Here is a 55182-nt window from a genome sequence, read left to right as displayed (position 1 = left end):
TCGCTGGTCATGCACGCTGCCGCTGCGCTCGGAGTGAAGCAATGCCTGTGGCCCGCGCCCTGCAAGGTCTACAAGCCGCGGCACGGGCATCTCAACAACGCGCGCATCGCCTTCGTCTGGCGGCCTTGGCAGCGCGGGCTGGAGGCGATCCTGGCGCGGCTCGGCGGCGCCGGCCTCGCCCATCGCGCGCGCATGGCCTTCGACTATCCCCGGCGCCGGGTCCACAACATCGACTCGGTTCTCGCCCCGTCGATCGAGCGGCAGTTCGTCCGGCCGGCCAGCCGCTGGGCGCACGGCGCACCCGTCGCCGCCACCCAGCCCGAGACCTGGGGCCTGGCCGACCAGGCGCTCGACACCCGCGCCCTCTGCCGCGCCGCCTGGGAATAGCCGTCACACGGTGAGAGTTGCGGTGGCGTGGAGCATCGCCTCGACGACGGCGTGGCTGAACAGCCAGGCCTCGGCGTGGATCGTGCCGCCGTCGCGGCAGATCACGCGCGACAGGGCGATGATGTCGCCGTCCTGCGGCGCGCGGATGCGTGTCACGTTGAGATGCGTGACCGCGGCCTCGACTCCTGCGGCTGCGCGCAGCGACGTCTCGGTCGCCGCCAGCAGCGCCGCGAAAGACCAGCCCTCGCCCTGCACCGGCGAGAAGCGCACACGGACGTCCTGGTCCCGCGCCTCCTCGACGAACAGGTCGTAGCGGTCGCGCGCAGGCGTGGTCCGCTCCAGCGCGGCCTGCAACTCTTCTTCGGTCATCGCAGGCAAAAGAACCACGACCAGGCCGCCGCCGCCAGCACGCTCGGCAGACCGAGCTTGTGGGCGGCGATCGCCAGCGCGCCGCCAAAGACCGACAGCAGCGCCAGCGGATCGATCAGCCCGCCGTTCTCATGCGCCTGCAGCAGCGTGCCGAGCGTCACCGTCAGGGCCGCCGCGCACAGCAGCGCGGCGGGGGCGAGGACGGCCAGCAGCGCCACCCGCGCCGCCGGTCGGACCCGTCCCGTCGCATGGAAGGCCAGCATGCCGGCCGCCAACGAGGCGACGGCGACGAAGACGTAGATGACCGCGTTGAGGTCGCTGAACACGTAGCGCCAGTAAGGGCGCCCGTCCTTATAGTCCCAGCGCGCGATCAGCCGCACGATCTCCCAGGCCGCGACCGCGGCCGCCGTCCAGACGGACAAGCCGGCAGCATACAGCAGTGTCCTGCGCCCCATTGCGGAAGCCCCCGCCGGCCGTGTAGCAGGAAAGCCGCACCATGTCCTTCCTCGACCGCATCGCCGCCTGCAACAACGCCGACCTCGGCCAGTTCGAGCCCTGGTATGTCGGCACGACGCGCGCAGGCTTCCTACACCGCGACTTCCTGCCGATGATCGCCGTGCGGCCCGACCTGTTCGGCCATCGCGACGGCGGCTGGTACCTCGAGCCTTCGCTCGACACGCCGGCCAAGCGCACGGCCGCGATGCGCGACTTCCTGCTCGAGCTCAGGGCGCGCGGCCTGTTCGGCAAGGCGTGGCGCGACGAGCCGTACAAGGTCGCGCCGCACTTCAACGATCCGACGCTGCTCGAGATGGAGCGCGCCGCGGTGCCGTGGTTCGGCGTGCGCGCCTACGGCCCGCACATGACGGGCTACGTGAGGAAGGACGACGGCCTGCATATCTGGGTGCCGCGCCGCTCCTATGACAAGCCGACCTTTCCCGGCGAGCTCGACAACACCGTAGCGGGCGGGCAGCCGGCCAACATCGGCATCTTGGAGAATCTGATCAAGGAATGCGCGGAGGAGGCGGCGATCCCGCGCAAGCTCGCCGAGCAGGCGCTGGCGGTCGGCTTCATCGCCTACTGGAATCAGTCGGGCCGCCAGCTCAAGCCCGACGTCATGACCTGCTTCGATCTCGAGCTGCCGCAGGACTTCGTGCCGCGGGCGCACGACGGCGAAGTGCATGCGTTCGAGTTGTGGCCGGTGCAGCGTGTGTACGAGACGGTACGCGACACTAAGCAGTTCAAATACAACTGCAATCTGGTGCTGATCGATTTCTTCGTGCGCCATGGAATGTTGCGCGCCGACGATCGCGACTTCTTCGCCATCGTCGAGGGATTGCACCGGACGCAACCGTCGGAGAGATGACACGTTGTGGCGTGTGAGGAGGTGTCCTCATGCGCGTCGTCTGCCTCTCGATCGCCGCCTCGCTTGCGATCGCACCTGTCGCCCCCGCGCTGGCTCAAGACGTTTCCAGTCATCGGCACGGCAACGGCGCCATCGACGGCACCCGCAATCTCGGGCACGCCGAGAACCACGACTGGTACAGGGACCTCAAGCAGCCCGGCACCGGTTACTCCTGCTGCAACGGCACCATGAACGGAGTCGAAGGCGACTGCCGGCCGACGCGCGCCTTCCTCACCGAGGACGGCACGTGGAAGGCGCTGGTCGACGGACGCTGGATGCCGGTGCCGCCGCGCGTCGTGCTGCAAAAGCTGGCGCCCGACGGCAATTCACACATCTGCGCCGGGAAGAGCGGCATGATCTACTGCTTCATCGGCGGCAGCCCGAAGAGTTGATCGCCTTCCACAACGACTCGTTGTAACATCGCGGCAACGGATTCAGTCGGGCGCAATGGCGCGTCGATCCGAATACGTGACCGACCCGACTGGCACGCGCGAAGGCAACCCCCATGTCCTTTCGCAGTCGGTCTGTTGTTTCGATCTTCGCAATCACTGCGATCGCCTGGCCGGTGATCGCCCAGCAGGGCAACCACGGCCAGGGCCATGCCGAGAACCATGACTGGTACCAGGAGCTGAAGCAGCCCGGCACCGGCTATTCGTGCTGCAACGGCACGGTCAACGGCATCGAAGGCGACTGCCGGCCGACCCGCGCCTATCTCACCGACGAAGGCGAGTGGCGCGCGCTGATCGACGGCAAGTGGGTGCTGGTGCCGCCGCGCGCCGTGCTGAAGCAGCTCGCGCCCGACGGTCGCAGCCACATCTGTGCCAGTCGCAGCGGCGTCATCTACTGCTTCCTCGGCGGCAGCCCGAAGAGTTAGGAGCGAACCGCAGGCTCGCTCCCAAGCGCTCCCCTAGGGGGAGCGCTTAAGGCGCCGGAATGTTGGAGTCCTTGATCACCTGTCGCCACTTGGCGATCTCGCGCGTCGTCACCTCGCGATAGGCTTCGGGCTTGCCGCCGACGGCGAGGAAGCCGAGCTCGGTGAGTTTCTGTTTGACCGCCGCATCGGCCAGCGCCTCGTTGAACGCTACGTTGAGTCGCGCGACGATCTCGGGCGGCGTGCCGGCGGCGACCGACACGCCGAACGGGATGGTGCATTCGGTGCCGGGCAGGCCCGCCTCGCCGACCGTGGGCACGTCGGGCAGCAGCGCCACGCGCGCCGTCGTCGCCACCGCGAGCCCGCGCACCCTGCCGGCGCGGATCGCCGTCGCGGTCGGCACCAGCACGTCGGAGAACAGCGGCACGTTGCCCGCCATCACGTCGCGCAGCGCCTCGGCGCTGCCCTTGTAGCCGACATGCTCGAGCGGCAGCTTCAGGCGCGCCTTGACGTACTCGCCCCACAGATGCGTCAGGCTGCCGACGCCGGCCGAGGCATAGGCAATGGTGCGGCCGGAATCGGCCTTGGCGTAGGCGAGCAGCTCGGCGACCGTCTTGAACGGCGCGTCGTTCGCCGCCGCCAGCAGCACCGCGAGATCGACGAAGCCGATCACCGGCACGAGGTCCTTGTCGATGTCGTACGGCACCTTCACGCCGAACGCGGCATTGGCGATCAGCGCCGCCGGCGACAGCAGCAGGGTGTAGCCGTCGGGCTTCGAGCGCGCGACGAACTCGGTGCCGATGATGGTGCCGCCGCCCGCCTTGTTCTCGACCACCACCGGCTGGCCGAGGATCGCCGCCAGCTTCTCGGCGACGATGCGCGAGGACGTGTCGGTCGAGCCGCCCGGCGCATAGGGCACCACGAAGCGGACCGGCCGGTCGGGAAAGGCCTGCGCGCGAACCAGGCCGGAGCCCGCGAAAAATCCTGCCGCCACGCCCATCCTGCGCAGCATCTGGCGCCGTTTCATGCCGTTCCTCCCGCTTTCTTTTTTCCTGGCGACAATATTGCCAACAAGATTGTTGACATCGAATTGCGGCTTGGCTGCAATGTGACCACAAGGGAAGGGAAATGTCAGGCCGGGTCGTCAGGCTGAAAACCAGGGCACGGATGCGCGCCCGCAAGCCGCCGAGCGGTGGCGGCGGCAGCACCAGCGCGCGCTCGATCGCCGACATCGTCCAGGTGCTGCGCGACCGCATCGGCCGCCAGGACATCGCGCCCGGCGCCAAGCTCGGCGAGCAGGAGCTGGCGGCCGAGTTCGGCGTGCCGCGCGCGCGCATCCGCGAGGTGTTCGGCGTGCTGGAGAGCCGCGGCCTGATCGAGCGCATCCCCAACCGCGGGGCCGTGGTGTCGCGGCTCGAGCTCGAGCATGTCTTCCAGCTCTACGAGGTGCGCTCGGTGCTCGAAGGCATGTGCGTGCGGCTGGCCACCCAGAACGCCCCGCCCGAGACCTGGGACGAGTTCATCCATCTGTTCGGCGAGCCGATGGACGCCTACGTGAAGGCCGGCGACTTCGATTCCTTCATCGTGGTCTACGAGCGCTTCCGCCACGCCATCATCGAATGGGCGCGCAATCCGGTCGCCGCGCGGATGCTCGACAGCATCTACGAGAAGACCAACGTGGTGATCCGGCGCATCGTCATCCTGCCCGGCCGCGCCCAGTCGGGCCTCGGCGAGCATCGCGCCGTCGTGGCGGCGATGCGCGCCGGCGACGCCGAGGGCGCCGAGCGGCTGAAGCGCATGAACCTGCAGAACGCACAGGCGACGCTGCGCCGCTTCCAGAAATACGTTCTTTAGGAGCCGGTTGGTGGAGCGACAGGGACCCTTGGCCGGCTATCGCGTGCTCGAGATCGGCTCGACCGTGGCCGGCCCGTTCTGCGGCCGCATGCTCGCGGACTTCGGCGCCGAGGTGATCAAGATCGAGCCGGCCGAAGGCGATCCCGTGCGCACCATGGGCAAGTCGGTCGACGGCCATTCGCTCTACGCCGCCTCGATCTTCCGCAACAAGCGGCTGGTCGCGATCGACCTGCGCCGTCCCGAAGGCCGCGCCCTGGTCAAGGCGCTGGCCGCCAAGGTCGACGTGCTGGTCGAGAACTTCAAGCCGGGCACGCTCGAGAAATGGGGCCTCGGCTGGGACGACCTGTCGAAGATCAACTCGCGCCTAGTGATGGTTCGCATCTCGGGCTTCGGCCAGGACGGCCCCTACTCCCAGCGGCCGGGCTACGGCGTGGTCTGCGAGGCGGTGAGCGGACTGCGTCATCTCACCGGCGATCCCGACCGCGCACCGAGCCGCGTCGGCGTGTCGATGACCGACTATATCGCCGGCCTGCACGGCGCCTACGGCGCGGTGATGGCGCTGATGGCGCGCGACAAGACCGGCCGCGGCCAGGTGATCGACGCGGCGCTCTACGAAAGCGCCTTCAACTTCATGGAAGTGTGGATCGGCGCCTACCAGAAGTTGGGCTTCGTGCCCAACCGCACCGGCTCGCGCCTGATCGGCAGCACGCCCAACAATCTCTATCCGACGGCCGACGGCAGCTACATCCACATCACCGCCATGGCCGACAGCCTGTTCCGCCGCCTCTGCGGCGCGATGGGCCAGCCCCAGCTCGCCGACGACGAGCGCTTCGCCCTCCACGCCGCGCGCAACGACAACCACGAGGCGCTCGACGCGATCATCTCGGCCTGGACGCAGCAGCACACGCTCGCCGACCTCGAGGCGAAGATGGACGCGGTGTCGGTGCCGGCCACGCGCATCTTCACCGTCGAGGACATCTTCAACGACCCGCACTACCGCGAGCGCGGCTCGATCATCGAGGCGCCCGACCAGCATCTCGGCTCGGTCGCCATGCCTGCCGTCGTGCCGCGCCTCTCCGACACGCCGGGCGGCGTGCGTCATGCCGGCCGCGACGTCGGCCAGGATTCGCGCGCCGTGCTGCGCGAGGTGCTGGGGCTGGAAGACACGCGCATCGATGCGCTCACCAAGGAAGGCATCGTCGCATGAGCACCAGCACCTACGACGCGCGCAAGGCCAAGGCGCTCGCCATGGGCGGGCCGGAGAAGCTCGCCCGCCGCAAGGCCCAAGGCGTGCTCAATGCCCGCGAGCGGGTCGAGACGCTGCTGGACGCCGGCAGCTTCATCGAATCGGGCCTGTTCGGCGCCTCGCCGGTCGATCCCGACAAGTCGGCGGCCGACGGCAAGATCGCGGGATTCGGCAAGATCGACGGCCGCGACTGCGCCGTGGTCGCCAACGACTTCACGGTGATGGGCGCCTCGTCCGCCGGCACCAACGGCCGCAAGATCAGCCATATGAAGCGGGTCGCCACCAGCCGCGGCCTGCCGATGGTCTTCCTCGGCGAAAGCTCTGGCGCGCGCATGCCCGACCACATGGGCGCGCGCGGCATGGCCACCCTGCTCGGCAACGACGGCACCCAGTACATCCGCCTGCGCGAGACGCCGTGGGCTTCGGCGACGCTCGGCCTCTCCTACGGCTCGTCGTCCTGGTACTCGGTGCTGTCGGACTTCAACGTCGTGCGCAAGGGCGCGGTGCTCGCCGTGTCGAGCGCCCAGCTCGCCTCGCTCGCCATCAAGGAGAAGGTCGATCCCGAGGAGATGGGCGGCTGGCAGGTCCATGCCGAGGTGACCGGCTTCGCCGATGCCGTCGCCGAGACCGACGAGGAGGCGCTGGCGCTGATCCGCACCTTCCTCTCCTACCTGCCCTCGCATCACAACGAGAGGCCGCCGGAAAGGCCGGTGCCGGCCGGATCGGGCGCTGGAATGGCGGACATCGCCAAGCTGCTGCCGGAGAAGCGCACGCAGGTCTACGACGTGCGCCGCATCGTGCGCGCGATAGTCGACGAGGGCAGCTTCTTCGAGGTCAAGGCGCGCTTCGGCAAGGTGCTGACGACCGGCCTCGCGCGATTGGGCGGCCGCACCGTCGGCATCCTCGCCAACAACCCGCTGTTCCGCGGCGGCGCGATGGACACCGACGCCTGCGAGAAGGGCGCCTCGTTCCTGGTGCTGTGCGACAGCTTCAACATCCCGGTCATCCTGCTGGTCGACACGCCAGGCTTCTCGATCGGCATCGAGGCGGAGCGCAAGCGCGCGCCGGGCAAGATCATGAATTTCATGCAGGCGCTGCAGCTCTGCACAGTCCCAAAGCTCTCGGTGATCCTGCGCAAGACCTACGGTCAGGCCTATCTCAACATGGGCGGCGGGCGGAACTCCGACGAGGTCGCCGCCTGGCCGTCCGCGGAGGTGAGCTTCATGGACCCGACCTTCGCGGTGAAGATCGTGCACGGGCTGGAGCCCGGACAGCCCGGCTTCGACGAGGCCTTTGCGGAAATGAGCCGCGACAGCGAACCGTGGGACGCTGCCGCGGTCTTCGCGGTGCAATCGATCATCCAGCCGCACGAGACGCGCGACTACCTGATCCGCATGCTCGACGTGCATCGCGCACGCCTCAGCGGCGGCATCGGGCAGCACCTGATGCGCGGCTGGCCCACCAGCTTCTAGGAGAACGGCAAATGGCAGCGATCCAGGTGAAGGCGGACGTCGCGGGCTCGGTCTGGCAGATCACGACCAAGGTCGGCCAGAAGATCGAAGCCGGCGAGACCATCATGATCATCGAATCGATGAAGATGGAGATCCCCGTCATCGCCGAGCAGGACGGCACGATCGACAAGTTCATGGTCGACGAGAAAACGGCGATCAGCGAGGGCCAGGTCCTGGCCGTGCTGACGCGATGAGCGACGACTGGAGCGCCGAGGTCGAAGAGCTGCGGCTGCGCCGCCGCGATGCGATGGCTCTGGGCGGCGCCGAGGCGGTGGCCAAGCATCACGAGCGCGGCCGGCTCACCATCCGCGAGCGCGTGACCAGGCTGGTCGACACGGACTCCTTCAAGGAGGTCGGCACCCTCACCGGCCAGGGCAGGTACGACGGTGCGACGCTGAAGGGCGTGACGCCGGCGCCCTACGTCATGGGCCTCGCCAGCATCGACGGCCGCCCGGTGGCAGTCGGCGGCGAGGACTTCACCATCCGCGGCGGCTCGAGCTGGTCGGGCGACCGCAAGAAAGGCGGCCAGGGCGGCTTCATCGAGGACCTCGCCGCAAGCTACCGCATCCCGCTGGTCAACCTGATCGACGGCTCGGGCGGCAGCGTCACCTCGATCAACAAGCGCGGCCATTCGATCTTCCCCGGCGTGCACGGCTTCGAGCGCTCGGTCGAGCTGCTCGGCAAGGTGCCGGTCGTCTCGGCGGTGCTCGGCACGGCGGCGGGCGGCCCGGCCGGCCGCGCCATCCTCTCGCACTGGTCGGTGATGGTCGACGGCACCAGCCACGTCTTCGCCGCTGGCCCGCCGGTGGTCGAGCGCTCGCTCGGCCAGAAGATCGGCAAGGAAGACCTCGGCGGCACGCAGATCGCGGTCGACCTTGCCGGCACGATCGACAACCGCGTCGACAGCGAGGAAGCGTGCTTCGCCGAGCTGCGGCGCTTCCTGTCCTACATGCCGTCCAACGTGTGGGAGGCGCCGCCCGAGGTCGCCTGCACCGATCCGGTCGATCGCTGCGACGAGGAGCTGTTGTCGACCGTACCGAAGGACCGGCGCAAGCCCTACAACATGCGCAAGCTGATCGGCCACATCGTCGACAACGGCTCGGTGTTCGAGATCCAGCCGACCTACGGCAAGGCGCTGATCACCTGCCTCGCCCGCATGAACGGCAAGGTCGTTGGGATCGTCGCCAACAACCCGATGGTCTATGGCGGCGCGATGGACGTGAAGGCGGCGCGCAAGCAGATCCACTTCGTCGAGATGTGCGACTGCTTCCACATTCCGCTGATCTTCCTGGTCGACGTGCCGGGCTTCATGGTCGGCCGCGACGCCGAGGCCGCGGCGACGCTGCGCGACGGCATGCGCGCGGTCTATGTGGGGCTACAGGCCACGGTCCCCACCTACACAGTCGTGATCCGCAAGTGCTACGGCATGGCCGGCATGGGCACGACCGAGAAGAACGGCCTGGAGTTCAAGATCGCCTGGCCGTCGGCCGAATGGGGCTCGCTGCCGATCGAAGGCGGCGTCGCCGCCGCGTTCCGCCGCGAGCTCGCCAATGCGCCCGACGCCAAGGCGCGCGAGCGCGAGATCGAGGCCGAGCTGCGCGCCATGGCCTCGCCCTTCCGCACCGCCGAGGCGTTCGGCGTCGAGGAGATCGTCGATCCGCGCGAGACGCGCCCCTACCTGTGCCGCTTCATCGATGCGGCGCAGGCACGCATCCGCACGAGCCTGGGGCCCAAAGCAAAATACGGCGTGCGTCCATGATGGGAGGAAACGAACAATGAAGGGTATTTCTCGGCGGGCCGCGCTGCTCGCTTCCGGCGGCCTGCTGCTGGCGGGCCCCGCCGCCGCGCAGGACAAGGTCAAGGTGAAGTTCGGCGTGCTGACGACGGCCTCGCAGGCCGCCTTCTATGTCGGCGCCAGGAAAGGCATCTTCGCCAAGTACGGCTTCGATGTGGAAGTGCTGCCGCTCGCCACCGGCGTGCAGGCCAACCAGGCGCTGGCCGCGGGCCAGGCCGACTGGTCGGGTGGCGGCGTCGAATCGACCGTCGTCGCCTGGGCGACTGGCCTGCCCTTCAAGGCCTATTCGATGTACGCCAAGGGCGGCGATTCCTACGGCATCCTGGTGCGCAAGGAATCCGGCATCGCCTCGCCGAAGGACCTCAAGGGCAAGAAGATCGCCGTGCCGCAGGGCACCGCGCCGGCGCAAGGCCTCAACCAGGTGCTGAAGGAAGCGGGCCTGCCGCGCGACTCCGTCCAGCGGGTCAATGCCAACTACGGCAACATGGGCCAGATGCTGGTCTCCGGCGCGGTCGATGCGATGGCCGGCCTCGAGCCGTTCCTGACGCTCACCGAGGAGAAGATGGAGGGCAAGGCCTCGATCCTGCTGCGTCTCGGCAAGCACGTGCAGGGCGGCGGGCTGTTCCTGATCTCCGACAAGTGGGCCGCCGCCAACCCGACGAAGGTCGCGGACGCCGTGGCCGCCCTTTGGGAATCGCAGCAATGGGTGCGCCAGAACCAGAAGGAGGCCGCCGCGCTCGAGGCCGAGTTCCTCAAGGTCGAGCCGCGCATCGTCGAGGTCTCGTTCAAGGTGCTGACCTACGATCCGGTGATCGACGACTTCACCGCCAAGTCGCTGCAGACCACGGCCGACTATCTCGCCGAGGAGAAGCTGATCCCGGCGCCGATCAAGCTCGAGCCGCATCTCGCCGCGCTGAACAAGGTGACGGCCGAGCTCAAGGCCAAGAAGCCCGAGCTGCTGAAGTGACCGACCTGCTGGTCGCGCGCAACGTGTCGAAGACCTACTTCGACACGGTTGCGAACGACAATGTCGTGGCGCTCGAGGACGTCTCGCTGGCGATCCGGCCGCACGAGTTCGTCTCGGTGATCGGCCCATCGGGCTGCGGCAAGTCGACCTTCCTGCGCATGGTCGCCGGCCTCGACAAGCCGACCGCCGGCGAGATCACCGTCTCGGGCCGGAAGATCACCGGCCCCGGCGCCGACCGCGGCATGGTGTTCCAGGAGTACGCGCTGCTGCCGTGGAAGACCACGGCCGCCAACATCGAGTTCGGGCCGCGGCTCAAGAAGCTGCCCAAGGCCGAGCGCGAGGCGATCACCCGCCGCTTCGTCGAGCTGGTCGGCCTCAAGGGCTTCGAGAACAAGTATCCGCACCAGCTCTCGGGCGGCATGCGCCAGCGCGCCGCCGTGGCCCGCGTGCTCGCCAACAACCCGACCGTGCTGCTGATGGACGAGCCGTTCGCCGCCGTCGACGCGATGACGCGCCAGCACCTGCAGGAGGAGTTGACCGCGATCACGGCGCGCGAGCGCACCACGGTGCTGTTCATCACCCATGCCATCGAGGAGGCGGTGTTCCTGTCCGACCGCGTGATCGCCCTGTCCGGCCGGCCGGGCCGCATCGTCGCCGACCTCGCGATCGAGCTGCCGCGGCCGCGCCGCTGGGACGCGCTGGTCAACGACGCCCGCTTCGCCGCCTATCGCGACGAGCTCACGCGCTGCATCCACGGCACCAAGGCATGAAGGCCGCGCGCACCCTCTTCGCGGAGCTGTTCCCGTTCGCCGTCGCGGTCGCGATCTGGCAGGCGCTGGCGATGGCGGGCATCTGGCCCAAGGTGCTGTTCCCCTCGCCGCTCGAGGTCGCGCAGACCTTCGCCGCCGACCTCGCTTCCGGCGTGCTGCTGGTCAACCTCGCGGTCAGCCTGAAGAGCCTGCTGCTCGGCTTCGTCGTCGGCTGCGCGATCGCCGTGCCGCTCGGCTACCTGATGGGGCTGAGCCGGGCGAGCCGCAACTTCTTCGATCCGCTGGTCAACCTCCTGCAGGCGATCCCCGGCCTCGCCTGGATCCCGTTCGCCATCCTGTGGTTCGGGCTCGGCCAGGGCGCGGTCACCTTCATCATCGTGATGTCGGTCTTCTTCCCGGTGCTGCACAACCTCTTGACCGGCATCCGCATGGTGCAGCCGGTGCTGATCGAGGCGGTGCGGACCCTGGGCGCCAACCGCGGCGACGTGATCCGCCATGTCATCTTCCCGGCGACCTTGCCCAACCTGATGACCGGCATCCGCCTCGGCATCGCCTTCGGCTTCCGTTCGCTGGTCGGCGGCGAGATGATCGCCAGCACCGACGGCCTGGGCTACGCCATCTTCAACGCCCAGCAGTACTTTCAGTCGGCCCGCATCGTCGTCGGCATGCTCGCGATCGGCATTGTCTGGCTGGCCATGGACCGGTTGATCCTGCGGCCGATCGAACAACGCACCACGATGCGGTGGGGCCTCGTCCGCGAGGGCTTGGAGCAGGCCTAGCGCCTGTGCGAAGCTTGGCCCTGAAATAAGCGGGGTCATGTTGAAGGACGGTCAAGGGCTGGACGTCGCCAACGCCGATGCAAAGGCCATCGAGGCGCTCGACTTCCTGCGCGAGGAATGGCTGGTCTTCGGCAAGCGCTTCGACGGGTTCATGGCGGCAGCGGACGCCGAAGAGACGTGCGCGCTGCTGCCGGTGCTGGCCGCCAACCTCGTCTTGTCCATGAACTCGGTCGACGGCCGCGCGCTCGGCGCCAAATACCTGGCGCGCGCCCGGATCCTGAGCAAGGGCATCGGCCCGCGCGAACGGGCCTGGCTCGACGCCACCCAGGCCTGGCTCGACGGCGACGCCGACAAGAGCCTCGCGATCCACGAGAAGATGGTCGCCGAATGGCCGCGCGACCTGCTGGCCGGCAAGCTCGGGCAACTGCACGCCTTCAACCTGGGCGACGCCGAGGCGCTGCTGCGGATCGGCGAGCATCTGATCGCCGCCAACAGGGACAACCACTTCGTCTGGGGCATGCATGCCTTCGGCCTCGAGGAGTGCAATCGCCTCGACGAGGCCGAGGCGCATGCCCGGCGCGCGATCGAGATGGGGCGCAACGACCCGTGGGCGCACCACGCGATGGCGCACTGCTTCGAGGCGCGCGGCCGGCTGACCGAGGGCGTGGCGTTCCTGGAGTCGGTCAGCGACTGCTGGGCCGACTGCAACTCCTTCATGTACACCCACAACTGGTGGCATCAGGCGCTGTTCCTGATCGATCTCGACCGCACGGACGAGGCGCTGGCGCTGTTCGACAGCCGCGTATGGGGCGTGTGGAAGGAGTTCTCCGAGGACCAGATCAACGCCATCTCGCTGCTGACGCGGCTCGAGCTGCGCGGCGTCGATGTCGGCGCGCGCTGGGCGGATGTGGCGTCCTATCTCGAAGGTCGGCTGCACGACCACTTCGTGCCGTTCCTCGACCTGCAGTACCTCTACGCGCTGGCCCGCGCCGGCAAGCCGAGCGTCACCGAGATGCTGGCGAGCCTCGAGGACCGCGGCGAGCAGGCCAAGCCGTTCGAGCGCGAGGCCTGGGCCGACTGCGCCGTGCCGGCGGCGCACGGCCTCGCCGCGCACGCCCGCGGCGACCACGCCGAGGCCGCGCGCCTGCTCGGACAGGCGATGCCGCACCTGCGGCCGATCGGCGGCAGCATCGCGCAGCGTGCCTTGTTCGGCGCGATCCATCTCGACGCCCTGATCAAGTCGGGCTGGAACGACGCCGCGCTCAAGATCCTGCAGGCCGACGAACGCGAGCGGCCGACGGTGCCGGCGACCAAGCGCGCGCTGGCCGATCTCTACCGCAAGCTCGGCCGCGCCGAGCAGGCGATGACCGCCGACTACCAGGCCGAGCGGTTGGCGCGGCAGTATGCCAACGCGTAGGGGCTCATGGCCGGGAGCGCGCCACTCCAGTGGCGCATCATGTCGGTACCGGCCACGCCGAGAAGAGCGCCACTGGAGTGGCGCGCTCCCAGCGAAGAGGGACTCGACATGAAGCACGATCTGACCCAGCTCACCGCCGCGCAGCTCGGCAAGCTCTACGCCAAGGGCAAGGCCTCGCCGGTCGAGACCATGAAGGCCGTGCTGGCGCGCGCCGACACGGTCAATCCGGTGCTCAACGCCTTGTGCATCGTCGATGCCGGGCCGGCGCTCGCCGCGGCGCGCGCCTCGGAGCGGCGCTGGAAGAAGGGCAAGCCTTTGTCGCCGATCGACGGCGTCCCCGTCTCGATCAAGGAACTGGTGCGGGTCAAGGGCTGGCCGGCCTCGATGGGCAGCAAGCTCACCGACAAGACGCCGGTCGATGCCGACGCGCCGGCGGTGGCGCGGCTGCGCGAGGCCGGCGCGATCGTGTTCGCGCAATCCACGAGCTCGGAGTTCGGCCACAAGGGCGTGACCGACACGCCGCTGCACGGCGTGACGCGCAATCCGTGGAACACCGACATGACTCCGGGCGGCTCGTCGGGCGGCGCGGGCGCCGCGGCTGCGGCCGGGCTCGGGCCGCTCGCCATCGGCACCGACGGCGGCGGCTCGGTGCGCATCCCGTCGAGCTTCAACGGCCTGGTCACCCTCAAGGCCACTTACGGCCGCGTGCCCAACTGGCCGCCGACCTTGAACGGCGACTTCTCCAACACCGGCCCGATGTGCCGCACGGCGCTCGATTGCGCGCTGATGCTGAACGCCATCACCCGGCCCGACCCGCGCGATCCGACGCAACTGCCGCCCGACGACGCCGACTACATCAAGGCGCTGAAGCACAGGCACAAGCACAAGCACAAAAGGAAGCCGAAGGTCGCCTTCCTGCTGCGCATGAGCGAGCACCCGCTCGATCTCGAGGTCGCGGCGATGGTCACCAAGGCCGCCAAGCGGGTCGAGAAGCTCGGCTGCGCGGTCGAGGAGATCGATGCGCCGCCGTTCCCGCATGCCGAGGCCGGCAGGAGCTTCGTCACGCAATGGCTGACCAACAGCCAGCGGCTGCTCGATATGTTTCCGGAGCAGCGCCATGGCGAATTCGATTCGGCGCTGCTGGCCGGCGCCAAGCTGGCGCGCGAGCGCTACACGTTGCAGGACGTGGTCAATGCGCACGCCATCCGCCGCGAGATGTCGGTGGCGTGGAACCTGTTCTTCGAGAAATACGACTTCCTGCTGACGCCGACCGTCGCGGTGCAGCCCTTCGCGGTGCTGAAGAACGCCCCGGACGGGCCCGACGGCAAGCCGAACATGATGTGGTCGCCCTACACCGCGACCTTCAACCTGACGCGCCAGCCCGCCGCCTCGGTGCCGTGCGGTCTCAGCAGCGCCGGCCTGCCGGTCGGGCTGCAGATCGTGGCCGGCCACTTCGAGGACGCCGCGGTGCTGGCGCTGGCCGGCGCCTATGCCGACGAACACCCGATCGAGTTCCCCGTGCTGCCGGAGACCAAGTAGATGACCGCCGATCTCGCGTTGATGCCGGCCTGGCAGCTGGCCAAGCTCTACAAGGCGCGCAAGGCCTCGCCGGTCGAGGCGGTGAAGGCGGCGATCGCCCGCATCGAGGCGTTCAATCCCAAGCTCAACGCCTTCCAGCATCTCGATCCCGATGGTGCGCTGCGGGCGGCGCGCGCCTCGGAGAAGCGCTGGAAGAAGGGCGGCAAGCGGCTCAGCGACATCGACGGCGTGCCGCTCACCATCAAGGACATGGTGCTGACCAAGGGCCTGCCGACCCGCATGGGCAGCCTCGCGACCGACGAGAACGGCCCGTGGACCGTCGAGGCGCCGGTGGCGCAGCGGCTGCGCGAGGCGGGCACGGTGCTGCTCGGCAAGACGACCTCGCCGGAATATGGCTGGAAGGGCGTGACGGACTCGCGGCTGTTCGGCGCGACCCACAATCCGTGGAAGATCGGCCACACACCGGGCGGCTCGTCGGGCGGCGGCGTCGCGGCCGAGGCGGTCGGCATGGGCAGCCTCGCGGTCGGCACCGACGGCGCGGGCTCGGTGCGCATCCCCTGCTCGTTCACCGGCCTGTTCGGTCTCAAGCCGACGCAGGCGCGCGTGCCGCTGTTCCCGCCTTCGGCGCAGGGCACGCTGTCGCATATCGGGCCGATGACGCGCACGGTGCGCGATGCGGCGATGATGATGAACGTGATGGCGCGGCCCGACAGCCGCGATCCCTACGGCCGGCCCGACGATGCCGAGGACTATCTCAAGGGCTTCGACAAGGGCGTGAAGGGCCTGCGCATCGCCTACTCGCCCAACCTGGGCTTCATCGAGCGCGAGAGGATCGACCGCGACGTCGCGGTCGCGGTCGAGGCCGCGACCAAGGTGTTCAAGACCCTGGGTGCCAAGGTGGTCGAGGACTCGCCCGACCTGCAGGGGCTCGATCCGCGCGCCATCCTGAACGCGCACTGGCAGTCGAACGTGGCGGTGCTGTTCAAGGGCTACGCGCCTGACAAGCAGGCGCTGATGGATCCGGGCCTGGTCAAGGCCGCCGAGGTCGGCGCCAATCTCGGCCAGGAGACGGTGGTGACCGCGATCCACCAGCGCCAGCAGCTCGGCGTGATCATGAATGCCTTCATGGCGAAGTACGACCTGCTGCTGACGCCGACCATGCCGATGACCGCGTTCGAGGTGAACCAGAACGCGGCGTGGGGCGGCGACGGCGTCGACATCGGCTGGACGCCGTTCACCCTGACCTTCAATTTGACGCGCCAGCCGGCAGCGACGATCCCCTGCGGGCTCGACCGCGACGGGCTGCCGATCGGGCTGCAGATCGTCGGCGGACATGCGCGGGATGCGCTCGTGCTGCGGGCGGCGGCGGCTTATGAGCGCGTGCGGCCGATCCATGCGCCTCCGATGGCGCATCAGATTTAGGCGGCGCCCCGGCGCACGTTCTTGAGCGCAAGTCCGTACGCAAGGCTTCTCACAGCGCGCGAGGTCTCGCGCGCCGGAGGCTTCGCATGAAGCATCTGCTGGTCATGTATGGCCTGGATCTCCTGATCGTTCTCCTGGCGATCGGCGCGGCGGTGACCGCCAATCCCGAGCGCCATCCCATCCCCTTCGCGCGGTGGCAGCTCCTGCTGCCCGGCGTGCTCGCCTTCGCCGGCACCGTGATCCTGCTGTCGTATCCGGAGATCCGCGACCTCGCCAATCCCGAGGTCTGGCTGGTCGCCGCCGCCGGCATCGTGGCGGGCGGTGCGCGCGGCTGGGCGCTGACGGTGGCCTCGGACCGCGCCCACGGGCTGGTGCGGGTGGTGCGCGGCAGCGACGCCGTCTGGGTCGGCTGGGCGATGGTGCTGTTCGCCGCGATCCAGGGCGCGATCGAGACCGGCCTGCGCGCCGAGAACCCCTACGAGTCGACGGCGGAGTTCTTCATGCTGCTGGCGAGCGGCTACCTGCTCGGCCGCTCGGCCGTCGCCTGGCTGCGCGCCCGCACGGCCGGGCACATCGACCTGCTCGACGCGTAAGAGAAGCATGGTCCCCGCTCGCCAGACCTGGACGGTGCGCGCCGACAGCGACCGGCGGATCGCCGTCGCAGGCTTCGGGCTGGCGGTCGCGGTCGGGCTGGTCTTCGCTTTCGTCGGCCTCGACACCCACAGCCTGTGGTTCGACGAGCTGTTCACCGCCAAGCTGCTCGAGCCGTGGCCGGGCACGACGCTGTTCGAGCGCATCGCCACCGACGTCCATCCGCCGCTCTACCTGCTGACGCTCGGCGCCTTCACGCAGGTCGCGGGCGCCAGCGACGCGATGCTGCGCCTGCCGAGCGCGCTCGCCGCCTCGGCCGCGATCGTCGTGTTCGTCGCCGGCATGCGCGCGGTCTTCAGCCTGCCGGCGCGGCTGTTCGGCGCGGCGCTCGCCACCGGCTCGCTGTTCTGGTTCAGCCAGGCGCAGAACGCGCGCTCCTACGCGCTCTGCCTGCTGATCGTGACCGGCATCCTGGCGCTGGCGCTGGCGCGGTTGCGAGGACAGCGCGGCTGGCGGACGCCCGCGCTGCTGGCGCTGATGCTGGCCGGCGCCTTCACGCACTTCTACGTGCTCCATGTCGGCCTGGCCGTGCTGATCCTGCTCGGCCTGCTCGAGCACCGCGACCGCTGGCGGCTTGCCGCCGCCGGGGCGGCGCTCGCCGTCGCGGCCGGGCTGTACGTCAAGCTGGTGATCGAGCCGCATACCCGGGTCTCGCTCGGCGACAACTGGTACCGCAACGACGTCGCCTGGTACGTCGCGGTGCTGAAGTCCTGCCTGGACTACACGCTGGGCACCCCGGGGCTGGTGGCGCTGCTGCTGTGCGCGGCCGCGATCCTGCACGGCCGGCGCGGATCGACGGGCCGCCTGCAGCCCAGCCGCACCCTGCTGTTCCTGGCCGGCGTGCCGGTCGTGGTGCTGCTCGGCGCGATCGCGAGCTCGACCCTGCTGGCGCCGAACTTCTGGGACCGCAACTTCATGGTCGTCTCGCCGTTCGTGTGGGCGCTGGCCGCGCTCGCCTACGACGCCGCGGTCGAGAAGGCCGCGCCGGCGCTCAGGCTGGCGCTCACCGTGACGCTCGCGGCGCTGGCGCTGAGCATGGCCGGGGTCGCGGTGGCGCGGCTGCCCGGCACCGGATCGCGGGTGGTGCACGAGCCGTTCCGTCAATCGGCCGCCTGGATCGGCGGCCAGCCGGCCTGCCGCGGCCAGGTCCTGCCGGTGATCACCACCGACAGCCCGGCCTGGTACAAGCCGGGCTATGCCGAGCTGATCTACGGCGGCGCCTACGGCCATTACCTGCAGGGCTTCGCGCCGACCGCGCTGGTGTTCAGCCGCGACCTCGCGCAGGGCGTGCTGCCGGCCGGCTTGAAGGCCGAGCTGCAGCGGCGGCTCGCCAGCGAGGGCTGCCCGGTCCTCGCCTGGATGGCGCACAACGTGACGCCCGAGGCGAGCGCCTGGGTCAGGGACAAGCTGCTCGCCATCGCCGGCAGCCCGGCCGGGGTCACGACCCACGTGTTCGAGGACGGCGGCCCGGGCTTCGTGCTCGCTGTAAAACGGTAGGCCCGATCGGGGTAGGATCGCCCCGATGCCGCAACCCTCCCACCATGACCTGATCGCTGCGCTGGCCCGCGAGCCGCTGCGCCACATCGTGCTGCTGAAGCAGCTGCTGGCCTGGCCCGAGCATGTCGCCGCCCATCGCGTGACCGGCGCCGAGGGCAGCGCCACGCTGGTCATGCTCGACGCCGCGGCCAGCCCGTGGGACCGGCAGACCTATCCGAAGGCCAGGATCGCGGCCTTCATCGCGAGCGACCATCCGGCGCTCACCGCCCGGCTGCTCGCGCATGTGCCGGCCAGCGCGCGCGTGGTCTTCAAGCTCGCGAGCGAGGCCGACCGCGCCGCAGTCGCCCGCCAGTTCGCGCTCGAGCGGCGCACCGCGTTCGTCTCGTTCACGGCGTCGGAGCGTGTCGAGCCGGACCTCATCGAGCCAGACCGCGGCGTCCACTTCACGCGCGCGCCGGGCGACCGGGCGTTCGCGCTGTTCGCGACGCAGGGCCACGACCGCGAATGGCTCGAGCCGATGCTGGGCGACGGCCGCGCCTTCGCCTGCGTGCTGGAGCACAACGACCGGCCGCTCGCGGTCTGCTTCGCCTTCGAGAATTACGGGCCGGTGTGGGAGGTGGGCGGCGTCGTCACCGATCCCGGGCACCTGCGGCAGGGCCTGGCGGCGCGCGTCGTGCGCACCGCGCTGGCCGAGCTCGGCGAACGCGGGCTGATGCCGCGCTACCAGGTCGAGGAGGACAACACCGCCTCGATCGCGCTGGCGCGCTCGGTCGGGCTCCGGCCGTTCGTCACCCTCACGCACTGGGCTCACGGCTGCTGATCCAGGCCGCACCGGGCGAACCGCCGTGGCGGCCGGCGACCGCCGGAGATACTCTGGCCGCATCGCCGGCGGATCGGCGACGGGCGGGGGCGACAATGGACGCGGACAGGAAAGAGCGGGCGCTCGGCTACATGTACGGCACGGCCTTCGTCCTCGGCGGCATCGTGCTGGCGCTGGTCGCCCATGTCTTCCACACCGAGCGCGGCAGCATCGCCCATGCCGTCGTGTTCCTGTCCGAGACCCTGGGCATCGCCTTCATCGCGCTCGGCATCATCAACGTGCTGATCGAGACCAAGGACTGGCGCAACTACTTCGAGCGCCGCCTGCAGGACATCGTGATCGAGCAGACGTTCCTCACCAACCTCGACAAGGAGCGGCTGAGCGCGCTGCAGGTCGGCGTGATGAAGGCCTTTTTCAAGGACCCCAACATCGACCGCGAGGGCTCGTTCCTCAACTACTTCCACGTCCACCTGCACAAGTTCATCGCCGAGCCGTTCCGCGAGGACGTGACCACCGAGGTCTTCCTCGAGGAAGGCGCCGGCGACCTCTGGAACGTCAATGTCAGGACCAGCTATCGCTGCCGCATCGCGGGCGATGCGATCCAGCCGCAGGTCCGCTGGTGGCTGGAGGAACGCGACGTCGAGGAGGTGATCTCGGTCAGCCTCTGCGTCAAGTATCCCGAGAACCATGCCAAGGCCTCGCAGGTCGTCGAGCTCGCCGACACGGCGAAGACGCCGGCCGACCGCGACGCCCTGAAGCAGGGCATCTCGCTCGAGGCCTACAAGGCGGTCGACGGGCTGATCGTGGCGCTCGACGCCCGCTACGCCATGAAGCGCGAGCGCCTGCAATACTGGACGATGGCGCATCCGACCAAGAACTTCGACATCACCGTCGCCTACCCCAAGGACTACGACCTGCAGCACAAGACGATGGTGGTCAACGACGAGCAGCTCCACCTCACGACCAGGCCCGGCTATCTCCGGGCGAAGTGCGAATCCTGGATGCTGCCCGGCGCCGGCGTGGCGTGGATCCTGCGCCGGCGCGCCGACGCCGCGCGAAGCTAGCGCGTCTTCGCCTTGTCCGACTCGGGCGCGGGCGTTTCCTTGGTCGGCGTGGCCGGCACGACCTCCCTCGGGATCCCGATGGGGGTCACGGACGGCGCCCCCGGGGACGGAGTCCCCGAGGCCGGAGGCGCCGCGCCCCCGCCCGACCCGATACCCTGAACTGGCGGCGGCGACATGGGGGGACTGCCGCTGATCTGTGCGCCGGCCTCGAAGGCCATCAGCGCGACGAGCACCGCCATCCCGCTCCGCCGCAGCAGCCTGTAGAACATGCCCACTCCTCCCGTGCGCCGGGCATCCTACAGGGGACCCGGCAGCGTCGGCAAACGACGGCCGTCCCTCGCCGCGCTGCCGCGCCGGTCGCATCCTCTCTGCATCGCGCGCGTGCGTAGAGCCCTCGCGGAGGCAAGCGGGCGGCGTAGCACGCGCAACACTGATTTCATGTCGGCGACACCGGCCGAGTGGTATGGGACGGACAGCGGATGCTTGATCGATGGGGGAATCGATGTACGGCTATTCCGAACTGGCAGTCACTGTCGGCACGCTGATGGCGATCGGATTGGCGATCGTCCTGCTGCTCATGGCCTTCACCGGGGTCACGTCCTGACCTCCCTGCCGCGACGGACGCTCCTTCGCGGAGATTTACCGGGCGGTCCCAACTAAAAATTCTCGCCCGGGCATTCCGGCCCGCGTCCGGCCCCGATCCGGCGGATTCCCGGACGCGTCCGATGCCCAATCCATAAGGCTTTTGGCCTCGAATCCGGGAATCCGGCCCCACCCCCCGGGCCGGACGCCGGCGGACGCGCCGGACGCGGCAGTGCAAATTGTCAACCTTGACGTATTCTATTGATTAACTATATTCCACATATGATGGACGACTGGGTTCGACTCACCGCGCCCGCGCTGCTGGCGGCCGAGCTGCCGGAGCGTGCGGCGATCCTCGATCCGATCCTCGCGACCAAGAGCATCGCCCTGCTCTACGGGCCGCGCGGCCTCGGCAAGACCTTCGTGGCGCTGGGCATCGCCCGCGCCGCGGCGGCGGGCGAGAGCTTCCTCGGCTGGACGAGCCCGCGGCCGCACCGCGTGCTCTATCTCGACGGCGAGATGGCGGCGGTCGACATCCGCGCCCGCCTCGCCGCGTTCGGCCCGCCGCCGCCGACGCTCGAGTTCATGCTGGCCGACCTCAACCGCGGGCCCTTGCTGGACCTCGCCGATCCGCGCAGCCAGGGCCGGCTGATGGAGGCGTGGGGCGATCCCGAGCTGGTGGTGCTCGACAATCTCGCCAGCCTCGCGGGCTTGAGGACCGGCGATCCGGACCGCTGGTCGGAGCTGCAGCGCTTCCTGATGGCGCTGCGGCGGGTCGGACTCGCCGTGCTGATGGTGCACCACGCCAACAAGAAGGGCCTGCAGCGCGGCAGCAGCCGGCGCGAGGACATGCTCGACCTGGTGATGGGAATGCGCCGGCCGCCGGGCTGGCGGCCCGCCGACGGCACACGCTTCCAGATCCATTTCGAGAAGGCACGCAGCCTGCACGGCGCGTCGATCGAGCCGATCGAGGCCCGGCTGCACGAGCGCGACGGCCTGATCCGCTGGCAGTGGGCGACGGCCGACGACGACCCGCGGCTCACGCGCGTCGTGGCGCTGCTCGATCGGGGCCTGAGCGTGCCGCGCATCGGCGAGGAGCTGGGCGTCTCGCGCACCGTCGCCTACGAGCTGCGCGACCGCGCGCGCCGGCTCGGCCGCCTCGACCCGCAACCGACGCCCTCTCACGAGACAAGGGGAGACTGAACGATGAGCGATCCCAAGGACACCCCCAAGGACACCGGCGCCGCGCCCCAAGAGACGGGGCGTGACACGGCGCCAATCGAAACCGTGCGCGTAAAACCGGCCGGCGAGCCGGTCGACGCGGCCGACATGGCCGAGATCGGCCGCGTGATGGTCGCCAAGGCGAAGAACGGCGACACGAGGGCGGCCGAGGTGGCGCGCAAGACGTGGCGCTGGCCGCAACAGGCGGTGCGGATCGACCTGCCGCCGGTTACCGGGGCGGCGAGCCTTGCCGAGGCGCATGCCGCGGTGATCGCGACGGCTGCCGCGGGCGAGATGACGACGCGCCAGGCGCTCGATTTCTCGACCATGCTGGAATACCGCCGGCGCGCGGTCGAGACGTTCGAGATCGAGCGGAAGGTCGAGGAGCTCTATGCGGAGAGGCGCAAGCCCGGCGGAGGCAAGCCATGAAAAGCGCGGCCTTGCGCATGCTGGAGGCGTTGAAGCAGGACGCGCGGCCGGAGCAGCCGCCGGAACCGGAGCCGGACTTCACCGGCTGGACCCACAAGGAGATCAACGACTGGAAGATCGAGCGCATGACGCGCATGACGCACGCGGAGCACGTCGCGGCGGTCCGCGCGGCCGCCCAGTCGCCGTCGTCGCCGAAGCCGCCGACGACGCGCGAGCAATTCGACGCGGAGGACGCCCGCGACGAAGCGATCCTGGCCGAACGCGCCGCCAAGGCGGCGGCCGAACGCGCCGCGCGCGATCCCGCCGACGCAGCGGCCCGGACGGCGGCGTTCGAGGCGCGCGAGGCGGCGGACAAGGCCGTGCGCGCCGCGGAGGACGCCGAGCGCCTCGCCGAGGAAGCGAAGCTGCGGCCCCCGCCGGTGGAGAATCCCGACGCGCCGGGATCGGGGGCTACGCCAGCGGATACCAAGGCCGCGCCGGAGCGCCAGCAAGAGCGTGCGCCGGAGCCGGAGCCCAAACCCGAGCCGAAGCCGAAGGAGTGGTGGGAGGAGCGGGCCCACTGGAGCAGGCGCTCGTCGTGGGACGACGCGGACGCACGCCGCGGCCGTCCGCTGTACGAGTGCATCCACGAGTACGATCCGCTAGAGGCTGAGGAGGACTATGACCCATTCGAGTAGAATAACGCCGCCTTCTCTTCAGGTGATTGCCTTGACGATCCTGTGATCGGCGGATGCTAGATCGAAGGCAGTTTGCAATTCATCCGGATTCTGGCGCACCTTGGCTCCGCTTCAGCGAGACTTTTATTGAAAGTTCCGCTCCTTCAGTTCTTCGCAAGCTCCGTCAAGGCCCGGAAAGAGCGACCCTGCCGTGATTCCCATAAAACGCAACTCCTCCATGACCTTGGCCCTATCGAGCATGGGCAGATCAATTGCTCTCAGGAACGTGCGCGTGACGGCCTCCTCATGCGTGCGTATATAGCTTTCGATGTCATCAACACTTGATATGAGAGCAACGGCCTGTTGAGGAATGAGACGTTCATTCTCGATCGCCAACACGTCCACGAGCGACACGTGCATGATTGGTGAGGCGACAGCGGCCACTTGCTGCACTAAGCGTCGCCACGAAGGCAGGTCGAACACGTGAATGCGAACTCGGCTCTCCTCGGTGGCTTTTTCTAAGTCCGACCGGCTTACGGTGCGATAGGCGAAGAAGGCCGCCACGTACGGTGACTTGGTCCAGTCCAAAAGGTTCGTGGGATAGCCATGGTGCTGCGCCAGACTGAGAAACGCTGCATTTTGGAGCGGGTCCGTAAGCTGGAAGTAGTGCTTCGTACGAGCGCTCAAATGCTGGTGCAACGCTGGGATATCGTGGCCAAGGAATTTAGCGAGGTTTGCCCTTCCTGTTCGATGGAATGCAGTCCGCAAACGCCACGCCTTGCTCTGGCCGCGCATGATGTATCCCTTGCGGCCGAATTCGATCGCCTGCGCTTTGAACTCTTCCCATGTCGGCTGGTCAGCTTGAAGGAAAGACACGTCCGACGCTTTCGAGCGGGGAAGGACGCAGCTACCGTCCGCTCCCACGTCGGATTTCCAGTTAAGGGTCAGCTCGTCTTTCGTGAAGGTGCCGTTGACATCGACGTATGTGGAGAAGGCAACATCGGCCGGAAATCGGTCCTTGATAGTCGCCCACGCGACCGGATTGCCATTGTCGGGATGCAGCGGCTGAAGCCATGTCGTTCTAAACGAGAACGGTGAATTCTTTCCCGCGGTCGTGAAGTGTGCCTCTGCGCGTGGAAACCTGCCGTTGTGAGGATGCAGGTACGCCATTCCTTCGAAGCACGTTGGTAGTTCGTCGACGTTGACGATCATTCGACCGTCGGCGCCGCCACGGTAGTCCCCTATCCACTGGCCCTTCATCCCGCCACCCCGTCAAGTGGTTGGTATGATACTCCGCCTTGGCTCTGGAGCGGCCTGCCAATTTACGCCTACATGGTTGAACATGTTCCGGGTTCACCCCCGGAGAACGTCGCCGAAAGGGATCGCGCGACAATTGCGCCGTGTCGGTCTACAGTTGGAGCAATACCCGAGGAACAACGGGATCCTGGGAGGCGGCAATGAGTTCAGGCCCCAAAGGTCGCGAACCGTGTCCGGCGCACGCCTGGTCGACGATCGGCCGGCGCGAGCTTCTCGCAGCAGGCGGCCTCGGCCTGATGACGGGCCTCACCCGGCCGGCAGCGGCCGCCTCTCCTCTCGACCAGTTGACGTGGGGCGTCCACGTCTCCCTCGCACCCGCCTGGTTCGATCCCGCGGAAGCGTCCGGCATCATCACCCCGTTCCTGGTGCTCTATGCGCTGCACGACGCGATGGTCAAGCCGATGCCCGGCACGGCGCTGGCGCCGAGCCTCGCCGAGTCGGTCACCGCCTCGGACGACGGACGGACCTATGACTTCGTGATTCGCGAAGGGGCGGCGTTCCATACCGGCGACCCCGTGACATCGGCCGACGTGAAGTTCTCGTTCGATCGCTACCGCGGCGTCGCGCACGATCTGCTGCAAGCCCGTGTCGCCGAGGTCGAGACGCCCGACGCCCGGCATGTCCGCTTCCGGTTGAAGAAGCCGTGGCCGGATTTCCTGACCTTCTATGCCACGGCGACCGGCGCGGGCTGGATCGTGCCGAAGCGATATGCCGAACAGGTCGGCCCGGACGGCTTCAAGAAGGCGCCGGTCGGCGCCGGCCCCTACAGGTTCGTCTCGTTCAAGCCCGGCGTGGAGCTCGTCCTCGAGGCGTCCGAGCGGTACTGGCGCAAGAAGCCGGCGGTCAAGCGCCTCGTCTTCAAGGTGATCCCCGACGAGACCACGCGGCTCGCCGCCCTGAAGGCCGGCGAGATCGACATCGCCTATTCGGTGCGCGGCGAACTGGCCGAGAAACTGCGGAGCACACCCGGTTTGGCGCTCAAGCCGGCCCTGGTGCAGGGGCCGTTCTGCCTCTACTTCCCCGAGCAGTGGGACGACCAGTCGCCGTGGCACGACGTGCGGGTGCGACGAGCCGCCAGCCTGGCGATCGACCGCAAGACCATCAACGAGGCGCTCACGCTCGGCTTCTCGGAAGTGACGGGAAACGCGATCGTCCCCAAAGGCTTCGATTTCTACTGGCAGCCGCCGGCACCGGAATTCGATCCCGACAAGGCGAAGCGGCTCCTGGCCGAGGCGGGGCTGCGCGGCGGCTTCGATGCCGGCAACTACAATTGCGACGCCTCGTATTCCAACATCGGCGAAGCCGTGGTCGACAACCTTCTCGCCGTCGGCATCCGGGCCAAGTTGCGGCCAATCGAGCGCGCCGCGTTCATCAAGGAATTCAGCGAGAAGAAATACAAGAACATCATCCAGGCCGGCCCGGGCGCCTTCGGAAATGCCGCGACGCGCATCGAGGCCCACCTCGTGAAGGGCGGCGTCTTCTCCTACGGCAGCTACCCGGATATCGACGAGCTCTACCAGCAACAGGCGGGCGAACTGGATCGCCCGCGGCGCGAGGCCATTCTCTTCAAGATCCAGCAGTTGATGGTCGAGCGGACGATCTACGCGCCGATCTGGCAGCTTGCCTTCATCAACGGCATCGGGCCGCGCGTCGGCGAGTCCGGCTTCGGCCGAATCCCGCTGTTCCCCTACACGGCGCCCTACGAGGACATCACGATCAAGGGCACGTAGCCGAGCCTATCGCCGAGGTTGTATCCGCAGCGGCTTTGAAGATCATGACCCGCTGTCCCTGACCGGGCTCTGCCCAGGCACCGACGCGACGGCCGATGACGACCGCTCGCCCGCGCCGGCGCGGCGCACGAAGTACTCGACCAGGATCGGGCCCAGCACCGACGTGACGATCACCAGGACGAGCACCGTGTTGAGCATCGCGTCGTCGACCAGCCGCTGGCCGGCGCCGTTGACCGCCTGGTAGCCGACCAGAGCCGATGCGAGGGTGGCCGCGACCTGCGGCAGGGTCAGGGAGCCCATCAGGCCGCGGTCGACGGCGGAGAAGCCCCAGGCGCGGCCGGCGATCTCGGCAGCGATCCACTTCGCCGCGATCAGGCCGAGCACGATCGCCAGCACGAGGGCGGTGTTGGACCACAGGGTGACGGCGAAGACGCGGAGGTCGACCAGGAAGCCGGTGACGATGAAGAAGGCCGGAATGAACACGGTGTTGCCGAGGAACTCGATCTTCTCCTTGGCCGCGGTACCGCGCACCGCTTCGTTGACCGCGAGGCCGGCGAGGAACGCGCCGAGGATGCCCTCGAGCTGCAGCGCCTCGGCAAACGTCGCGCCCGCCGCCACGATCGCCATCATCAGGGTGAAGGAGAGCTCGTCGCTCTTGCCGAGCCGTTCGAACAGCCAGCGACCGACCGGCCCGACGATGCCCACCATGACGGCGACGAACAGCGCGAGCTCGCCGATCTGGAGGGCCAGCGAGCGCGGGCTGAAGCCGCTCACATGGGTCGTCACGCACACCGCGAGCACCAGCAACGACAGGATGTCCGTCAGGATGGTCGCGCCGACCGTGATGGCGATCGCCGGGCGCCGGGCCAGGCCGGCGGCGATCACGATCGGATAGGCAATGAGGGTGTGCGAGGCGAGCAGCGATCCGACCAGGATGGCCGAGATCGGGCCGTAGCCGAAGCTGAGGCCGGCGGCGAGGCCGGCCGCGAACGGCAGGCCGAAGGTGGCCAGCCCGAAGATCAGGGACTTGCGCCGGTTCTCGCGGAACAGGCGCATGTCGACCTCCAGGCCGGCGAAGAACATCAGCAGGAGCTTGCCGAGCTCGGCGAAGAACTCCGCCGTCTGGGCATGCTTGGGCAACAGGCTGATGCCGTGCGGGCCGACCAGCACGCCGGCGAGGATGTAGCCGACGACCGAAGGAAGGCGCAGCCGCCGCGTGATGTAGGGGATGCAGAGGACGAGGAAGAGGACGACGGCGAACCGCGCCATCGGCGGAAGATCGATCGAGGCCACATCCGGTTCCATGCGGCGGATGGTGACCGAAATCCGCACGCCACGCAAAGCAACCGCAACCAGGCTTCGTATCCGCGTTTCACGAGAAGAAGGGCAGCCGCTCGGCCGCCCGTCCGATTCCCCCTCACCCAACCTCTCCCCCTGCGGGGGAGAGGAGGAAGAGCGTCAGGTCTTCTTCACCTGCAGCGCCGTGCGCACCGCGGCCTGCGTGATCGGCAGGCTCCGCACCCGCACGCCGCTCGTTGCGGGGCACCGACGAGGACGGCCCCATTCTCGATCATTTCGTGCAGGTGCTGCGTCGCCTCGATGCTGCGCGGCACGGCTTCGTCGCCGATGACCTCGCCGCCATGGAAGCGGCGTGGATCGGCAACGCCGGCGCGGGCTGGTCCGGCGGCTTCGTGGCCCGGCTGAGGGATGGACGACGCATCCATGTCGACGGCCGCGCCGGCGCCTCGCACTGGTCGGAAGACTGCGACATAGAGGCGAGCGTGCTCGACACCGGCCAAACCTTGCCCGAGCTCGCGGCCCGCCACGGCTGGCAAGGTCATGCCTGGGACGAGCACGCGGCGCGTGCCCTCGACGCGCTGCTCGCCCGGCTGGCCGCGGAGGCGTGAGCGGAACTTTTGAGGGCCGATATCGGCGCGTCATTTCTCGGGATGTCCAACGCAACGCTGGCGCGCGCGAAATAAATATACGTCGCCCGGCCCCTGATAACCGGCGGCCCCACCCACCATCTCATTGAATGCACCGCTCGGTGATCGGTCCGGCGCGTGCTCATCTATCCATTTCCGGCGGGGACTCACCAATAACCATAAATGAGGGGTTCCCATGACGGATCTGCCTTCGACGGCCATAACGGCCGCCGCCGCGACGAACCGGATCCAGGAAGCTCCCGCGGATCAGAAGCGCCTGCTGCTCGACGCCGCGCGGCGCGACGCCGCTTCAGTCGTCCAGGGCAGCCCTCTGTCTGTTTTTCCCCGCGCGCCCGCGACGCCGCTCCGCCGGGTTGCCCTCATCGGGAATTCACTGCCCCGCCGCTGCGGCATAGCAACCTTCACGACCGACCTGCACCGCGCGCTCTCGAAAGCAGCCCCCAACCTGCAGACCTCGGTCGTGGCGATGACCGACCGCGATCGGACCTATGAGTATCCGGCATCGGTCATTCGCGAGGTCAGGGACGATGACCCTCGGGAGTATGGGCGCGCCGCGGCTGCCTTGAACGCCGGTCGATTCGATGTCGTCTGCCTGCAGCACGAATTCGGGATCTTCGGCGGCGATGCCGGCGCCCACATCCTCGGATTGCTGACGCGGCTTGCCATGCCGGTCGTGACGACACTGCACACGGTGCTGGCAAACCCCAGCGCGGCCCAGCGCAAGGTGATGGAGCGAATCGTCGAAGCGTCGGCCAAGGTCGTTGTGATGGCCGACATGGCGCGCGAGCTGCTGAACAGCGTCTATCGGGTGCCGCACGAGAAGATCGAGGTCATCCCTCATGGCATCCCGGATTTTCCCTTTGTCGCCCCGGACACGGCAAAGGCTGTCTTGGGCTTCAGCGGCCGCTCCGTCATTCTGACATTCGGGCTGCTGTCGCCGAGCAAGGGCATCGAGGTCATGATCGACGCCATGCCCCGGATCCTGAAGCGGCGACCGGACGCGGTGTATGTCGTGCTCGGAGCGACGCATCCCAATCTGCTTCGCGATCAGGGCGAGGCCTATCGCGAGAGCCTGATGGCGCGCGTGCGCAAGCTCGGCATCGAAGATCACGTGGTATTCCTCGACCAGTTCGTCGACCAGGCCACGCTGCTCGAGTTCATCTCGATGAGCGACGTTTACGTCACGCCCTATCTCAACGAAGCGCAGATGACGTCGGGCACGCTGGCTTACAGCTTCGGCCTCGGCAAACCGGTCGTCTCGACGCCCTATTGGCATGCGCGCGAATTGCTGGCCGACGGGCGCGGCGTTCTCGTTCCCTTTGGCGATTCGGCGGGGATCGGCCACGAAATCGCGGAGTTGCTCACGGACACCCCGCGCCGGCAGGCGATGCGCGAGCGCGCCTATGCCGCCAGCCGGTCGATGACATGGGAGCGCACCGCCGAGCGCTACAGGACCGTGTTCGAGCATGCGACGCAGGGCCACCGGCCGAACCCGCTCGCGCGCGCCGCGCCCGACATGCGATTGGGGCATTTCCTGTCGATGTGCGACGATACCGGCCTGTTTCAGCACGCCGTGCATTCGGTGCCCAACCGCGCCCACGGCTACTGCGTGGACGACAATGCCCGCGCCTTGTTGCTGGCTTGCGCGCTCAATGAACCTGGCGAGCGGCCCATTTCGGAGGGGCTGACGGCGCGCTTCGCCGCTTTTGTGCAGCACGCGTGGAACCCCGATACTGGGAGATTTCGCAACTTCATGGGTTTTGACCGGTCCTGGCTCGAAGACAGCGGCTCCACGGACAGTCACGGCCGAACGTTATGGGCGCTCGGCGAGTGCACGCGGAACGACGCCAGCGCGGCGCGGCGTCGATGGGCGCGTGCGTTGTTCGCCCAGGCGCTGCCGGCCGCGGAACGCCTTGGTTCCCCCCGCGCATCGGCCTTCACGCTGCTGGGTCTCGACGCCTACTGCGCCGCGGTTCCCGATGATCGCCGCGCCGGGGACATCCGTATTGTCCTTGCAGAAGGGCTTCTGTCCGGCTTGGCGGCGGTCGAGACGCCGAACTGGCAGTGGTTCGAGGAAGGCCTCGCCTACGATAATGCGCGGTTGCCGCAGGCCTTGATCGTTACAGGCCTAGCGACGCATACACCGGCGTATGTCGATGCCGGGCTGAGATCGCTGCGCTGGCTGATGAGGCAACAAACGACATCGACCAGCGATTTCCGTCCCGTCGGCACGGCAAGTTTCGGCGAACTGCGGAAGCCTCCTCGCGCCTTCGATCAACAGCCTCTGGAAGCTGCCGCGACAATTTCGGCCTGTTTGGCCGCGTGGCGCGCCGACGGCGATGCCGAATGGAAAACGATCGCAACCAGGGTTTTCTCGTGGTTTCTCGGCAGCAACGACCTGTCGGTTGCGCTGGTCGATCCCGAGACCGGCAGTTGCCGCGATGGATTGCACCCCGATCGTGCTAATGAGAATTGCGGAGGCGAATCGGTGGTGTCGTATCTGCTGGCCCTGGCTGAGATCCGCCAGCTTGCGCGGATCAACGTCAATCCGGGAGATCCCGTGGCGCTTCGCGCCATCGGCGCCTGATCCGGCGTTCCGGGCGAACAGAGGACACTTCGTTGCAAGCGACTTTTCTCAATCGGCACGCTCTTTATCTGCGTCCGGACCCTGCCCGCGTGATCGTGCGCCCCTTCAAGCCGGCGACCGAGCCGCGCGATCTCAACCCGACCGACAAGACACGGGCCAATCATATCGTCGAGCGCGTTCTCGCGCTCGACGCGAAGGCGGCAGCCAGCCAGTTGGCGGACGTGTTGGAGAACTTCGAGGGCCGGCACCGCAACCTCCTGCGGACGTTCGAGCAACGCGCTGCGGATATGGAAGACGCGCTTGCGGCGCACTGCACCTTTTCCGAAGTCCAGTGCCAGCTCATCGGCGCCTATTTCCTGAATGAGTATTCGTTCGAGGCGTCGGCCCTGTTCAATCCCAGCATCGTGGCGCACCCCGACCAGTCGGGTACCAAGACCGGCAGCCTGCGATTCATCCTCAGCCTCCGTGCGGTCGGCGAAGGACATGTTTCGTCGCTGACGTTTCGCACCGGGACCATCGCGGCCGACGGAAGCATCGCCGTCGATCCGACAGCCCGGCTCGCTTCCAGTCCGCGGATCGGGCAGCGGGTGCCCGGACCGCTCGGTGACGAAGTCGAGGTCATCTTCGATCCGGCCCAGGACATCAGCGAACGCGTGATCTTTCCGGTCACGGAATCGCAGTCGAACGGCATCGAAGACGCCCGCTTCGTCGAATTCAGCGAGAGCGGGCGGACGACCTTTTACGCGACCTATACCGCCTACAAGGGCACCGCGATCCGGTCGGAATTGATCGAGACCAGCGACTTCCTCTCGTTTCGAATGTCGCCGCTGCACGGCGCCGCTGCCCGCAACAAGGGCATGGCGCTGTTCCCGCGCCGGATCGACGGCAAGTACGCCATGATCACGCGACAGGACAACGAGAACCTCTATCTCGCCTACTCGGACGATCTCTACAGATGGGAAGGCGGCCAGGCGATCCTCAAGCCGCAATTCCCCTGGGAGTTCGTCCAGATCGGCAACTGCGGATCGCCGATCGAACTGGACGAGGGCTGGCTCCTGCTGACGCATGGCGTCGGCCCGGTCCGAAAATATTCGATCGGCGCGGCCCTGCTCGACAAGCACGACCCTTCACGGGTGCTGGCGCGTTCGAGCGAACCGCTGTTGCGGGCCGAATCGTCAGAGCGCGAAGGATACGTCCCGAACGTGGTCTATACGTGCGGCGCGATTCGGCACAACGATCAGATCATCTTGCCGTACGCGGTGTCGGACACATTCTCCAACTTCGCGACCATGAATATCTCTGCGTTGATGCAAGCGATGTCTTGAACCGGGCCGCCGCGCAGCGGGCAGGACCGGCGCCTGGGGCTTGTTGTCGGGAAACTGAAGGGCGGCCTCTCGGCCGCCCTTCCGATTCCCCCTCACACACCCCCCCCCCGGCGGGGAGAGGAGGAAGGGCGTCAGGTCTTCTTCGCCTGCAGCGCCGTGCGCACCGCAGCTTGCGTGATCGGCAGGCTCCTCACCCGCACGCCCACCGCGTTGAAGATCGCGTTGGCGATCGCCGGTGCCACCACCGTGACCGCGGGCTCGCCGCAGCCCGAGGGCGGATCGTTGTTGGCGATGATCGATATGTCGAGCTCCGGCATCTCGCTCATGCGCATCGGCGTGTAGTCGCCGAAGTTGGTGGCCTGCAGCGCGCCGTTCTTCAGCGTCGCCTGCTCGAACAGCGCCAGCGACATGCCCCACAGGGTCGAGCCCTCGATCTGCGCCTTGACGCCGTCGGGGTTGATCACCGTGCCGAGGTCCATGGCGACGTTGAGCTTTTTGACCTCGAACGCGCCGCTCGTCGGGTTGACCTCGACCGTGGCGGCGCAGGCCGTCCAGGTCGCGGTCGCCCGCTCCTGGCTGGAGACGCAGGCGATGCCCATGCCGGTGTTCTTCGGCAGCGTGACCGAGCCCCAGCCGGCGCGGCCGGCCGCGGTACGCAGCGCGTTGGCGAGCTTCTTGGCCCCGCCGGCGTTGTTGCCGGCGCCGTCGAGCATGGCCAGGCGATAGTCGACCGGATCCTTGCCGGCGGCGTGCGCCAGCTCGTCGATCAGGCTCTCGACCGCCCAGAAGGTCCAGCCCGGCGCCACCGAGCGGAGCTGGCCCGAGGGCGTCGCCCTCTGCGCCAGCTCGTTCAAGATGGCCCGCACCTTGTGGTTGGGCACGGTGTACCAGAAGTCGGCGCCGTTGACGGTGAAGCCGTCGAGCGGCCCCTTCTTGTCGACGGCGGGCGTCAGGAACTCCGGGATGCCCCAGCGCGCCGTCGGCCAGGCGCAGACCACGTCGTGCTGCAAGCCGACCAGCTTGCCGTCGGCATCCACGCCGGCCTTCACCTTCTGGTAGGTGAGCGGCCGGGTGAAATCCATCGCCATGTCGTCTTCGCGGGCATAGATCAGCTTGACCGGCTTGCCGACGGCCTTCGAGGCGAGCACCGCGGGGATGACCATGTCAGCATCGAGCCGGCGGCCGAAGCCGCCGCCCATGAAGTACTGGTGCAGCACCAGGTTCTTCGGATCGACGCCCAGCGCCGCCGCGGCGATGCCGCCGGTGCGCGAGGCGAACTGGTTGCCGGTGTGGACGTGCCACACCCCGCCCTGCTCGTAGGCGGTGGCGTTCATCGGCTCGAGCGGCGCGTGGATGTTGATCGAGGTCAGGTACTCGGCCTCGACGGTCTTGGCCGCACCGGCGATCGCCGCGGCCGGATCGCCCTGGGAGACGAAGAGCTGGCCGGCGGCGTCGCTCGCCTGCAGCTTCTTGGCCTCGTCGATGATCGTCTGGTCGCTGACGTTGGCGTTAGGGCCCTTGTCGTAGGTGACGATGAGCGCGTCGGCCGCCTTCTTGGCGCCCTCGTAGGTCGTGGCGACCGCCACGATCCAGCCCGAGGTCGTGCCGGTCTTGTCGTCGAGCGTCACCGCCTTGACGTAGCCCTTGACCTTCCTGGCCTCGGTCTCGTCGACCGCCTTGACCGTCGCGCCATAGCGCACCGGCGGCATCACCGGCCGGCCGTACAGCATGCCCGGCACCATGGTGTCGATGCCGAACTTCGCCGTGCCGTTGGTCTTGGACGGGATGTCGAGCTGCGGCACCGCGACGCCGACCAGCTTGTACTGGTCGGGCGTCTTGAGCTTGATCGCCTTCAGCTCGTCGGGCGTCCAGGTCTTGCTGGCCTTGCCGTCGGCCACGATCTTGGCGTAGCTCACCTTCTTGCCGGTCTTGCTGTGGATGACCTGGCCGTTGGACGCGCGGCATTCGCCGACCGGGACGCCGAGCAGGCCGGCCCCCGCCTCGATCAGGGTGATGCGGCCGGCGGCGCCGGCGCGGCTCATGGTCTCGAAGTTCATGCGGGTCGACCACGATCCGCCGGTGATCAACGCGCCCAGCATCGGGTCGTTGTACTTGGGATCGTTGTTGGGCAGCGCGATCCTGACCTTGCTCCAATCGGCCTCGAGCTCCTCGGCCACGATCTGGCACATGGTGCTGGAGACGTGCTGGCCCATCTCGGCCTTGCCGACCATGACGGTGACGATGCCGTCGGGACCGATCGAATACCACGCGGTCGGCCCGAAGCTCTGGGCGGCGAGAGCGTCCTTGATGCCGTTCGCCGCGACATAGCCGAAGGCCAGGCCCGTGGCGGAGGCGCCGACGATGAAGCTGCGGCGGCGGAGGGAATTGCGTTCAATGTGGGTCATGTCACGCTCCCGACTTGGCGCGGATATCGGCGGCGGCGCGGATGATCGCCTTCTGGATGCGGCCGTAGGTCATGCAGCGGCAGAGGTTGCCGTCCATGTGCGCCACGATCTCGGCCTTGGTCGGGTCCCGGTTGGTCGCGAGCAGCGACGCGGCCTGCATGATCTGGCCCGACTGGCAGTAGCCGCATTGCGCGACCTGCTCGGCGATCCACGCGTCCTGCAGCGGGTGCGGCTTGCCGCCGACCGTCAGGCCTTCGATGGTGGTGATCTTCTTGCCGACCGCGTCCCTGGCCGCGGTCTGGCAGGAGCGCACGGCGGTGCCGTCGAGATGCACCGTGCAGGCGCCGCACAGACCAGCGCCGCAACCGAACTTGGTACCGGTCATCTGCAGATGCTCACGGATGACCCAGAGCAGAGGCGTGTCGTTCTCGACATCGACCTGCTTCTGCTGGCCGTTGACGGTGAGTGTCAGCATGTATCCTCCGGGAGGCTGGCTTCGTTGGGTGAGCCACACGCGCAGTCGTTCTGTCGAATGCGCACTCTTTTTGGTTGAGACGAGCGTTGTCCCAATCCCGGAAGACGTCAAGGAGCGTTATTCGATATCCGGAGGACGCCGGCGCATGGGTCTCCGCACAGATGGTGAATGCCGCGAGTTACTCGCGGGTTACCGGCCGGATCACTGGTGCGTTGCTGCGTTACTGGCGCGACCGCTGCTCGGCGACCGGCTGGCCGGAGGTGCCGTCGTAGCGGCTGTTGTTGACCCACATGATGCCGAGCACGACCACGGTGGCGGCGAGCGCGGCGCAGATCATCACGATCAGCGGCTTGGAATCGCCGGCATCGACCGGCTGCGACGGATCTCCGGGCGCTCTCTCCCGCTCGGCCTCGCGGTTGAGGCGGTCGATCCGCTCGCGTTCGTAGGGGTCCATAGCGACAGCAATGTCTGGCCGGAGGATTGGTTGCCGACGTAACATGGCGCCCAAACCTAGGGAGAAACGCCATGACGCGCCGTTGGCTGTCGGTCTGTCTCGTATCCATGGGTATTGCGGGGAGTATCGCGAACGGCGCCTCTGCCCAGCAGCAGAAGGTGGGCGCCGCGCCCGAGGCCTCCAACATGAAGCTGGTCGGCTGGAGCGACCTGCAGGCGCGCTCGGCCTACCAGCCCACCATCCACAAGCAGGGCAGCCGCTTCATCGCCTATGTCGGCCATCACGGCGGCACCGACGACGTGCCGACGCCGGTCAACCCGATGACCGGGCAGCCGGAACCCAACGGCACCTCGATCCTCGACGTCACCGATGCCGCGCACCCCAAGTACCTCCGCCACATCCCCGGCGCGCCCGGTAAATACGAGGATGGCGGCGCGCAGATGGTGCGGGTGTGCGATGGCGCACAACTGCCGAAGGGCGACAAGAACGCGGTCTACATGCTGCGGACCTATGGCGGGCAGGCGCATGAGATCTGGGACGTCGCCGATCCCTCGAGCCCCAAGCTGGTGATCCGTCTCGACGGCCTGCGCGACACCCATAAGAACTGGTGGGAATGCGACACCGGCATCGCCTACCTGGTGGGCGGCGCCAAGGACTGGCGCACCAAGCGCATGACCCAGGTCTACGATCTCTCCGATCCGGCCAAGCCCGTGCACATCCGCGACTTCGGCCTGCCCGGCCAGGAGCCGGGCGCGACCGGCCAGGTGCCGACCGACCTGCACGGCCCGATCTCGACCGGGCCGCAGGGCAACCGCGTCTTCTTCGGCTACGGCACCAACAAGGGCGGCGTGATCCAGATCGTCGATCGCGAGAAGCTCTTGAAGGGTCCGCCCGAGCCGACGCCCGACAACCTGCGCGCGCCCGAGGTCGGGCGGCTCCTGATGTCGGCGTGGAACGGCGCACACACCGTGTTCCCGATGCTGCAGATGCCGATCGCGGAGTTCGCCAACGACAAGGACGGCAAGACGCGCGACATCGTGATGATCGTCGACGAGGCGATCCTCAACGAATGCAACGAGCCGCGGCAGATGATCTGGTTCGCCGACATCTCGATCGAGACCCGGCCGACGATGATCTCGAGCTGGACGGTGCCCGAGGCGAGCGGCCATTTCTGCCAGCGCGGCGGCCGCTTCGGCGCCCATTCCTCCAACGAGAGCATGGCGCCGGTGTTCTACAAGAAGATCGCGCTGATCGCCTGGTTCAACGCCGGGGTGCGGGCGATCGACGTGCGCGATCCCTATCACCCGAAGGAGATCGGCCATTTCATCCCGGCGATCACCGACAAGACCGACAAGCGCTGCGTCAAGGTCGACGGCCAGGACCGCTGCAAGACGGCGATCCAGACCAACAACGTCGAGACCGACGAGCGCGGCTACGTCTACATCGTCGACCGGGCGAATACCGGCATGCACATCCTCGAGCTTGGCGGCGAAGCGCGCCAGGTCGCGGGGCTGAAGTGACGCCTGTGGGGCTCACCCCCACCCTGGCCCTCCCCCTGAGGGGGAGGGTTGGGAGGGGGTCCGCGCGCTCCCAGCCATGATCTCCCGCCGCACCATCGTGCAGACCTCGCTGGCCGGCGGGCTGATCGCCGGCCTGGCGGGGTTCTCGCTGGTCGCCAACTGGTGGCCCAAGCCCGACCGCGACGAGGAGGCGACTGGCTGGCGGCGCATCGCCTGGCCGTTTCCACGCGACGCCTTCCCGGCCGGCCGGGCGTGGACGCGCGACGGCACCGAGGTCTATGTCCGGCCGAAGCTCGGCTTCTGCGGCAACTGCGACACCGGCGTGGTCGAGGATTCCGAGATCGACGGCAAGAGCGACATCGACCTGCTCGACGACAAGTTCACGCCGGTCCGCGAGGGCAAGCGCATCCAGATCACCGACCTCGCCGGCCGCGCGCGTCTCTACAGGATCAAGAAGGATGGCCGCGAGCGGTTGGCCCAGGGCATCGCGGTGTCGCTCAACTGCGACCTCATCGTCGCCGTCGTCGTCGGCAAGGTCGACGACGACGCGGTCGCCAGGGCCGCGCAGCGCTTCCTCGAGACCAACACCGTGCAGGTGTGGCTCAACGCCGCCCTGGAAGGGAAATGAAGACTGTCATCGCGAGGCGCGCCTGGTGACGTCGGCCATCCCAGCCTCCTCGCGATGTCGTTGCCCCGAAGCAACGTGTCGCGACGAGTCGAAGTTGCTGCGCGCCTTCAGACGCGCATCACCGTCCAGCCGCGCCGGCGGTAGCCGTCCTTGACGATGGCGATCATCGGCACCGAGCGCACGACGCACAGCCCGAGCAGCACCATGAGCATGGCGATGTAGGCGTCAGCGCCGCCGAGGTAGTTGACCATCGCCAGCACCACGAAGGCCGCCCCGGCGATGCCGACGAGGTCGACCGCCAGCGCCAGGAAGAAGCGGCCGACGAACCCCTTGACCAGCACATAGAAGCAGCCGAACAGCCCGGCCACCACGTACGAGCTGCCATCGAGACTTCGAATCGCGTTCGATTCCGGTTCCTCGACCTCATAGGTCGGGAAATACCTGTGAAACATCCCACACTCCCGCAATCTGCTTACGGCGTGCACCCTCGCAGGGCAAGCGCCGGCGCGCTTAATTGCGGCGGAAATGCAAGGTGACGCAGGCAGTGCAGCCAGCCACACTACCCAGATGGCTTCCCTGATGGCTCCCCTTCACATCGGCATCGCCGCCTGCTCGGCCGAGGGCGCGGCGCTGTGCTACCGCACCATCTGCACCGAGGCGCCGGCGCTGCTCGGCACCCACGACCATCCCGAGGTCACCGTCCACACGCCCTCGCTCGGGCAATACATGGACCACATCTATCGCGGCGACTGGCCGGCGGTGGCCGAGATGATGCTGACTTCGGCCGAGAAGCTCGCGCGGGTCGGCGCCGACTTCGTGATCTGCCCCGACAACACCATCCACCAGGCGCTGCCCTTCATCGAGGCGCGTTCGCCGCTGCCGTGGCTGCACATCGCCCACTGCGTCGCCGACGAGGCCCGCGCGCGAGGCTTCCGGAAAGTCGCGCTGACCGGCACCAAGTGGCTGGTCGGCAGCCCGGTCTACCCCGCCGACTACGTCCGCCCGACGATGGACGAGCGCGAGGAGATCAACCGCATCATCATGGACGAGCTGGTGCGCGGCGTCGTCAAGCCCGAGCAGGTCGCGTACTTCCAAAAAGTCATCGGCCGGTTGAAGGGCGAAGGCTGCGACGCCGTCGCCTTGAGCTGCACCGAGATCCCGCTGATCATGAACGACCGGAACTCGCCGCTGCCGACGCTCGATTCGACCCGGCTGCTGGCCCGCGCGGCGCTGAAGCGCGCGATCGCCGGAGTAAAGAAGGCGGCCTGAATTCTGTCGTCCTGAGCGCAGCGAAGGACCTCATCGCCGTTCGCAACCGGCATGAGATCCTTCGCTACCCTCAGGACGACAGTTTTGCTGTCAGCTCCAGACGTCGCGCGCGACCTCGACGCAGCGGGAGAGCTTGGCCCACTGCTCGTCCTCGGCCAGCAGGTTGCCCTCCTCGGTCGAGGCGAAGCCGCATTGCGGCGACAGGCAGAGCTGGTCGAGGTCCGTGAACTTCGCCGCCTCGTCGATACGGCGCTTAAGCTGGTCCTTGCTCTCCAGCGCGCCGGTCTTCGACGTCATGATGCCCAGCACGACCTGCTTGCCCTTCGGCAGGAAGCGCAGCGGCTCGAAGCCGCCGGCGCGGTCGGTGTCGTACTCCATGAAATAGGCATCGACGTTCATCTGGTTGAGCAGGATGTCGGCCACCCGCTCGTAGCCGCCCTGCGCCATCCAGGTCGAGCGGAAGTTGCCGCGGCAGAGATGCATGCTGATGGTCATGCCGGGCGTACGGCCCGCGACCGCGGCGTTCACCAGGTCGCGATAGACGTAGAGCAGCTTGTCGGGATCGTCGCCGCGATCGCGCAGCATCTGGCGCTGGTTGTCGTCGCACAGATAGGCGACGAACACCTCGTCGAGCTGCAGGTAGGTGCAGCCTGCCTCGGCGAACGCCCGCACCGCCTTGGTGTAGGCTTTGCCGAGGTCCTCGTAGAACGGCTCCATCTCGGGATAGACCGATTTGTCGATCGCCTTCCGTCCGCCGCGGAAATGCAGCGCGGTCGGCGACGGGATGGTCATCTTCGGCACCGCCGTGGCGACCGACTTCAGGAACTTGAAGTGCTCGATCATCGGATGCGAGGCTGAGAAATCGATCTTGCCGTGCACGTGCAGGCCCTCGGCCTTGGTCTCGGTGCCCTTGAACTGTAGGCCTTGCGCCACGCTCACCAGCTCGACGCCGTCGAGGTGCTTGAGGAAATCGTAGTGCCACCACGAGCGGCGGAACTCGCCGTCGGTCACCGCCTGCAGGCCGATCGATTCCTGCTTCGCGACGAGCTTGCGGATCTCGGCATCCTCGACGGCCTTCAGATCGGCCGGCGTGATCTCGCCGGCCAGCCGCTGGGTGCGCGCCTGCTTGACCGGCGCGGACCGCAAGAGGCTGCCGACCTGATCGGCACGGAACGGCGGCTTGGTGCGTTGGCTCACGCGCGGACTCCCAGGGCGTTGCGGATCGAGCGGTGGAAGTGGACGAGCAACGGCTCGTTGCGGCCGTAGATCACCTCCTCGGTCGCGCCCGACTCGAAGCCGATCTGCATGCGCTCACCGAGCGGGAAGTCCTCCTCCATCACGGTGCGGATGGCGATGTCGCGGTTCTTCTCCCAGTAGGAATCGGGTCGGGTCGATTCGGCCGGCCTGTAGATCGTCATCTCGACCTCGCAGCGGCTGGGATCGTCTCTATCGGGGAAGGCGCGCCAGATCTCGACATGATCGAGCTGCCAGATCAGCAGCGCGTTGGGGAAGAGCTGGTAGATCGACACCACGTGGCGGCGGTAGTCGCGCGTGTCCTCGGCCATGGTGCGCTGCGATTCGATCGTGGTCTTCGGCACGCTGAGCCGCCCGTTCAGCCCGCCGCTCTTGAACACCCCGCAATTGCCGACGAAGTACGGCGCGATGGTTTTCCGGTGCAGGTGCGGGATGTGATAGCCCTCGAGGAAGGTGTCGATCGCGAACTTCCAGTTGATGCGCGGCGTCACCTTGTCGGTCGAATAGAGCGGATGGCTGTCGAGCCGAAGCGCCGCCATGTCAGGCGCGATCGCCCCCAGGACCGCATCGATGTCGATCGGCTCGCCGCCCGGCTGCGCACGGATGTAGAGCATGCCGTGCTTCTCGGCGGCGGGCAGCGGCACCAGCCCGTGCGCGCCGTGATCGAGGCCCTCGAAGCCGACCTTGTCGGTGGTGCCGAGCAGCTTGCCTGCCGAATCGTAGGTCCAGCCGTGATAGGGGCAGACGAAGGCGCGGGCATTGCCGCAGCCGGTCGCGACCGGCGCGCCGCGATGGCGGCAGATGTTGGCGAAGGCCCGCACCTGCCCGTCGGCGCCGCGCGTCATCAGCACGGGCATGCCGGCCACGTCCTCGGTGAGGAAGTCGCCGGGCTTGGGCAGCCGCGTCGACAGGCCCATGAAGATCGGCAGCGCGCGGAACAGCCGGTCGCGCTCCACCGCCGCCCGCTCGCGGCAGGAGTAGTTGATCGTCCGGTTGCGGAACAGCGCGTCCGCGAGGTCGGTGGTGCGGCCGTCGATATGGCCGAACAGCCGCCTCCCGACGGCCAGCTCTTCTTGTCTGTCCATGGCCTGAAGTTAGGCCGCATTGCCCCCCGCCGCCAGAGGGAGACGACGGCGATGGAGCGGCTTGGCCAAGCCGCGCGGCATTTCCGTGCCGTTTGCTCTAGCCGCCTGCGCCTTCTACCATCCCTTTGCCGATGTTCGAGGGACGCAAAAGTGGCGCGTGAGCAACGCAAGCTGGCCGCGATCCTTGCAGCCGACGTCGTCGGCTACTCCAGGCTCATGGGCCGTGACGAGAGCGGTACGCTTGCCCGTCTCAAGATGCATCGCAGGGAGCACCTGGAGCCGACGCTGGCGCGAAATAGTGGTCGGTTGGTCAAGCTGACCGGAGATGGCGTGCTGGCCGAGTTCGGCAGCGCCGTGGATGCGCTCAGGGCTGCCATCGAGTTTCAGCAGGCCGTGTCGGACGCCAATCAGGATCAGCCCGAGAATGCGCGAATCGTTTTCCGGATCGGACTTCACCTCGGCGATCTGATCGTCGAGGGCGACGACCTCTACGGCGACGGCGTCAACATCGCGGCAAGGCTCGAGGCGGAGGCCGCGCCGGGTGGGATCCTGGTATCGCGCACAGTCCACGAGGCGGTGGAAGGCCGGCTGAAGGTTTCTCTGCATGATCTCGGTGCATTGACGCTCAAGAACATCGAGCGCCCGGTGCGGACGTTCAAGGCCGAATGGAATACCGCCGACTGGACCGTGCCGAAGGATGGGTCCGGTGCGCCGCCGTCGGCAACGGGATCGCGGCCGGCACTCGCCTTGCCGGACAAGCCGTCGATCGCGGTCCTGCCGTTCCAGAACATGAGCGGCGATCCGGAGCAGGAGTATTTCGCCGATGGCATGGTCGAGGAGATCATCACCGCCATGTCCCGCATCCACTGGCTTTTCGTCATCGCACGCAATTCCAGCTTCACCTACAAGGGCCGCGCCGTGGACATCAAACAGGTCGGCCGCGAGCTCGGCGTGCAGTACGTGCTCGAAGGAAGCGTGAGAAAAGGCGGCGACCGCATACGCATAACCGGCCAGCTGATCGATGCATCCACCGGAGCGCACCTCTGGGCGGATCGTTTCGACGGCACCCTTGCCGATGTCTTCGACCTTCAGGACCGTGTCGCCGCCAGTGTCGTGGGGGCAATCGGGCCCAAGCTGCAACGGGCGGAGATCGAGCGCTCCAGCCGCAAGCCGACCGAGAACCTGAGCGCCTACGACTATCTCCTGCGTGGCGTCGCCAGCCTGCATCAGGATACCCAGGAGTCGAATGCGGAGGCCTTGGCGCATTTTGGGCACGCCATGAACCTGGATCCCAATTTCGCCGCAGCCTTCGGCCTTGCCGCGCGCGCCTACACCCGTCGGCAAGTGAACGGCTGGATGGCCGACGATGCGGCGGAGCGCCGTGAAGGCAGCCGTCTCGCCCGGCGGGCGGCGGCGCTGGGCAGGGATGACGCAGTGGCTCTCTCGGCGGCGGGTGTCGCGCTGGCAATCCTCGCGGAAGAGATCGAAAACGGAGCGGCGCTCATAGATCAAGCTCTCCTTCTCGATCCGAACATGGCCGCGGCGTGGCACTTCAGTGGGCTCGCCAGGCTCCGCCTCGGAGAGGCAGCGCTGGCACTGGATCACGAGATGCGAGCAATGCGTCTCAGTCCGCTTGATCCCCTGATCGGCCACATGCAAGCCGCCGCCGCCCAGGCGCTCCTTGCCCTTGGCCGCCGCGACGAAGCCTGGGAATGGGCGCGGCGAGCCGTATCGAGCAAGCCGAACTGGATCCCCGGTGTGATCGTCGCCGCTGCGAGCGCCGCTTCATGCGGCCGGTTGGCAGAAGCCCGGGACCTGGCCACCCGCTTGCGCGTGCTCGATGCAACACTGCGGACATCGAATGTGCGAGAGCGGATGGCGGTTCGTCGACAAGAACATCTGGCAGCTTACCAAAACGAACTGCGGCGGCTCGGCGTGCCTGATTGAGGCCGCGAACCGACCGGGCCCTCACAGAAGGCTGAAAATGTCGCCTGGCGTCTTGCCGCTTTCGCGCAGTGCGCGCAGCGTCAGGGACCTGTCGCGCTTGGCGAAGCGGCGGCCCTGGGCGTCGGTCATCAGCCGGTGGTGGGCGTAGCGCGGCGTCTCGTAGCCCAAGAGCCGCTGCAGCAGTCCGTGGACATGGGTCGAGGGCAGCAGGTCCTCGCCGCGCGTCACCAGGGTCACGCCCTGCAGATGGTCGTCGACCGTGACCGCGAGGTGGTAGCTGGTCGGCGTGTCCTTGCGCGCCAGCACGACGTCGCCGAACAGCATCGGTTGCCCCTCGATCCGCCCGCGCGCCTCGTCGAGGAAGTGGTACGGCCCGGCCTCGCCCGCCGCCTTCGCCGCGTCGAGGCGCAGGCAATGCTCCTCGCCCACCGCCAGCCGCGACCGGCGCTCCTCGCGCGGCAGGTGGCGGCAGGTCCCGGGATAGAGCGGGCCGTCCGGCCCCTGGAGCGAGGCGTGCGGTGCGTCGGTTGCAGCGGCGATGTCGGCGCGGGTGCAGAAGCAGGGATAGATCAGGCCGCTTGCATCGAGCGCGTCGAGCGCGCGGCCGTAGTCGGCGAAATGCTCGGACTGCCGCCGCACCTCGCCGTCCCAGTCGAGCCCGAGCCAGCGCAGATCCTCGAGAATCGCCGCCTCGAACTCGCGGCGGCTGCGGCGGATGTCGATGTCCTCGATGCGCAGCAGGAAGCGGCCGCCGGCCTCGCGCGCGCGCTGCCAGGCGATGCGCGCCGAATAGGCGTGGCCGAGATGCAGCTCGCCGGTCGGGCTGGGGGCGAAGCGCGTGACGACTGTCATGGCTTCGGGGTCATTGCAGGAAATCGAGCAGCGCCTGAGGCATCCGCGGCACCGGCCGCGGCGGCGGATCGGCGGCGCGCAGCTCGACATAGATGGCGGCCGCCTCGACGAAGGCCTGCCGGATTGCTGCCGCGTCGTAGCCGGCCAGGGTCGGCAGCAGTCTTTCGCGCGCGCCGGCCAGCGTCTCGAGCCGGCGCTGGCCGCGCATCGGCCGGCCGGCCTGGAGCTGCATCATCGGCCCCAGCACCATGCTGCGCAGGAAGTCGAGCGTGCTGATCGCCTCGAAGTATTCGCCGCGCGCCCATTTCGAGGCACCGTAGTGCAGCCACAGCCAGACGCGGTCCTCGAACCATTGCGGCTCGCGCGGCGCCTGGCCGAAACGGGCCGTCGACAGCCACGCCTCGATGGCCGCCGGATCGCGCGCCCACAGCACCTTCGGCCGCTCGCCGAGCTGCGCCGGCTCGGCGCGCGGCACGAACTTGTAATCGACATGCAGCAGCGGCGGGCCGTAGAGGCAGATCAGCAGCTTCGGCTCGCCGACATGCTCGCCGGTGAAGCCGGTCAGCAGCGGTCCGATCGCCTCGGCGAAGGCCCGGCGGTCGGCCACCGGCGCCGCCTCGACCACGACGAAATCGAAATCGGACTGCGCGTCCCAGCCGCCGGTCACCCGCGAGCCCATGCCGAGCAGCGCATCGACCCGGACGTCCCGGGCGACGGCGGCGAGCACGCGATCGAGCATCGCCTGCTGTGAATCGCTGAACATGCGCGGAACTTACAGTCCCGTCGCGCGGCATGCTATGCGGAGCCATGGCACAAATCGTCCTCGACTCGGCCAATCTCAGGAAGGCGATGCGGCACCTCGCCAAGGTCGATCCCGACTTCGCGCGGGCGATCAAGGAGGTCGGGCACCCGGAGCTGCGCGTCGTGCCGTCGGGTTTCGGCGGCCTGATGCGCTCGATCGTCGGCCAGCAGGTCTCGGTGCATGCCGCGCGCTCGATCTGGCTCAGGCTCGAGGCGCTGCTGCCGACCGGGGACCCGGCCGAGTTCCTGCGGCTCACCGACGAGCAGCTCCGCGGCGTCGGCCTTTCCAACGCCAAGATGAAGTACGGCCGCGCGCTCGCCTCCGACATCGTCGAGGGCCGCATCGATTTCGCCAGGCTTGCCGAGCTCGACGACACGGCGGCGATCGCCATGCTGACCCAGGCCAAGGGCATCGGGCCGTGGACCGCCGAGATCTACCTGATGTTCGCGCACGGCCGGCCCGACATCATGCCGGGCCTCGATCTCGGCCTGGTGATCGCCGCGCAGCACCTGAAGAAATTGCGCAAGCGGCCGGACGCAAAGCGGCTTCTCAAAATCGCCGAAGCGTGGCGGCCGTGGCGCAGTGCGGCGGCGCTGCTGCTCTGGCACTATCGCCGCAACATGCCCGACTGGAGCAAGAAGGAATGAGCCGCTCATATTCCTCTCCCCCGCCAGGGGGAGAGGAGAAAGACTCAGCCATGAAAAAGCTGGAGGGACCGAGCCACGGGCCGCACGGCGGCGGCAAGCCCGGCCATCTCGTGGTCCTGCTGCACGGCTATGGCGCCGACGGCAACGACCTGATCGGGCTGGCACCGGTGCTGGCGCCCTTGATGCCGGACGTCGTGTTCCACGCGCCCAACGCGCCGTACCCTTGCGAGGGCAATCCGTTCGGCTATCAGTGGTTCGGCATCTCGCGGCTCGATCCGAAGATCACCGCCGAAGGCGTGCGCTCGGCGGCGCCGTTCGTCGACAGCTTCCTCGACGACACCATGGCGCAATATGGGCTCGACGAGAGCAAGACCGTGCTGATCGGCTTCAGCCAGGGCACCATGATGTCGCTGCATGTCGGCCTGCGCCGCGAGAAGCCGCTCGCGGGCATCATCGGCTTCTCCGGCCTGCTCGCGGCGCCCGAGGCGCTCGGCAAGGAGATCAAGTCGCGGCCGCCCGTGCTGCTGCTGCACGGCGACAGCGACGAGATGATCCCGCCGATGATGACCGAGCGCGCCGCCGAGGTGCTGCGCCAGCACGGCGTGCCGACCCGCATGCACATCGCCCAGGGCGTCGGCCACGGCATCGACCAGACGGGGCTGAGCCACGCCGCGCGCTTCCTGCTCGAGGCGTTCAAGCTGCCGATGCCCCAGGGAAACCAATAAGGGAAACCAATAAGGGAAACCATTAGGCGATGAAGATCGACGGCACCGCCGCGCGCGGCTTCGAACGTGTCGCCGAAGCCTTCGAGCGCAATTTCGGCGAGCGCGGCGAGGTCGGCGCCTCGCTGTGCGTCACGGTCGGCGGCAAGACCGTCGTCGACCTGTGGGGCGGCGCGGCCGATCCCAAGACCGACACGCCGTGGACGAAGGACACGGTCGGCATCGTCTTCTCCTGCACCAAGGGCGCGACCGCGCTGTGCGCCCACGTGCTGGCGAGCCGCGGCACGCTCGACATCGACGCGCCGGTCGTCGAGCTGTGGCCGGAGTTCGGCCAGCACGGCAAGGAGCGCGTGACCACGCGCATGATGCTCGACCATTCGGCCGGCGTGCCGGCGCTGCGCGACAAGGTGAAGGACTCAGGTCCCTACGAATGGGACTACATGACCGAACGGCTGGCCGCGGAAGAGCCGTTCTGGGTGCCGGGCACACGCAACGGCTATCACGGCTTCACCTTCGGCTGGACGGTCGGCGAGATGGTGCGGCGCGCCTCGGGCAAGTCGCTCGGCACCTTCTTCCAGGACGAGATCGCCAAGCCGCTCGGCCTCGACTTCTGGATAGGCCTGCCCGAGGCGATCGAGCCGCGCGTCGCGCCGATGATCCCGTACGTCTACAGGGCGGGCGAGGCGAAGACGCCGTTCATGATCGACCTCGCCAAAGTCCCGACGTCGCCGGCGTCGCTGTTCTTCTTCAATGTCGGCGCCTGGCGCACCGGCGGCGCCAACAGCCGCGACGGCCATGCCGCCGAGATCGGCGCGGCCAACGGCATCACCAACGCGCGCGGGCTCGCGGGCATGTACGCCCCGCTGGCGCAAGGTGGCGGCAAGCTGGTCGATGCGAAGACGCTGGCGCGCATGGGCGAGGTCTCGATGGCGACGCACGACGACGCCACGCTCCGCATCCCGACGCGCTTCGCGCCGGGCTTCATGAAGTCGATGGACAACCGCCGGCGCAGCGTGGGCGCGCAGATCTTCGGGCCGGACATCGACAGCGTGATCATGAGCAGCGCCGCCTTCGGCCATGTCGGCGCCGGCGGCTCGCTGGGCTTCGCCGATCCGGCCGCCGGGATGTCGTTCGGCTACACCATGAACCGGATGGGCCCCGGCCTGCTGCTCAACGACCGCGGCCAGGCGCTGGTCGACGCCACCTACCTCTCGCTCGGCTACAAGAACAAGGACGGCGGGGTGTGGAGCCGCTGAATCCTGCGCTTCGGAATCGCAGTTCATGTGCAGCAGTAGATGTGAAAAGATTAATTAGAACAAAGACTTGCGGCCGAGTTGCGACTGAGTATTAATTCGGCGGAATGGCCCATCAACTCGCTAGCCCAATGACATCGACGACCGCCGAAGGCGCCTCTCAGCCGCAGCCGCCCCTTGCCGTGCGCGTGCGGCCCCTGCGCATCTCGACCGATCGGCTGATGGGCGGCCGGCGGGAGATCGTGCTCCAGCACGGCCTGGAAGAGTACCGACTGCGCATCACCTCCGCCGGGAAGTTGCTCCTGACCAAGTGACAGCGCGGCGTGTCCGCGTCCTCCTCAGCCAGCCAACCCGCACCGATCGTTCGAGCGGGCAGCCAGCCAGTCCTCCGACTCCCACCCGGAATCTGCTGCGAGGCTGCCAATGCGCGCCAACCAACAACGACTTGTCGTGTCCACAATCGCCGTTCTGTCCGCGCTCGGTCTGGGCAGCGGCCGGGCCTCCGCCCAGGCCCAGCCCTCGACCGAGGAGCTGCTGCAGCAGATCAAGCTGCTGGAGCAACGCCTGAAGTCGCTCGAGGCCCAGGTGCAGAAGCAGCAACAACAGACGCAGGCGCAGCGCCCGCCGGCTCCAGCCCAGGCGCGTCCCGCCGCGGCCCAGACGGCGACGGTCCAACCCGTCGCCCGGTCCACCACAGCCTCCGTCGCCGAGCCGCCGGCCGCACCCGGTCCCGCCATCACGCCGCCTCCCGTCCAGGCCGCCGAGGCCAAGCCGGCCAACAAGGACCTGTTCGGCCTCGCTCCCTCGCCGATCGAGGGACTGAAGATCGGCATGTATGGCGAGCTGAAGTTCGGCACGCAGCAGAATCCGAGCGCGGGCGGCCAGTGGCAGACCGGCTTCGACGCGGCGCGGATCGTGCTGCTGCCCTCCTACAGGTTCACCGACAGCATCATCTTCAACGCCGAGATCGAATTCGAGCATGCGGGCGCGGGCTTCGACAACGACGACAAGCTGCACGGCACCGCCGAGATCGAGCAGGTCTATGTCGACTTCCTGGTGGCGAAGTGGCTCAACATCCGCTCGCCCGGCATCGACCTGGTGCCGGTGGGCTATATCAACCAGCACCACGAGCCGACGCAGTTCTACAGCGTCAACCGGCCGGAGCTGGTCAACGGCCGCAACAACGGCCTGGTGCCGACGACCTGGGCGACGCCCGCAGCCAGCGTCTACGGCCGCATCATCGACGGGCTCGACTACCAGATCCAGGTCTCGAGCACGCTCGAGGATTTCGGCGACAGCTTCGACAACCGCACCGACGGCAACCACGTCGCCTCGGGCGCCTATGCCGGCGGCATCAACGGGATCAGCGGCCTCAATGCCGCCCGGGCGCCGCGCGGCGACTACCGCCAGCTCAGCAACGAGCTGGCATGGACGCTGCGCCTGGGCTACGAGCCGGCCTTCCTGCCGGGCTTCGCCGGCAGCACCAGCGTCTACTGGAGCAACAACGTCGTGCCGCGCGGCGCGCACGACGACAACGGCAACCTGCTCGGCACGTCGAGCCTCGCCCTGTTCGACACCGAGTTCCGCTACCGCCCGCCGCACACCGGCTGGGAGTTCCGCGGCGAGGGCGTGCTGGTGTCGTTCGGCAATCCGGCGGCGCTGCGCGCCAACAACGACAGCGATCCCACCAACAACGTCGGCAGCACCATGTGGGGCCTCTCCGGCGAGGTCGCCTATCACTTCCCGCTCGGGCACATGCTGGGCGGCGACTGGGAAGCGGTGCCGTTCTACCGCTACTCCTACATGAACAAGCAGACCGCGGGCTTCGCCGGCACCGACGCCAACACGCCGACTGGCGCGGGCCAGCAGCAGTATCATACGGTGGGCGTCGCGGTGTTCCCCACGCCGCAGCTCGTGCTCAAGGCCAACTGGCAGAAGGTGATCGATGGCTCCCCGACCGGCGCGATGTCGGACTTGTTCCTGGGCGGCATCGGCTTCCACTTCTGAGGCCGGCGCATGAGCCGGTCATCGTGGCTGCTGCCGCTCGCCTCGATCGTCGTGGCTGTGCCGGCGCAGGCGACCCAGTATCTGTCGGTCGAGCAGGCGCAGCGGCTCTGCTTCCCGGCGGCGAGCGAGTTCGTCGAGGCGCACATCGTCTTCACGCCGGCCGACGTCGCCGCCATCGAGCGCGCCTCCGGCCAGAAGGTGCGCACACGCGGCGAGCAGGTGTGGCGGGCGCAAGCGGGCGGGCGGCTGCTCGGCTTCTTCATCGTCGACTACGTGATCGGCAAGCACGAGGTGATCGACTACGCCGTGGCGCTCGACGCGTCGGGCAAGGTCGGGCGGATCGAGATCCTGCAATATCGCGAATCCTACGGCGGCGAGATCGCCAACCGCGACTGGCTGGCGCAGTTCGCCGGCAAGGGCGGCGGTGCTTCGCTGGCGCCGGGCCGCGACATCACCATCATCTCGGGTGCCACGCTGTCCTCGCGCCACGTCACCGAGGGCGTCAAGCGCGTGCTGGCGATCCATGACCTCCTGCTGCGTTGAAGCCTGCCGCGCGCGGCCGCTGCTCGGCACCCTGGTCGAGATCACGGCCTGGGGCGCCGACCGCGCCGCTCTGGACGACGCGATCGACCGGAGCTTCGACGCCGTCGCCACCGTCCATCGCCTGATGAGCTTCCAGGAGCCGGACAGCGAGCTCAGCCGGCACAATCGCGGCGCGGCGGCGGGCGGGCTGCATCCCTGGACGCAACGGGTGCTGGCCGCGGCAACGGATCTTCGTGCCCGTTCCGGCGGGGCCTTCGACGCGGCCTGCGGCGGGGCCGGCATCGATCTCAGCGGCATCGCCAAGGGCTTCGCGGTCGACCGCGCGATAGAGACGCTGCGGTCGGCGGGCGTCGCGCGGGGCATCGTCAACGCCGGCGGCGATCTCGCCGTGTTTGGCGACCGTGAGATCCCGGTCGGCGTGCGCGATCCGGCCGAGCCGGGGCGGCTGGCCGCCATCGTGCGGCTCGGCAACACCGCCTTCGCTTCGAGCGCCCGCCCGCTCGACCCGATGACGCGCAAGCCTGCAAGCGCGTGCAGCGGCGCCAGCGTGCGCGCGCCGAGCTGCATGATCGCCGACGCGCTCACCAAGGTCGTCGGCGTATCGGGCGAGGCGGCGGTGCCGCTGCTGCGCGAGATGGGCGCCGTCGCCGTGCTGTTCCGCGACGGCCGGATGGTGGCGCTTGCGGATTGAGCCCTGGCTGCGCCGGCTGCTCTACGCCACGCTGGCGACGCTGTTCGCGACCGGCGCGGTCTGGTGGTGGCTGGATGAAGGCGCTGCGGCGCGGCCCACGCTGCTCGCGCTGCACGGGCTTGCCGCCATGCTGTCGCTGCTGGCGCTCGGTGCCGTCGCCGTGCTGCACGCGCGTGCGAGCTGGTCGCGGCGGCGCAACCGATCGAGCGGCGTGATCGTCGCCTGCTCACTGGCCGTGCTCGTGACCACGGCCTTCGCTCTCTACTACGCCGGGCAGGAGACATTGCGAGACCTCGCGTCTCTCGTGCACCTGGTCGCGGGCCTGGCGCTGCCGTTGATCCTTCTCGTTCACATTTCGCTAGGCATCCGCTCCCGTCGGGCTCTCGACGACGACGATTGGTAGGACGGCGCGATCGCCGTACAATCGGCCGTTCATGTTGCCTGTCTTCCGGCCCCTGAAGGACCGCGCCGTGTTGGTCGTGTGGTCCGGCCTCTGCACCTCGACCGTCGGCGAGGACCTGTTCCGGGTGGCGAGCGTCTGGCTCGCCGTCGAGGTCGCCGGCAACATGGTCGGGCTGGTCACCGGCGTGCAGTACGTCGCCATGCTGGTCGCCGGCCTGTTCGGCGGCGTGCTGTTCGATCGCTGGCGGCCGGTGCGGGCGATGCTGGTGTCGCGCTGGTGGAGCGCCGCCTTCTGCCTGCTGCCGGTGATCGGCTACTACGTCTCGGGCCTGTCGATCACCCTGCTGATCGTCGCCTCGGTCGGGCTGGCCTCGCTGCGCATGGTGTTCTCGCCGGCGCTGCAGTCGACCATCCCGACGCTGGTGCGCGACCGCGACGGCCAGCAGGCGATCAACGGCCTGTTCGACGCGACCTACCGCATCGCCCGCCTGATCGGCCCGATGGTGGCGGCGCTGCTGCATCTCTTCATGCCGGTGATCCACTTCCTCACGGCGACGGCACTCGGCTTCCTGGTCTCGGGCGCGGCGATCCGGGCGGCGCAGACGCGGCTCGAGGACGGCCTGGCCGATCCGGTGCGCATGAAGCCCGGGCTGAAGGGCGCCTGGGAGGCGCTGACCGCGGGCATGCGGCTGATGCTGTCGGAGCCGGTGACCGGCGCGGTGCTGCTGACCAACGCGCTGATGAACGGCCCCTGGATGGTGGCGCTGAGCCTCGCCATCGCGCTGATCGTCACCGAGTACAAGCCGACCTTCCTCGGCTTCGGCGATCTCTCGGCCTACGCGCTGGTGATGGGCGCCTACGGCGTGGGCGACGTCACCGGCAACATCATCGCCGCGAGCGTGCGCTTCCGGAACCCTCTGTCGACCATGTTCCTGGGCTACGTCGCGATGGGCACCGGCTTCTCCTGGCTCGCCGTCTCGGTGTGGCTGCTGCCGGGCGAGGTGCTGCTGCCGGCGATGATGATCGGCGGCCTGCTGGGCGGGCTCGGCGGCCCGTTCTTCTTCGTGCCGATGATCACCCGCATGCAGACGGTGTTCCACGGCCACGACATCGCCCGCGTCTTCCGCTTCCGGCTGGTGGTGATGGCCGGCGCCATGCTGATCTCGAGCATCGTCGCGACGTGGTTCTTCGACGCGATGGGCGCCGTCGCCACCCAGCTCGCTTGCGGCGTGCTGATCTTCGGCATCGGCATCGTCGGCCATGTCCTGTGCCGCCGCCACGAACGCAAGGAGCGCCGCGGCAGCGCCGACCCGGTGCCGGCGCCGGGCGAATAATCTTGCGCTGAGGGCGCGCCACTCCAGGGGCGCGATCTTCTGGCTGCACCCCCATGACGCGTCACTGAAGTGACGCGCCCCCAGCATAAGAAATCCCCCTTGCGGGAAACGCCGTGTATTGATAGCGTCTGGATAGATACACACCGTTTCCCTAAACGGAGGCTCCGATGGCCAAGGCGTTCCCTTCCGACAATCCGTTCCTGACCAGCCCCTACTACGCGCCGGTCAACACCGAGGCGGATGCCGCCCATCTGCACGTCACCGGCGAGGTGCCGGCGGCGCTCACCGGCACGCTCTACCGCAACGGCCCGAACCCGCAATTCGCGCCGCGCGGGCCGTACCACTGGTTCGGCGGCGACGGCATGATCCACGCCTTCCATGTCGAGAACGGCAACGTCTCCTACAAGAACCGCTGGGTGCGCACGCCGAAGTGGGTGCTGGAGAACCAGGAGGGCGAAGGCCTCTCGGGCACCTTCGGCAACCCGCGCTACACCGACCCGCGCGTGATGGCGCTCAACTCGACGATCGCCAACACCAACATCGTCTGGCACGGCGGCCGCCTGCTGGCGCTCGAGGAGGCGCACGCGCCCTTCTCGCTCGATCCCGCGACCCTGATGCCGGTCGGCCCGGACGGCGGCTACGAGACCTACGGCAACAAGCTCGTCGGGCCGTTCACCGCCCATCCCAAGATCGATCCGCTGACCGGCGAGATGATCTTCTTCGGCTATTCGGCCAAGGGCCGCTTCAGCAGGGAGATCAGCCTGCAGACCGTGGACAAGGACGGCCGTATCACCCGCGCCGAGATCCTCGAAGGCCCGTACCCCTCGATGATCCACGACTTCGCGGTGACGCGGAACTGGATCGTGCTGCCGATCTTCCCGCTGACCTCGTCGATGGAGCGCGCGATGAGCGGCAAGCCGCCGTTCGCCTGGGAGCCGGACAAGGGCACGCACATCGCCTTCATCCCGCGCAACGGCACCGTCGCCGACGTAAAGTGGGTCAGCGCGCCGCCCTGCTACGTGTTCCATCCCATGAACCATTACGAGACGGCCGACGGCAAGATCGTGGTCGACGTCATGAAGTTCGAGGTGGCGCCCTTGTTCCCGCTGCCCGACGGCTCGCCGCCCAGCAAGCAGCTGCCGTTCGCCAAGCTGCACCGCTGGACCTTCGATCTCACCGGCAAGGGCAACACCATGAAGGAGGAGCAGCTCGACGACCGCTCGGGCGAGTTCCCGCGCTTCGACGAGCGCTTCTGCATGAGCGACTACCGCCACGGCTGGATCGTCGGCGGCGACGTCACCGATCCCAAGGTCGGCGACCCGCGCCACGACGGGCTGGTCCACTACGACCTCAAGACCGGCAAGAGCACCGCCTTCATCGCCGGCGAGGACGACCGCTTCGGCGAGCCGATCTTCGTTCCGCGATCCGATGACGCGGCCGAGGGCGACGGCTGGCTGCTGAGCGTGCTCTATCGCGGCGAGGAAAAGCGCTCGGACCTGGCGATCTTCGAGGCTACCGACATCGGCCGCGGCCCGATCGCCTTGGCGCACCTCACGAGCCGGGTGCCGGCCGGCTTCCACGGCAACTGGCGGCCGGGTAGTCTCGCGCCGTGATCACCGTCCACCACCTCAACAACTCGCGCTCCCAGCGCATCCTGTGGATGCTCGAGGAGCTCGACCTGCCCTACGAGGTCAGGCACTACCAGCGCGAGCCCACCATGCAGGCGCCGGCCGCGCTTCGCGCCGTCCATCCGCTCGGCAAGTCGCCGGTGATCACCGACGGCGACAGGACGCTCGCCGAATCGGGCGCGATCCTGGAGTACCTGGTCGACACCTACGGCGGCAGCAAGCTCAAGCCCGCCGCCGGCACGCCGGAGCGCATCCACTACACCTACTTCCTGCACTACGCCGAAGGCTCGTTGATGCCGCTTCTGCTGATGAAGCTGATCTTCAACCGCATCCCCGGCCGCCTGCCGTTCTTCATGCGGCCGGTCGGCAAGGCGATCGCCAACGGCGCCAACAAGACGCTGCTCGATCCGCAGATCGGCGCCCACTTCATGTTCCTCGAAGGCGAGCTCGCCAAGCGCCAGTGGTTCGCCGGACCGGAGTTCACCGCCGCCGACATCCAGATGAGCTTCCCGCTGGAAGCCGCGTCGGCGCGTGCGCCGATCGTGCGGCAGATGCCCAAGCTCGCCGCCTTCCTCGACCGCATCCATGCGCGGCCGGCCTACAAGCGCGCCCTCGAGAAGGGCGGGCCCTACGAACTGATGAAATAGGAATAAGGACACATGGCTCTTCCCGCTTTGTTGCGTGACTCGCTTTCGATCCCGGTCGTCGGTGCGCCCCTCTTCATCGTCTCCAATCCCGACCTGGTGATCGAGCAGTGCAAGGCGGGCATCGTCGGCTCCTTCCCGGCGCTGAACGCGCGCCCCAAGGAAGTGCTCGAGGAGTGGCTGAAGCGCATCACCTCCGAGCTCGGCGAGTACAAGGACAAGAACCCGACGAAGAAGGTGGCGCCGTTCGCGGTCAACCAGATCGTGCACAGCTCCAACGACCGGCTCGGCCACGATGTCGAGCTCTGCGAGAAGTACAAGGTGCCGATCCAGATCACCTCGCTGCGCGCGCCCGACGACGTGGTGACGTCGGCCAAGCGCTACGGCTGCCTGGTGTTCCATGACGTGACCAACGTGAAGCACGCCAAGCGCGCGCTGCAGGCGGGCGTCGACGGCTTGATCCTGG

56 protein-coding genes (2 of these 56 only partly in view) are annotated in these 55182 nt (G+C 68.1%); 42 read left to right on the top strand and 14 right to left on the bottom strand.

Translation table 11 applies throughout. The features are described 5' to 3' along the window. Nucleotides 1-387 carry the 3' end of a hypothetical protein gene (locus J0J01_RS05800; RefSeq protein WP_296379282.1) on the top strand. The gene continues 678 nt to the left of window position 1, outside the view, so only the last 387 of its 1065 coding nucleotides appear in the window; the start codon falls outside the window, past its left edge; the stop codon is at nucleotides 385-387. A 3-nt stretch (nucleotides 388-390) separates the two neighbouring features. Here J0J01_RS05800 and J0J01_RS05795 read toward each other — a convergent pair whose 3' ends face one another. Both J0J01_RS05795 and J0J01_RS05790 read right to left on the bottom strand, forming a co-directional pair. Next, nucleotides 391-756: a hypothetical protein gene (locus J0J01_RS05795; RefSeq protein WP_296379281.1), complete on the bottom strand. Its 366-nt coding sequence runs from the start codon at nucleotides 754-756 to the stop codon at nucleotides 391-393. Continuing rightward, complete coding sequence (locus tag J0J01_RS05790; RefSeq protein ID WP_296379280.1) at nucleotides 753-1178, bottom strand: hypothetical protein; 426 nt, start codon at nucleotides 1176-1178, stop codon at nucleotides 753-755. Before J0J01_RS05790 ends, J0J01_RS05795 begins: the two co-directional genes overlap by 4 nt. Nucleotides 1179-1252: 74 nt before the next feature. Between J0J01_RS05790 and J0J01_RS05785 the strand changes: the two genes are divergently transcribed. The 3 genes from J0J01_RS05785 to J0J01_RS05775 all read left to right on the top strand — a co-directional run bounded on the left by J0J01_RS05785 (nucleotide 1253) and on the right by J0J01_RS05775 (nucleotide 3032). Beyond that, nucleotides 1253-2119, top strand: coding sequence for a DUF4743 domain-containing protein (locus J0J01_RS05785; RefSeq protein WP_296379279.1), 867 nt, complete (start codon nucleotides 1253-1255; stop codon nucleotides 2117-2119). A gap of 29 nt (nucleotides 2120-2148) precedes the next feature. Then, nucleotides 2149-2550 carry a hypothetical protein gene (locus J0J01_RS05780; protein ID WP_296379278.1) on the top strand — a complete coding sequence of 134 codons (402 nt, stop codon included), beginning with the start codon at nucleotides 2149-2151 and terminating at the stop codon, nucleotides 2548-2550. Nucleotides 2551-2663: 113 nt separating this feature from the next. Beyond that, nucleotides 2664-3032, top strand: coding sequence for a hypothetical protein (locus J0J01_RS05775; protein WP_296379277.1), 369 nt, complete (start codon nucleotides 2664-2666; stop codon nucleotides 3030-3032). Nucleotides 3033-3078: 46 nt separating this feature from the next. Here the strand turns inward: J0J01_RS05775 and J0J01_RS05770 are convergent, their stop codons facing one another. Beyond that, a complete protein-coding gene (locus J0J01_RS05770) occupies nucleotides 3079-4056 on the bottom strand; it encodes a tripartite tricarboxylate transporter substrate binding protein (protein ID WP_296379276.1) in 978 nt (325 codons plus the stop codon). A 140-nt stretch (nucleotides 4057-4196) separates the two neighbouring features. Between J0J01_RS05770 and J0J01_RS05765 the strand changes: the two genes are divergently transcribed. The 15 genes from J0J01_RS05765 to J0J01_RS05695 all read left to right on the top strand — a co-directional run bounded on the left by J0J01_RS05765 (nucleotide 4197) and on the right by J0J01_RS05695 (nucleotide 20361). Then, entirely contained in the window at nucleotides 4197-4883 is a 687-nt protein-coding gene (locus J0J01_RS05765) for a GntR family transcriptional regulator (protein ID WP_296379275.1), read from the top strand. A gap of 10 nt (nucleotides 4884-4893) precedes the next feature. Next, nucleotides 4894-6090 (top strand): CoA transferase, encoded by a 1197-nt coding sequence (locus J0J01_RS05760; RefSeq protein WP_296379274.1) that lies wholly within the window; start codon nucleotides 4894-4896, stop codon nucleotides 6088-6090. Then, complete coding sequence (locus J0J01_RS05755; RefSeq protein ID WP_296379273.1) at nucleotides 6087-7601, top strand: carboxyl transferase domain-containing protein; 1515 nt, start codon at nucleotides 6087-6089, stop codon at nucleotides 7599-7601. The genes J0J01_RS05760 and J0J01_RS05755 overlap by 4 nt, the downstream gene beginning before the upstream one ends. Before the next feature lie 11 nt (nucleotides 7602-7612). Next, the gene (locus J0J01_RS05750; RefSeq protein ID WP_296379272.1) at nucleotides 7613-7834 is read left to right on the top strand and encodes a biotin/lipoyl-binding carrier protein; all 222 of its coding nucleotides are present in this window, start codon (nucleotides 7613-7615) and stop codon (nucleotides 7832-7834) included. Beyond that, nucleotides 7831-9399: a carboxyl transferase domain-containing protein gene (locus J0J01_RS05745; protein WP_296379271.1), complete on the top strand. Its 1569-nt coding sequence runs from the start codon at nucleotides 7831-7833 to the stop codon at nucleotides 9397-9399. The genes J0J01_RS05750 and J0J01_RS05745 overlap by 4 nt, the downstream gene beginning before the upstream one ends. Before the next feature lie 16 nt (nucleotides 9400-9415). Further along, a complete protein-coding gene (locus J0J01_RS05740) occupies nucleotides 9416-10402 on the top strand; it encodes an ABC transporter substrate-binding protein (protein ID WP_296379270.1) in 987 nt (328 codons plus the stop codon). Further along, the gene (locus J0J01_RS05735) at nucleotides 10399-11172 is read left to right on the top strand and encodes an ABC transporter ATP-binding protein (protein ID WP_296379269.1); all 774 of its coding nucleotides are present in this window, start codon (nucleotides 10399-10401) and stop codon (nucleotides 11170-11172) included. The genes J0J01_RS05740 and J0J01_RS05735 overlap by 4 nt, the downstream gene beginning before the upstream one ends. Continuing rightward, nucleotides 11169-11951: an ABC transporter permease gene (locus J0J01_RS05730; RefSeq protein ID WP_296379268.1), complete on the top strand. Its 783-nt coding sequence runs from the start codon at nucleotides 11169-11171 to the stop codon at nucleotides 11949-11951. Before J0J01_RS05735 ends, J0J01_RS05730 begins: the two co-directional genes overlap by 4 nt. Before the next feature lie 37 nt (nucleotides 11952-11988). Then, on the top strand, nucleotides 11989-13368 hold the full coding sequence (locus J0J01_RS05725) for a tetratricopeptide repeat protein (protein WP_296379267.1): 1380 nt from the start codon (nucleotides 11989-11991) through the stop codon (nucleotides 13366-13368). A 108-nt stretch (nucleotides 13369-13476) separates the two neighbouring features. Continuing rightward, complete coding sequence (locus J0J01_RS05720; RefSeq protein ID WP_296379266.1) at nucleotides 13477-14907, top strand: amidase family protein; 1431 nt, start codon at nucleotides 13477-13479, stop codon at nucleotides 14905-14907. Beyond that, nucleotides 14908-16329 carry an amidase gene (locus J0J01_RS05715; protein WP_296379265.1) on the top strand — a complete coding sequence of 474 codons (1422 nt, stop codon included), beginning with the start codon at nucleotides 14908-14910 and terminating at the stop codon, nucleotides 16327-16329. Between the two features lie 86 nt (nucleotides 16330-16415). Then, nucleotides 16416-16922: a hypothetical protein gene (locus tag J0J01_RS05710; protein ID WP_296379264.1), complete on the top strand. Its 507-nt coding sequence runs from the start codon at nucleotides 16416-16418 to the stop codon at nucleotides 16920-16922. A 7-nt stretch (nucleotides 16923-16929) separates the two neighbouring features. After that, nucleotides 16930-18477 (top strand): glycosyltransferase family 39 protein, encoded by a 1548-nt coding sequence (locus J0J01_RS05705; RefSeq protein ID WP_296379263.1) that lies wholly within the window; start codon nucleotides 16930-16932, stop codon nucleotides 18475-18477. A gap of 25 nt (nucleotides 18478-18502) precedes the next feature. Beyond that, nucleotides 18503-19297 (top strand): GNAT family N-acetyltransferase, encoded by a 795-nt coding sequence (locus tag J0J01_RS05700; protein WP_296379262.1) that lies wholly within the window; start codon nucleotides 18503-18505, stop codon nucleotides 19295-19297. Between the two features lie 95 nt (nucleotides 19298-19392). After that, a complete protein-coding gene (locus J0J01_RS05695; RefSeq protein WP_296379261.1) occupies nucleotides 19393-20361 on the top strand; it encodes a hypothetical protein in 969 nt (322 codons plus the stop codon). On the opposite strand, the gene J0J01_RS05690 is transcribed toward J0J01_RS05695, so the two are convergent. Then, on the bottom strand, nucleotides 20358-20630 hold the full coding sequence (locus J0J01_RS05690; RefSeq protein WP_296379260.1) for a hypothetical protein: 273 nt from the start codon (nucleotides 20628-20630) through the stop codon (nucleotides 20358-20360). The two genes, J0J01_RS05695 and J0J01_RS05690, sit on opposite strands and share 4 nt — an antisense overlap. A 595-nt stretch (nucleotides 20631-21225) precedes the next feature. On the opposite strand from J0J01_RS05690, the gene J0J01_RS05685 reads away from it, so the two are divergent. The 3 genes from J0J01_RS05685 to J0J01_RS05675 are packed head-to-tail and all read left to right on the top strand — an operon-like array spanning nucleotide 21226 to nucleotide 23270. Next, a complete protein-coding gene (locus J0J01_RS05685) occupies nucleotides 21226-22146 on the top strand; it encodes an AAA family ATPase (RefSeq protein WP_296379259.1) in 921 nt (306 codons plus the stop codon). A 3-nt stretch (nucleotides 22147-22149) separates the two neighbouring features. Next, nucleotides 22150-22593, top strand: a complete 444-nt coding sequence (locus tag J0J01_RS05680) for a hypothetical protein (RefSeq protein WP_296379258.1) — start codon at nucleotides 22150-22152, stop codon at nucleotides 22591-22593. Next, nucleotides 22590-23270: a hypothetical protein gene (locus tag J0J01_RS05675; protein WP_296379256.1), complete on the top strand. Its 681-nt coding sequence runs from the start codon at nucleotides 22590-22592 to the stop codon at nucleotides 23268-23270. The genes J0J01_RS05680 and J0J01_RS05675 overlap by 4 nt, the downstream gene beginning before the upstream one ends. A gap of 123 nt (nucleotides 23271-23393) precedes the next feature. Here the strand turns inward: J0J01_RS05675 and J0J01_RS05670 are convergent, their stop codons facing one another. Continuing rightward, nucleotides 23394-24509: an FRG domain-containing protein gene (locus J0J01_RS05670; RefSeq protein ID WP_296379255.1), complete on the bottom strand. Its 1116-nt coding sequence runs from the start codon at nucleotides 24507-24509 to the stop codon at nucleotides 23394-23396. A 197-nt stretch (nucleotides 24510-24706) separates the two neighbouring features. Here J0J01_RS05670 and J0J01_RS05665 point away from each other — a divergent pair, with 197 nt between their 5' ends. Then, nucleotides 24707-26296, top strand: coding sequence for an ABC transporter substrate-binding protein (locus tag J0J01_RS05665; protein WP_296379254.1), 1590 nt, complete (start codon nucleotides 24707-24709; stop codon nucleotides 26294-26296). A 42-nt stretch (nucleotides 26297-26338) separates the two neighbouring features. On the opposite strand, the gene J0J01_RS05660 is transcribed toward J0J01_RS05665, so the two are convergent. Continuing rightward, nucleotides 26339-27601, bottom strand: a complete 1263-nt coding sequence (locus J0J01_RS05660) for a cation:proton antiporter (protein WP_296379252.1) — start codon at nucleotides 27599-27601, stop codon at nucleotides 26339-26341. A 278-nt stretch (nucleotides 27602-27879) separates the two neighbouring features. Between J0J01_RS05660 and J0J01_RS05655 the strand changes: the two genes are divergently transcribed. The 3 genes from J0J01_RS05655 to J0J01_RS05645 all read left to right on the top strand — a co-directional run bounded on the left by J0J01_RS05655 (nucleotide 27880) and on the right by J0J01_RS05645 (nucleotide 32154). Next, on the top strand, nucleotides 27880-28203 hold the full coding sequence (locus tag J0J01_RS05655; protein ID WP_296379251.1) for a hypothetical protein: 324 nt from the start codon (nucleotides 27880-27882) through the stop codon (nucleotides 28201-28203). Nucleotides 28204-28417: 214 nt separating this feature from the next. Then, a complete protein-coding gene (locus J0J01_RS05650; RefSeq protein ID WP_296379250.1) occupies nucleotides 28418-30829 on the top strand; it encodes a glycosyltransferase family 4 protein in 2412 nt (803 codons plus the stop codon). 89 nt (nucleotides 30830-30918) lie between these two features. Then, nucleotides 30919-32154, top strand: a complete 1236-nt coding sequence (locus J0J01_RS05645; protein WP_296379249.1) for a glycoside hydrolase family 130 protein — start codon at nucleotides 30919-30921, stop codon at nucleotides 32152-32154. A 131-nt stretch (nucleotides 32155-32285) separates the two neighbouring features. Here the strand turns inward: J0J01_RS05645 and J0J01_RS05640 are convergent, their stop codons facing one another. The 3 genes from J0J01_RS05640 to J0J01_RS05630 form a co-directional block, all read right to left on the bottom strand. Continuing rightward, on the bottom strand, nucleotides 32286-34559 hold the full coding sequence (locus tag J0J01_RS05640; RefSeq protein WP_296379248.1) for a molybdopterin cofactor-binding domain-containing protein: 2274 nt from the start codon (nucleotides 34557-34559) through the stop codon (nucleotides 32286-32288). Nucleotide 34560: 1 nt separating this feature from the next. Next, complete coding sequence (locus tag J0J01_RS05635; RefSeq protein WP_296379247.1) at nucleotides 34561-35034, bottom strand: (2Fe-2S)-binding protein; 474 nt, start codon at nucleotides 35032-35034, stop codon at nucleotides 34561-34563. A 220-nt stretch (nucleotides 35035-35254) separates the two neighbouring features. Continuing rightward, complete coding sequence (locus tag J0J01_RS05630; protein WP_296379246.1) at nucleotides 35255-35488, bottom strand: hypothetical protein; 234 nt, start codon at nucleotides 35486-35488, stop codon at nucleotides 35255-35257. A gap of 107 nt (nucleotides 35489-35595) precedes the next feature. On the opposite strand from J0J01_RS05630, the gene J0J01_RS05625 reads away from it, so the two are divergent. Continuing rightward, nucleotides 35596-37008, top strand: a complete 1413-nt coding sequence (locus J0J01_RS05625) for a hypothetical protein (RefSeq protein ID WP_296379402.1) — start codon at nucleotides 35596-35598, stop codon at nucleotides 37006-37008. 76 nt (nucleotides 37009-37084) lie between these two features. After that, nucleotides 37085-37636 carry a hypothetical protein gene (locus J0J01_RS05620; protein WP_296379245.1) on the top strand — a complete coding sequence of 184 codons (552 nt, stop codon included), beginning with the start codon at nucleotides 37085-37087 and terminating at the stop codon, nucleotides 37634-37636. 107 nt (nucleotides 37637-37743) lie between these two features. On the opposite strand, the gene J0J01_RS05615 is transcribed toward J0J01_RS05620, so the two are convergent. Next, entirely contained in the window at nucleotides 37744-38088 is a 345-nt protein-coding gene (locus J0J01_RS05615) for a hypothetical protein (RefSeq protein WP_296379244.1), read from the bottom strand. Between the two features lie 127 nt (nucleotides 38089-38215). On the opposite strand from J0J01_RS05615, the gene J0J01_RS05610 reads away from it, so the two are divergent. After that, nucleotides 38216-38905: an amino acid racemase gene (locus J0J01_RS05610; protein WP_296379243.1), complete on the top strand. Its 690-nt coding sequence runs from the start codon at nucleotides 38216-38218 to the stop codon at nucleotides 38903-38905. Nucleotides 38906-38995: 90 nt separating this feature from the next. Here J0J01_RS05610 and J0J01_RS05605 read toward each other — a convergent pair whose 3' ends face one another. Together J0J01_RS05605 and J0J01_RS05600 are read right to left on the bottom strand one after the other, a co-directional pair. Then, nucleotides 38996-40102: a 5-methyltetrahydropteroyltriglutamate--homocysteine S-methyltransferase gene (locus J0J01_RS05605; protein WP_296379242.1), complete on the bottom strand. Its 1107-nt coding sequence runs from the start codon at nucleotides 40100-40102 to the stop codon at nucleotides 38996-38998. Then, nucleotides 40099-41244, bottom strand: coding sequence for an SRPBCC family protein (locus tag J0J01_RS05600; protein WP_296379240.1), 1146 nt, complete (start codon nucleotides 41242-41244; stop codon nucleotides 40099-40101). The genes J0J01_RS05605 and J0J01_RS05600 overlap by 4 nt, the downstream gene beginning before the upstream one ends. A 150-nt stretch (nucleotides 41245-41394) precedes the next feature. Between J0J01_RS05600 and J0J01_RS05595 the strand changes: the two genes are divergently transcribed. Then, nucleotides 41395-43191, top strand: a complete 1797-nt coding sequence (locus J0J01_RS05595; protein ID WP_296379239.1) for an adenylate/guanylate cyclase domain-containing protein — start codon at nucleotides 41395-41397, stop codon at nucleotides 43189-43191. Nucleotides 43192-43212: 21 nt separating this feature from the next. Here the strand turns inward: J0J01_RS05595 and gluQRS are convergent, their stop codons facing one another. Together gluQRS and J0J01_RS05585 are read right to left on the bottom strand one after the other, a co-directional pair. After that, a complete protein-coding gene (gene gluQRS, locus J0J01_RS05590; protein WP_296379238.1) occupies nucleotides 43213-44043 on the bottom strand; it encodes a tRNA glutamyl-Q(34) synthetase GluQRS in 831 nt (276 codons plus the stop codon). Nucleotides 44044-44053: 10 nt separating this feature from the next. Beyond that, nucleotides 44054-44806: a hypothetical protein gene (locus J0J01_RS05585; protein WP_296379237.1), complete on the bottom strand. Its 753-nt coding sequence runs from the start codon at nucleotides 44804-44806 to the stop codon at nucleotides 44054-44056. Between the two features lie 44 nt (nucleotides 44807-44850). Here J0J01_RS05585 and J0J01_RS05580 point away from each other — a divergent pair, with 44 nt between their 5' ends. From J0J01_RS05580 to J0J01_RS05525, 12 genes are all read left to right on the top strand, one after another. Then, nucleotides 44851-45492, top strand: coding sequence for a DNA-3-methyladenine glycosylase 2 family protein (locus J0J01_RS05580; protein WP_296379236.1), 642 nt, complete (start codon nucleotides 44851-44853; stop codon nucleotides 45490-45492). Nucleotides 45493-45542: 50 nt separating this feature from the next. Then, nucleotides 45543-46217 (top strand): prolyl oligopeptidase family serine peptidase, encoded by a 675-nt coding sequence (locus J0J01_RS05575; protein WP_296379235.1) that lies wholly within the window; start codon nucleotides 45543-45545, stop codon nucleotides 46215-46217. Nucleotides 46218-46246: 29 nt separating this feature from the next. Beyond that, nucleotides 46247-47470 (top strand): serine hydrolase domain-containing protein, encoded by a 1224-nt coding sequence (locus J0J01_RS05570; RefSeq protein WP_296379234.1) that lies wholly within the window; start codon nucleotides 46247-46249, stop codon nucleotides 47468-47470. Nucleotides 47471-47598: 128 nt separating this feature from the next. Beyond that, nucleotides 47599-47781 (top strand): hemin uptake protein HemP, encoded by a 183-nt coding sequence (locus tag J0J01_RS05565; protein ID WP_296379233.1) that lies wholly within the window; start codon nucleotides 47599-47601, stop codon nucleotides 47779-47781. Nucleotides 47782-47917: 136 nt separating this feature from the next. Continuing rightward, nucleotides 47918-49474, top strand: coding sequence for a hypothetical protein (locus J0J01_RS05560; RefSeq protein WP_296379232.1), 1557 nt, complete (start codon nucleotides 47918-47920; stop codon nucleotides 49472-49474). A 9-nt stretch (nucleotides 49475-49483) separates the two neighbouring features. Further along, nucleotides 49484-50017 carry an FMN-binding protein gene (locus tag J0J01_RS05555; RefSeq protein ID WP_296379231.1) on the top strand — a complete coding sequence of 178 codons (534 nt, stop codon included), beginning with the start codon at nucleotides 49484-49486 and terminating at the stop codon, nucleotides 50015-50017. Continuing rightward, nucleotides 49998-50708 (top strand): FAD:protein FMN transferase, encoded by a 711-nt coding sequence (locus J0J01_RS05550; RefSeq protein WP_296379230.1) that lies wholly within the window; start codon nucleotides 49998-50000, stop codon nucleotides 50706-50708. Before J0J01_RS05555 ends, J0J01_RS05550 begins: the two co-directional genes overlap by 20 nt. Then, nucleotides 50698-51111, top strand: a complete 414-nt coding sequence (locus tag J0J01_RS05545) for a hypothetical protein (protein WP_296379229.1) — start codon at nucleotides 50698-50700, stop codon at nucleotides 51109-51111. Before J0J01_RS05550 ends, J0J01_RS05545 begins: the two co-directional genes overlap by 11 nt. 31 nt (nucleotides 51112-51142) lie before the next feature. Further along, nucleotides 51143-52444 (top strand): MFS transporter, encoded by a 1302-nt coding sequence (locus J0J01_RS05540; RefSeq protein ID WP_296379228.1) that lies wholly within the window; start codon nucleotides 51143-51145, stop codon nucleotides 52442-52444. Nucleotides 52445-52611: 167 nt separating this feature from the next. Further along, nucleotides 52612-54057, top strand: coding sequence for a carotenoid oxygenase family protein (locus J0J01_RS05535; RefSeq protein WP_296379227.1), 1446 nt, complete (start codon nucleotides 52612-52614; stop codon nucleotides 54055-54057). Continuing rightward, complete coding sequence (locus J0J01_RS05530) at nucleotides 54054-54719, top strand: glutathione S-transferase (protein ID WP_296379226.1); 666 nt, start codon at nucleotides 54054-54056, stop codon at nucleotides 54717-54719. Before J0J01_RS05535 ends, J0J01_RS05530 begins: the two co-directional genes overlap by 4 nt. A 12-nt stretch (nucleotides 54720-54731) precedes the next feature. After that, nucleotides 54732-55182: the 5' end (the start) of a nitronate monooxygenase family protein gene (locus J0J01_RS05525; RefSeq protein WP_296379225.1), read on the top strand. 551 nt of this gene lie beyond the right edge of the window; 451 of the gene's 1002 nt are visible here — the first part of the coding sequence; its start codon is at nucleotides 54732-54734; its stop codon lies off the right edge, out of view.

The organism is Reyranella sp. (assembly GCF_017305915.1).
Taxonomy (GTDB): domain Bacteria; phylum Pseudomonadota; class Alphaproteobacteria; order Reyranellales; family Reyranellaceae; genus Reyranella.
This window is presented reverse-complemented; position numbering and strand designations above follow the sequence as displayed.

Coding starts and splice junctions, on each gene's coding strand:
- J0J01_RS05660 (WP_296379252.1), bottom strand. CDS start 27,601: ATGGAACCGGATGTGGCCTCGATCGATCTTCCGCCGATGGCGCGGTTC.
- J0J01_RS05600 (WP_296379240.1), bottom strand. CDS start 41,244: ATGGACAGACAAGAAGAGCTGGCCGTCGGGAGGCGGCTGTTCGGCCAT.
- J0J01_RS05640 (WP_296379248.1), bottom strand. CDS start 34,559: ATGACCCACATTGAACGCAATTCCCTCCGCCGCCGCAGCTTCATCGTC.
- J0J01_RS05700 (WP_296379262.1), top strand. CDS start 18,503: ATGCCGCAACCCTCCCACCATGACCTGATCGCTGCGCTGGCCCGCGAG.
- J0J01_RS05670 (WP_296379255.1), bottom strand. CDS start 24,509: ATGAAGGGCCAGTGGATAGGGGACTACCGTGGCGGCGCCGACGGTCGA.
- J0J01_RS05770 (WP_296379276.1), bottom strand. CDS start 4,056: ATGAAACGGCGCCAGATGCTGCGCAGGATGGGCGTGGCGGCAGGATTT.
- J0J01_RS05725 (WP_296379267.1), top strand. CDS start 11,989: ATGTTGAAGGACGGTCAAGGGCTGGACGTCGCCAACGCCGATGCAAAG.
- J0J01_RS05720 (WP_296379266.1), top strand. CDS start 13,477: ATGAAGCACGATCTGACCCAGCTCACCGCCGCGCAGCTCGGCAAGCTC.
- J0J01_RS05570 (WP_296379234.1), top strand. CDS start 46,247: ATGAAGATCGACGGCACCGCCGCGCGCGGCTTCGAACGTGTCGCCGAA.
- gluQRS (WP_296379238.1), bottom strand. CDS start 44,043: ATGACAGTCGTCACGCGCTTCGCCCCCAGCCCGACCGGCGAGCTGCAT.
- J0J01_RS05750 (WP_296379272.1), top strand. CDS start 7,613: ATGGCAGCGATCCAGGTGAAGGCGGACGTCGCGGGCTCGGTCTGGCAG.
- J0J01_RS05785 (WP_296379279.1), top strand. CDS start 1,253: ATGTCCTTCCTCGACCGCATCGCCGCCTGCAACAACGCCGACCTCGGC.
- J0J01_RS05730 (WP_296379268.1), top strand. CDS start 11,169: ATGAAGGCCGCGCGCACCCTCTTCGCGGAGCTGTTCCCGTTCGCCGTC.
- J0J01_RS05585 (WP_296379237.1), bottom strand. CDS start 44,806: ATGTTCAGCGATTCACAGCAGGCGATGCTCGATCGCGTGCTCGCCGCC.
- J0J01_RS05755 (WP_296379273.1), top strand. CDS start 6,087: ATGAGCACCAGCACCTACGACGCGCGCAAGGCCAAGGCGCTCGCCATG.
- J0J01_RS05710 (WP_296379264.1), top strand. CDS start 16,416: ATGAAGCATCTGCTGGTCATGTATGGCCTGGATCTCCTGATCGTTCTC.
- J0J01_RS05540 (WP_296379228.1), top strand. CDS start 51,143: ATGTTGCCTGTCTTCCGGCCCCTGAAGGACCGCGCCGTGTTGGTCGTG.
- J0J01_RS05625 (WP_296379402.1), top strand. CDS start 35,596: ATGGGTATTGCGGGGAGTATCGCGAACGGCGCCTCTGCCCAGCAGCAG.
- J0J01_RS05575 (WP_296379235.1), top strand. CDS start 45,543: ATGAAAAAGCTGGAGGGACCGAGCCACGGGCCGCACGGCGGCGGCAAG.
- J0J01_RS05675 (WP_296379256.1), top strand. CDS start 22,590: ATGAAAAGCGCGGCCTTGCGCATGCTGGAGGCGTTGAAGCAGGACGCG.
- J0J01_RS05550 (WP_296379230.1), top strand. CDS start 49,998: ATGACCTCCTGCTGCGTTGAAGCCTGCCGCGCGCGGCCGCTGCTCGGC.
- J0J01_RS05745 (WP_296379271.1), top strand. CDS start 7,831: ATGAGCGACGACTGGAGCGCCGAGGTCGAAGAGCTGCGGCTGCGCCGC.
- J0J01_RS05580 (WP_296379236.1), top strand. CDS start 44,851: ATGGCACAAATCGTCCTCGACTCGGCCAATCTCAGGAAGGCGATGCGG.
- J0J01_RS05775 (WP_296379277.1), top strand. CDS start 2,664: ATGTCCTTTCGCAGTCGGTCTGTTGTTTCGATCTTCGCAATCACTGCG.
- J0J01_RS05780 (WP_296379278.1), top strand. CDS start 2,149: ATGCGCGTCGTCTGCCTCTCGATCGCCGCCTCGCTTGCGATCGCACCT.
- J0J01_RS05565 (WP_296379233.1), top strand. CDS start 47,599: ATGACATCGACGACCGCCGAAGGCGCCTCTCAGCCGCAGCCGCCCCTT.
- J0J01_RS05740 (WP_296379270.1), top strand. CDS start 9,416: ATGAAGGGTATTTCTCGGCGGGCCGCGCTGCTCGCTTCCGGCGGCCTG.
- J0J01_RS05555 (WP_296379231.1), top strand. CDS start 49,484: ATGAGCCGGTCATCGTGGCTGCTGCCGCTCGCCTCGATCGTCGTGGCT.
- J0J01_RS05630 (WP_296379246.1), bottom strand. CDS start 35,488: ATGGACCCCTACGAACGCGAGCGGATCGACCGCCTCAACCGCGAGGCC.
- J0J01_RS05615 (WP_296379244.1), bottom strand. CDS start 38,088: ATGTTTCACAGGTATTTCCCGACCTATGAGGTCGAGGAACCGGAATCG.
- J0J01_RS05715 (WP_296379265.1), top strand. CDS start 14,908: ATGACCGCCGATCTCGCGTTGATGCCGGCCTGGCAGCTGGCCAAGCTC.
- J0J01_RS05665 (WP_296379254.1), top strand. CDS start 24,707: ATGAGTTCAGGCCCCAAAGGTCGCGAACCGTGTCCGGCGCACGCCTGG.
- J0J01_RS05685 (WP_296379259.1), top strand. CDS start 21,226: ATGATGGACGACTGGGTTCGACTCACCGCGCCCGCGCTGCTGGCGGCC.
- J0J01_RS05620 (WP_296379245.1), top strand. CDS start 37,085: ATGATCTCCCGCCGCACCATCGTGCAGACCTCGCTGGCCGGCGGGCTG.
- J0J01_RS05705 (WP_296379263.1), top strand. CDS start 16,930: ATGGTCCCCGCTCGCCAGACCTGGACGGTGCGCGCCGACAGCGACCGG.
- J0J01_RS05610 (WP_296379243.1), top strand. CDS start 38,216: ATGGCTCCCCTTCACATCGGCATCGCCGCCTGCTCGGCCGAGGGCGCG.
- J0J01_RS05535 (WP_296379227.1), top strand. CDS start 52,612: ATGGCCAAGGCGTTCCCTTCCGACAATCCGTTCCTGACCAGCCCCTAC.
- J0J01_RS05635 (WP_296379247.1), bottom strand. CDS start 35,034: ATGCTGACACTCACCGTCAACGGCCAGCAGAAGCAGGTCGATGTCGAG.
- J0J01_RS05680 (WP_296379258.1), top strand. CDS start 22,150: ATGAGCGATCCCAAGGACACCCCCAAGGACACCGGCGCCGCGCCCCAA.
- J0J01_RS05695 (WP_296379261.1), top strand. CDS start 19,393: ATGGACGCGGACAGGAAAGAGCGGGCGCTCGGCTACATGTACGGCACG.
- J0J01_RS05795 (WP_296379281.1), bottom strand. CDS start 756: ATGACCGAAGAAGAGTTGCAGGCCGCGCTGGAGCGGACCACGCCTGCG.
- J0J01_RS05650 (WP_296379250.1), top strand. CDS start 28,418: ATGACGGATCTGCCTTCGACGGCCATAACGGCCGCCGCCGCGACGAAC.
- J0J01_RS05690 (WP_296379260.1), bottom strand. CDS start 20,630: ATGTTCTACAGGCTGCTGCGGCGGAGCGGGATGGCGGTGCTCGTCGCG.
- J0J01_RS05765 (WP_296379275.1), top strand. CDS start 4,197: ATGCGCGCCCGCAAGCCGCCGAGCGGTGGCGGCGGCAGCACCAGCGCG.